Origin of the sequence: Algiphilus sp. (assembly GCF_965216485.1) — a bacterium.
Taxonomy (GTDB): Bacteria; Pseudomonadota; Gammaproteobacteria; order Nevskiales; family Nevskiaceae; genus Algiphilus.
In genome coordinates this window covers 1321004-1378328 of record NZ_OZ244162.1, presented here as the reverse complement: position 1 = coordinate 1378328, position 57325 = coordinate 1321004, and the positions used below count along the sequence as shown (strand labels likewise).

General features: G+C 64.9%; 52 protein-coding genes (2 of these 52 cut by a window edge). 22 read left to right on the top strand and 30 right to left on the bottom strand.

What is annotated here, in order from left to right; all coding sequences use genetic code 11:
• Together ACOOFO_RS06400 and ACOOFO_RS06395 are read right to left on the bottom strand one after the other, a co-directional pair.
• On the bottom strand, window positions 1-15 hold the 5' end (the start) of the coding sequence (locus ACOOFO_RS06400; protein WP_420429087.1) for an adenylate/guanylate cyclase domain-containing protein. The gene continues 1386 nt to the left of window position 1, outside the view; 15 of the gene's 1401 nt are visible here — the first part of the coding sequence; its start codon is at window positions 13-15; its stop codon lies beyond the left edge, outside the window.
• Window positions 16-77: 62 nt separating this feature from the next.
• Window positions 78-1592 (bottom strand): SulP family inorganic anion transporter, encoded by a 1515-nt coding sequence (locus ACOOFO_RS06395; protein ID WP_420429085.1) that lies wholly within the window; start codon window positions 1590-1592, stop codon window positions 78-80.
• A 397-nt stretch (window positions 1593-1989) separates the two neighbouring features.
• Between ACOOFO_RS06395 and ACOOFO_RS06390 the strand changes: the two genes are divergently transcribed.
• A complete protein-coding gene (locus ACOOFO_RS06390; RefSeq protein WP_420429083.1) occupies window positions 1990-3546 on the top strand; it encodes an HDOD domain-containing protein in 1557 nt (518 codons plus the stop codon).
• Between the two features lie 60 nt (window positions 3547-3606).
• Here the strand turns inward: ACOOFO_RS06390 and ACOOFO_RS06385 are convergent, their stop codons facing one another.
• Complete coding sequence (locus ACOOFO_RS06385; protein WP_420429081.1) at window positions 3607-4281, bottom strand: TetR/AcrR family transcriptional regulator; 675 nt, start codon at window positions 4279-4281, stop codon at window positions 3607-3609.
• Window positions 4282-4413: 132 nt separating this feature from the next.
• Here ACOOFO_RS06385 and ACOOFO_RS06380 point away from each other — a divergent pair, with 132 nt between their 5' ends.
• From ACOOFO_RS06380 to ACOOFO_RS06355, 6 genes are all read left to right on the top strand, one after another.
• The gene (locus tag ACOOFO_RS06380) at window positions 4414-6885 is read left to right on the top strand and encodes a TIM-barrel domain-containing protein (RefSeq protein ID WP_420429079.1); all 2472 of its coding nucleotides are present in this window, start codon (window positions 4414-4416) and stop codon (window positions 6883-6885) included.
• Window positions 6886-7016: 131 nt separating this feature from the next.
• Window positions 7017-7985, top strand: a complete 969-nt coding sequence (locus ACOOFO_RS06375) for an alpha/beta hydrolase (protein WP_420429077.1) — start codon at window positions 7017-7019, stop codon at window positions 7983-7985.
• A 176-nt stretch (window positions 7986-8161) separates the two neighbouring features.
• The gene (locus ACOOFO_RS06370; RefSeq protein WP_420429075.1) at window positions 8162-9379 is read left to right on the top strand and encodes a GDSL-type esterase/lipase family protein; all 1218 of its coding nucleotides are present in this window, start codon (window positions 8162-8164) and stop codon (window positions 9377-9379) included.
• A gap of 77 nt (window positions 9380-9456) precedes the next feature.
• Window positions 9457-9678: a hypothetical protein gene (locus tag ACOOFO_RS06365; protein ID WP_420429073.1), complete on the top strand. Its 222-nt coding sequence runs from the start codon at window positions 9457-9459 to the stop codon at window positions 9676-9678.
• Window positions 9679-9797: 119 nt separating this feature from the next.
• Window positions 9798-10007, top strand: a complete 210-nt coding sequence (locus ACOOFO_RS06360; protein WP_350163720.1) for a dodecin family protein — start codon at window positions 9798-9800, stop codon at window positions 10005-10007.
• A 252-nt stretch (window positions 10008-10259) separates the two neighbouring features.
• A complete protein-coding gene (locus ACOOFO_RS06355; RefSeq protein WP_420429071.1) occupies window positions 10260-11771 on the top strand; it encodes an alkaline phosphatase PhoX in 1512 nt (503 codons plus the stop codon).
• A gap of 66 nt (window positions 11772-11837) precedes the next feature.
• Here ACOOFO_RS06355 and ACOOFO_RS06350 read toward each other — a convergent pair whose 3' ends face one another.
• From ACOOFO_RS06350 to ACOOFO_RS06325, 6 genes are all read right to left on the bottom strand, one after another.
• On the bottom strand, window positions 11838-13952 hold the full coding sequence (locus ACOOFO_RS06350; RefSeq protein ID WP_420429069.1) for a PQQ-dependent dehydrogenase, methanol/ethanol family: 2115 nt from the start codon (window positions 13950-13952) through the stop codon (window positions 11838-11840).
• 76 nt (window positions 13953-14028) lie between these two features.
• The gene (locus ACOOFO_RS06345) at window positions 14029-14979 is read right to left on the bottom strand and encodes a fatty acid desaturase family protein (RefSeq protein WP_420429067.1); all 951 of its coding nucleotides are present in this window, start codon (window positions 14977-14979) and stop codon (window positions 14029-14031) included.
• Window positions 14976-15809: a PaaX family transcriptional regulator C-terminal domain-containing protein gene (locus ACOOFO_RS06340; protein WP_420429065.1), complete on the bottom strand. Its 834-nt coding sequence runs from the start codon at window positions 15807-15809 to the stop codon at window positions 14976-14978. The genes ACOOFO_RS06345 and ACOOFO_RS06340 overlap by 4 nt, the downstream gene beginning before the upstream one ends.
• Window positions 15810-15988: 179 nt before the next feature.
• Entirely contained in the window at window positions 15989-16873 is an 885-nt protein-coding gene (locus ACOOFO_RS06335; RefSeq protein ID WP_420429063.1) for a metal-dependent hydrolase, read from the bottom strand.
• Between the two features lie 247 nt (window positions 16874-17120).
• The gene (locus ACOOFO_RS06330) at window positions 17121-18254 is read right to left on the bottom strand and encodes a diguanylate cyclase domain-containing protein (protein ID WP_420429061.1); all 1134 of its coding nucleotides are present in this window, start codon (window positions 18252-18254) and stop codon (window positions 17121-17123) included.
• A gap of 709 nt (window positions 18255-18963) precedes the next feature.
• Complete coding sequence (locus ACOOFO_RS06325) at window positions 18964-19962, bottom strand: AraC family transcriptional regulator ligand-binding domain-containing protein (RefSeq protein WP_420429059.1); 999 nt, start codon at window positions 19960-19962, stop codon at window positions 18964-18966.
• 110 nt (window positions 19963-20072) lie between these two features.
• On the opposite strand from ACOOFO_RS06325, the gene ACOOFO_RS06320 reads away from it, so the two are divergent.
• From ACOOFO_RS06320 to eutC, 5 genes are all read left to right on the top strand, one after another.
• The gene (locus ACOOFO_RS06320; protein ID WP_420429057.1) at window positions 20073-20708 is read left to right on the top strand and encodes a sterol desaturase family protein; all 636 of its coding nucleotides are present in this window, start codon (window positions 20073-20075) and stop codon (window positions 20706-20708) included.
• Window positions 20709-21061: 353 nt separating this feature from the next.
• The gene (locus ACOOFO_RS06315) at window positions 21062-22942 is read left to right on the top strand and encodes a cation:proton antiporter (RefSeq protein ID WP_420429055.1); all 1881 of its coding nucleotides are present in this window, start codon (window positions 21062-21064) and stop codon (window positions 22940-22942) included.
• 160 nt (window positions 22943-23102) lie between these two features.
• Entirely contained in the window at window positions 23103-24209 is a 1107-nt protein-coding gene (locus ACOOFO_RS06310) for a DUF6670 family protein (protein WP_420429053.1), read from the top strand.
• Between the two features lie 121 nt (window positions 24210-24330).
• Window positions 24331-25719: an ethanolamine ammonia-lyase subunit EutB gene (locus ACOOFO_RS06305; protein ID WP_420429051.1), complete on the top strand. Its 1389-nt coding sequence runs from the start codon at window positions 24331-24333 to the stop codon at window positions 25717-25719.
• Entirely contained in the window at window positions 25716-26489 is a 774-nt protein-coding gene (gene eutC, locus ACOOFO_RS06300) for an ethanolamine ammonia-lyase subunit EutC (protein ID WP_420429049.1), read from the top strand. The genes ACOOFO_RS06305 and eutC overlap by 4 nt, the downstream gene beginning before the upstream one ends.
• A 35-nt stretch (window positions 26490-26524) precedes the next feature.
• Here the strand turns inward: eutC and ACOOFO_RS06295 are convergent, their stop codons facing one another.
• The 4 genes from ACOOFO_RS06295 to ACOOFO_RS06280 form a co-directional block, all read right to left on the bottom strand.
• Window positions 26525-27289 carry a MauE/DoxX family redox-associated membrane protein gene (locus ACOOFO_RS06295; RefSeq protein ID WP_420429047.1) on the bottom strand — a complete coding sequence of 255 codons (765 nt, stop codon included), beginning with the start codon at window positions 27287-27289 and terminating at the stop codon, window positions 26525-26527.
• A 158-nt stretch (window positions 27290-27447) separates the two neighbouring features.
• The gene (locus ACOOFO_RS06290) at window positions 27448-28281 is read right to left on the bottom strand and encodes an enoyl-CoA hydratase/isomerase family protein (RefSeq protein WP_420429045.1); all 834 of its coding nucleotides are present in this window, start codon (window positions 28279-28281) and stop codon (window positions 27448-27450) included.
• Between the two features lie 181 nt (window positions 28282-28462).
• Window positions 28463-28822, bottom strand: coding sequence for a hypothetical protein (locus tag ACOOFO_RS06285; protein ID WP_420429043.1), 360 nt, complete (start codon window positions 28820-28822; stop codon window positions 28463-28465).
• A gap of 22 nt (window positions 28823-28844) precedes the next feature.
• A complete protein-coding gene (locus ACOOFO_RS06280) occupies window positions 28845-29150 on the bottom strand; it encodes an ArsR/SmtB family transcription factor (protein WP_420429041.1) in 306 nt (101 codons plus the stop codon).
• A gap of 225 nt (window positions 29151-29375) precedes the next feature.
• Here ACOOFO_RS06280 and ACOOFO_RS06275 point away from each other — a divergent pair, with 225 nt between their 5' ends.
• A complete protein-coding gene (locus ACOOFO_RS06275) occupies window positions 29376-30374 on the top strand; it encodes an NADP-dependent oxidoreductase (RefSeq protein WP_420429039.1) in 999 nt (332 codons plus the stop codon).
• A 76-nt stretch (window positions 30375-30450) separates the two neighbouring features.
• Window positions 30451-31929, top strand: coding sequence for an SLC13 family permease (locus ACOOFO_RS06270; RefSeq protein ID WP_420429037.1), 1479 nt, complete (start codon window positions 30451-30453; stop codon window positions 31927-31929).
• A gap of 106 nt (window positions 31930-32035) precedes the next feature.
• Here the strand turns inward: ACOOFO_RS06270 and ACOOFO_RS06265 are convergent, their stop codons facing one another.
• On the bottom strand, window positions 32036-32899 hold the full coding sequence (locus ACOOFO_RS06265) for a helix-turn-helix domain-containing protein (RefSeq protein ID WP_420429035.1): 864 nt from the start codon (window positions 32897-32899) through the stop codon (window positions 32036-32038).
• A 106-nt stretch (window positions 32900-33005) separates the two neighbouring features.
• Between ACOOFO_RS06265 and ACOOFO_RS06260 the strand changes: the two genes are divergently transcribed.
• Entirely contained in the window at window positions 33006-33461 is a 456-nt protein-coding gene (locus ACOOFO_RS06260) for a nuclear transport factor 2 family protein (protein ID WP_420429033.1), read from the top strand.
• Window positions 33462-33519: 58 nt separating this feature from the next.
• On the opposite strand, the gene ACOOFO_RS06255 is transcribed toward ACOOFO_RS06260, so the two are convergent.
• The 13 genes from ACOOFO_RS06255 to ACOOFO_RS06195 form a co-directional block, all read right to left on the bottom strand.
• Entirely contained in the window at window positions 33520-35028 is a 1509-nt protein-coding gene (locus tag ACOOFO_RS06255) for a flavin-containing monooxygenase (protein WP_420429031.1), read from the bottom strand.
• 216 nt (window positions 35029-35244) lie between these two features.
• Window positions 35245-36780 carry a hypothetical protein gene (locus ACOOFO_RS06250; RefSeq protein ID WP_420429029.1) on the bottom strand — a complete coding sequence of 512 codons (1536 nt, stop codon included), beginning with the start codon at window positions 36778-36780 and terminating at the stop codon, window positions 35245-35247.
• 72 nt (window positions 36781-36852) lie between these two features.
• Window positions 36853-37347 (bottom strand): nuclear transport factor 2 family protein, encoded by a 495-nt coding sequence (locus ACOOFO_RS06245; protein WP_420429027.1) that lies wholly within the window; start codon window positions 37345-37347, stop codon window positions 36853-36855.
• Window positions 37348-37450: 103 nt separating this feature from the next.
• Window positions 37451-38713 carry a cardiolipin synthase ClsB gene (gene clsB, locus ACOOFO_RS06240; RefSeq protein WP_420429025.1) on the bottom strand — a complete coding sequence of 421 codons (1263 nt, stop codon included), beginning with the start codon at window positions 38711-38713 and terminating at the stop codon, window positions 37451-37453.
• Entirely contained in the window at window positions 38710-39474 is a 765-nt protein-coding gene (locus ACOOFO_RS06235; RefSeq protein ID WP_420429023.1) for an endonuclease/exonuclease/phosphatase family protein, read from the bottom strand. Before ACOOFO_RS06235 ends, clsB begins: the two co-directional genes overlap by 4 nt.
• A gap of 24 nt (window positions 39475-39498) precedes the next feature.
• Window positions 39499-40134, bottom strand: a complete 636-nt coding sequence (locus ACOOFO_RS06230) for a TVP38/TMEM64 family protein (protein WP_420429021.1) — start codon at window positions 40132-40134, stop codon at window positions 39499-39501.
• Window positions 40135-40276: 142 nt separating this feature from the next.
• Window positions 40277-40516, bottom strand: a complete 240-nt coding sequence (locus tag ACOOFO_RS06225; RefSeq protein WP_420429019.1) for a hypothetical protein — start codon at window positions 40514-40516, stop codon at window positions 40277-40279.
• A 115-nt stretch (window positions 40517-40631) separates the two neighbouring features.
• Window positions 40632-41396, bottom strand: a complete 765-nt coding sequence (locus ACOOFO_RS06220; RefSeq protein ID WP_420429017.1) for an SDR family NAD(P)-dependent oxidoreductase — start codon at window positions 41394-41396, stop codon at window positions 40632-40634.
• Window positions 41397-41434: 38 nt separating this feature from the next.
• Window positions 41435-42244: an outer membrane lipoprotein-sorting protein gene (locus ACOOFO_RS06215; protein ID WP_420429015.1), complete on the bottom strand. Its 810-nt coding sequence runs from the start codon at window positions 42242-42244 to the stop codon at window positions 41435-41437.
• Window positions 42245-42263: 19 nt separating this feature from the next.
• A complete protein-coding gene (locus tag ACOOFO_RS06210) occupies window positions 42264-43310 on the bottom strand; it encodes a HupE/UreJ family protein (RefSeq protein WP_420429013.1) in 1047 nt (348 codons plus the stop codon).
• The gene (locus ACOOFO_RS06205; RefSeq protein ID WP_420429011.1) at window positions 43307-44254 is read right to left on the bottom strand and encodes a peptidylprolyl isomerase; all 948 of its coding nucleotides are present in this window, start codon (window positions 44252-44254) and stop codon (window positions 43307-43309) included. Before ACOOFO_RS06205 ends, ACOOFO_RS06210 begins: the two co-directional genes overlap by 4 nt.
• Complete coding sequence (locus ACOOFO_RS06200) at window positions 44251-46269, bottom strand: DUF3604 domain-containing protein (RefSeq protein WP_420429009.1); 2019 nt, start codon at window positions 46267-46269, stop codon at window positions 44251-44253. The genes ACOOFO_RS06205 and ACOOFO_RS06200 overlap by 4 nt, the downstream gene beginning before the upstream one ends.
• 16 nt (window positions 46270-46285) lie before the next feature.
• The gene (locus ACOOFO_RS06195) at window positions 46286-47050 is read right to left on the bottom strand and encodes an SDR family oxidoreductase (RefSeq protein ID WP_420429007.1); all 765 of its coding nucleotides are present in this window, start codon (window positions 47048-47050) and stop codon (window positions 46286-46288) included.
• Between the two features lie 128 nt (window positions 47051-47178).
• Here ACOOFO_RS06195 and ACOOFO_RS06190 point away from each other — a divergent pair, with 128 nt between their 5' ends.
• The 4 genes from ACOOFO_RS06190 to dmpG all read left to right on the top strand — a co-directional run bounded on the left by ACOOFO_RS06190 (window position 47179) and on the right by dmpG (window position 51243).
• On the top strand, window positions 47179-48024 hold the full coding sequence (locus ACOOFO_RS06190) for an alpha/beta fold hydrolase (protein ID WP_420429005.1): 846 nt from the start codon (window positions 47179-47181) through the stop codon (window positions 48022-48024).
• Window positions 48021-48818: a fumarylacetoacetate hydrolase family protein gene (locus tag ACOOFO_RS06185; RefSeq protein WP_420429003.1), complete on the top strand. Its 798-nt coding sequence runs from the start codon at window positions 48021-48023 to the stop codon at window positions 48816-48818. The genes ACOOFO_RS06190 and ACOOFO_RS06185 overlap by 4 nt, the downstream gene beginning before the upstream one ends.
• A gap of 21 nt (window positions 48819-48839) precedes the next feature.
• Complete coding sequence (locus ACOOFO_RS06180) at window positions 48840-49757, top strand: acetaldehyde dehydrogenase (acetylating) (RefSeq protein WP_420429001.1); 918 nt, start codon at window positions 48840-48842, stop codon at window positions 49755-49757.
• Window positions 49758-50196: 439 nt separating this feature from the next.
• Window positions 50197-51243, top strand: a complete 1047-nt coding sequence (gene dmpG, locus ACOOFO_RS06175; RefSeq protein ID WP_420428999.1) for a 4-hydroxy-2-oxovalerate aldolase — start codon at window positions 50197-50199, stop codon at window positions 51241-51243.
• A 1643-nt stretch (window positions 51244-52886) separates the two neighbouring features.
• Here the strand turns inward: dmpG and ACOOFO_RS06170 are convergent.
• On the bottom strand, window positions 52887-53399 hold the full coding sequence (locus ACOOFO_RS06170) for a nuclear transport factor 2 family protein (protein ID WP_420428997.1): 513 nt from the start codon (window positions 53397-53399) through the stop codon (window positions 52887-52889).
• Window positions 53400-53456: 57 nt separating this feature from the next.
• The gene (locus ACOOFO_RS06165) at window positions 53457-53774 is read right to left on the bottom strand and encodes an SCP2 sterol-binding domain-containing protein (protein WP_420428995.1); all 318 of its coding nucleotides are present in this window, start codon (window positions 53772-53774) and stop codon (window positions 53457-53459) included.
• A 186-nt stretch (window positions 53775-53960) separates the two neighbouring features.
• On the opposite strand from ACOOFO_RS06165, the gene ACOOFO_RS06160 reads away from it, so the two are divergent.
• The 3 genes from ACOOFO_RS06160 to ACOOFO_RS06150 are packed head-to-tail and all read left to right on the top strand — an operon-like array spanning window position 53961 to window position 57094.
• A complete protein-coding gene (locus ACOOFO_RS06160) occupies window positions 53961-55076 on the top strand; it encodes a DUF1214 domain-containing protein (protein ID WP_420428993.1) in 1116 nt (371 codons plus the stop codon).
• A complete protein-coding gene (locus ACOOFO_RS06155; protein WP_420428991.1) occupies window positions 55073-56260 on the top strand; it encodes a sulfotransferase family protein in 1188 nt (395 codons plus the stop codon). The genes ACOOFO_RS06160 and ACOOFO_RS06155 overlap by 4 nt, the downstream gene beginning before the upstream one ends.
• A gap of 45 nt (window positions 56261-56305) precedes the next feature.
• Entirely contained in the window at window positions 56306-57094 is a 789-nt protein-coding gene (locus tag ACOOFO_RS06150; RefSeq protein WP_420428989.1) for an SDR family oxidoreductase, read from the top strand.
• 58 nt (window positions 57095-57152) lie between these two features.
• Here the strand turns inward: ACOOFO_RS06150 and ACOOFO_RS06145 are convergent, their stop codons facing one another.
• Window positions 57153-57325, bottom strand: the 3' portion of a protein-coding gene (locus ACOOFO_RS06145) for a flavin reductase (protein WP_420428987.1). The gene runs 826 nt beyond the window's last position; only the last 173 of its 999 coding nucleotides appear in the window; its start codon lies beyond the right edge, outside the window; the stop codon is at window positions 57153-57155.

Below are 57325 nucleotides of genomic sequence, written 5' to 3'. Positions count from 1 at the left end.
TGATTCGTTCACCATGGGCCTCTAGTCACCGCCGGTTGCCACCGCCTGTCGCGCGCACCCATGGCCGTGCCGGTGCCTCAGGCGAGCTTGTCGTCCGCGACGTGGTAGCGCGGGTCTTCGTGGTAGTCGACGATGATCATGCGGCGCGCCTTGTCCATGAGTTCCGTGCAATCCGGGCTGAGATGCCGTAACGATACATGCTTGCCTGCGCGTTGATAGCGCTCGGCCAGCGCGTTCACGGCTTCGATGGCGGAATGGTCCATCAGCTTGGCATTGCGGAAGTCGATCTCCACGCGCTCCGGATCCTCGCGTGGGACGAACTGCTGCGAGAAGTTGGCGGCCGACGCAAAGAAGACCGTGCCTTCCACCTCATAGACCTTGCGCCCATCCGGCATGTCGCGGCTGCTGACCCGCACCTGCTTGGCATGCTCCCAGGCGAAGACCAGCGCCGACACGATGACGCCCACCACCACGGCCGCTGCCAGATCGACCGCCACCGTCACGGCTGCCACCAGCAAGCCCACCAGCACGTCGGACGGCGGCACCTTGCCGAAGAGACGGAAGCTGCCCCATTCGAAGGTCTTTTCCGCCACCACGAACATGACGCCGATCAGCGCGGCCAACGGGATCTGCTCGATCAGCGACGAGCCAAACAGGATGAAAGAAAGCAGGAACAGCGCCGTAGCCACACCGGAGAGGCGATGCAGCGCACCGTTGCCGACGTTGATCATGCTCTGCCCGATCATGGCGCAGCCGCCCATGCCGCCGAAGAAGCCCGTCACGACGTTGGCCGCGCCCTGCGCGGCGGATTCCTTGTTGGGCCGCCCCCGCGTCTCGGTCATGTCATCGATGAGATTCAGCGTGAGCAGCGATTCGATCAGACCGATCGCCGCCAGAATCAGCGAATAGGGCAGGACCACCATCAGCGTGTCCAGATTCCAGGCCACCGCCGGCACCTGGAAGCTGGGCAGCCCGCCGGCGATGGAGCCGAGATCACCCACCGTGCGCGTGTCGATGCCCAGCCCCAGGGTCAGCAAGCTGACCGCCACAATGGCCACGAGCGTGGCCGGTACGGCCTTGGTCAGCCTGGGGAAGAGATAGATGATGGCCACCGTCAGCGCGGTCAGTCCCATCATCAGATACAGCGGCATGCCGGACATCCAGACCTGCTCGCCGTCGGTGCCCGCTACCTTGAAGTGCCCGAACTGGGCAATGAAGATGACGATGGCCAGCCCGTTGACGAAGCCGAGCATGACCGGGTGCGGCACCATCCGGATGAACTTGCCCAGTCGACACGCGGCGAAGAGCAGCTGAAACACTCCCATCAGCACCACGGCGGCAAAGAGGTACTGCACGCCGTGCGACACCACCAGGCTCACCATCACCACCGCCAGCGCGCCCGTGGCCCCGGAGATCATGCCCGGCCGCCCTCCGAACAGGGAGGTGATCAGGGCCACGATGAAGGCGGCGTACAAGCCAGTCAGCGGCGACACCTGCGCGACCAGCGCGAAGGCGATGGCCTCCGGAACCATGGCCAAGGCCACAGTGAGACCGCTGAGAAGATTCGTCTTGAGCACTGCGGGGGACATCATCGAGGGACATTTCTCCAGAAAAAATCAGCCCTGTCCCGGCGACGCGACCGTCGTCGAGCCAAGGCGTGGGAAGCATTGCGGTAGCGCGGCTGGTGGGGGTGCAAACCCGCCTCGCCGCCATCCGGGTCGGATGCGAGCACGCTCCGACCGCGTGTTGCGGTGCACAATTGTCCACGAGTGATGGCGGCCCGTCTACCCCGAGCGGGGTCCCACGCGTGCCCGGCACCGTCATTGAGAGCGGGCTCGCAGGACGCGGCTCGACCTCAGTCTTCGCGCCCGTCGGCCGATAGTGTGCGTTGCGGGAATCGATTTGCCTGAAATCGCAAGCAATTCACTATAGTGCGATGGACCCCGATCGAGCGGGGCGTCACACGGGTAGCGCGTGGACAAGAACAGCATGAAACCCTTAGCCGCCGTAGTGCCCTCGGAGGACGGACCCACCACGCTTGCCGAGTGGGTGACCGTGCTGACGGAAAAGGAACTGCCGGTCTTCGCGCGCACCGTCAGCAATGTCAGCCAGGTGGCCGGCAACCCCGACGCCAGCGCCGGCCATCTGGCAAGCGCCATCATGAATGACGCGGCCATGGCCGCGAAGCTGCTCAAGATCGCCAACAGCCCGGTGTTCAGTGCGGGCCTGGAGCCCATCCGCACCATCAACCGCGCCGTGGTGGTGCTTGGCTTCGATTCCGTGCGCAAGCTGGCGATTTCCCTCGCCATTATCGAGAACGTGCTGGAGGGTCAGAGTCAGGAGTCGGTCATGCGTGAAATGGCCACCGCCTTCCATACCGCCAGCCAGGCGCAAGGCTTGGCGTGGAGCGTGCTCGGACCCCGCAACAGCGATGAGGTGTTCGTTGCCGGTCTGTTGTTCCAGATCGGCCAGCTTGCCTTTCTGGGCAGCAGCGATGCGCGCGTCGACCGCTATCTGATCGCGCGCGCCGCCATGCAGGACGACCCGGACGCCTTGGTTCGCATGGAGTACCGGCTGCTGGGTGTCGAGCTGAAGCAGCTATCGCGCCAACTTGCCGAGCAATGGTCGCTGGGCAACGTCCTCATCAAGGCGCTTTCCAGCCCCATCGACGGCCCCGCCCGCATGGTGACCACCGGACGTCAGATCGCCGAAACTGTGGCACGTCACGGCTGGGATGCCCCCGCCACGCGCCGATTGCTGGCCGACACCGCCAAGCGCCTGAAGCTCAATGCCAAGGCGCTCGGCGAGCAAGTGCAGCAGCGCGCTGAAGCCGCCCGGCAGGCCGCCAAAGACTGCGGTGCCGACCGCGTGGCGCCCTTCATTCCGATGGCGTCGGGCACCGAAAGGGTGGCTCCGAGTTCATCCGCCACTGCGTCCGCCACCGACGCCGACACCGAGCGTGATATCGACGAGGCCACCGCCCAGCCGCACGCCGACGGCGAAGCAGCACCGGGCATCGATATCCTTCAGCCCGACCCCGCCTACCAGCTCGACATGCTGCAGAAGCTGGTCGAGCTCCGGCTGGACCAGCCCGACCTCAACAGCCTGATGCGCACCACGCTGGAGGGCATTCACCGCGGTATTGGCATGGACCGTACTGTCTTCGGCCTGCTCACGCCGCGACGCGACCGCGTGCTTGCCAAGCACGCGCTGGGCGATACCGCCGCAAGCTGGAAAGCGGCCTTCCACTTTGCCTTGTCGCCCGAGATCAACGCCCTGCTCTACGACGTGGTGCACGACCAGGAAGCCCTCTGGATGCACAAGGCCGCGCCGCACGCACTGCGCGCGCGTCTGGGCGGTGGCTTTGCCGACTTCTGCGGCGACAGCGACTTCATGCTGCAGCCGGTGCGGATCGGCGATACCCCCATCGGTGTGCTCTATGCCGACCGGCATCTCAGCAGCCGCAACATCGGTGAAGCCGACTTCCGCAGCTTCCGACAGTTTGGCAAGGAACTGCTGCTGGGTATGCGCCTGCTGGCGCGCTAGGGCTTCCGCCTGCGCCGCGCCGGCCGGGAGGGACCCCGGCAAGCACACTGCGCCGTGCCTCTAGTCCAGCCAGCCTGGAATGCCGAGCTCGCGCCCGATACCGCCAAAGATGCGCACGGTGCCATCGACAAGCTCATCGATGGGCTGCTTGAAGTCGGTGGCGATCCAGCCCTGGCAGAGGTGAATGATGGCCCCAATGACGCCGCGCGCCATGACGGTCAACTCCGCTTCCGTGGCCGCGCCCGCAGGCAGGAAGGGCCGCGTGAGGGACAGCACCAGCTCCACAAAGGCACCGAACTGCTTGACGTAGAGGCGGCCCAGCTCGCTGCGTACTGACATCGCCTCGATCATCATCAGCCGCCCTTTGGCGGGATGCTCGGCGACGAAGGCGAAGGTCTCGTGGACCCCAATGCGTACCAGCGCCCGCGCATCCTGTGCATGCGGTGCGGCGGCAATGGCGATGCGCTGCAGCAGCTCGCGGGTGACGCGTTCAAAGGCCGCGGTCAGCAGCGCTTCCCGATTCTCGAAGGACTCGTAGAAGTAGCGCTTGGTGAGCCCCGCCTCCCGGCAGATATCGTCGATGGTGGTGGCGACAAAGCCCTTGTCGCCGATCAACGCCATGCCCGCGACAAGCAGCTTGTCGCGACGCTCGGCCTGCCGGGTGCTCGCCTCCTTGCCCGCATATTTCCGGTGCGGAGACCGCGTCGACGCGGTGGCGGATTGCGTTTCCTTCATGGCGGGCAATGGCGGGCGGGGAATATTTGACACGTCAAAGTATCAAAAATAATAATTGAAACGCTACCGTGTCAGATAGCGACAGCCGCTGCGCATTCCCCTGCCTCCCGCCCCTGCCTTCCCTGTGCCGCCATGAACGCCAACCGCTTCCCTTCGCTTCGTCATTGGGCCCGCCATTGCGCCAGCAGCGCCCTGCTCGCGCTGCTCGTCGCCTGCTCGGGCAGCGAACCCGCCAACACGACGGCGCAGAGCGCCACGGGCAGCATCCGCCAGGACAATGCGCGCTTCACGGTCATCACGCCCACCCTGATCCGCCTGGAATACGCCGAAGACGGTGCATTCGAGGATCGACCGACGCAGACCGTCGCGACCCGCCCTGCCGCCACGACGGCCTTCTCGCACCGCATCGATGGCGAAGACCTGGTGATCGAGACCTCCAAGCTGCAGCTGCGCTACACACGCAACTCCGGCCCCTTTGCCGCCGATAACCTGGTCATCGAGCTCAAACGGGGTGAGGAAACCATCCGCGCACGGCCGGAATGGTCCTTCGCACCCCAGCCCGGCAATTTGGGCGGCTGGCGGCGCGGGCTGGACAATGAACGCAACCCGCAACCGCTGTTCGAGGGCGTACTCAGTCGCGCAGGCTGGTACCTGATCAACGACAGCGGCACTGCGCTGTTGACCGAGGAAGCACCCGGCTTTGAAGTGCGACCCAGTCGCAGCGGCAGCTATCAGGACGGCTACTTCTTTGGCTATGGCCTGGATTTTCAGCAGGGTCTGGCCGACCTGCGCACGCTGACGGGCGCCGCCCCGCTGCTGCCGAAGAAGGCACTGGGGGTCTGGTTCTCGCGCTGGTGGAGCTATACCGACCCCGAGTGGCGCGACCAGGTGCGTGAATTCCAGACGCGCAATGTGCCACTCGATACCGTCTCCCTGGATACCGACTGGAAGCTTGTGCACAACCAGCTGGGCTGTGAGGTCTTCAATGTCGTCATCCGTGCCCGCCCAGGCGACCCCTGTTCCTGGAACGGCTGGGACTGGAACCGCGACATCTTCCCCGACCCGGACGGCTTCGTGGACTGGCTGCACGAGCAGGGCATCGACGTCGGCCTGAATGTGCATCCCTCCATTGCCGGTTCGGACCCGGCCTACCCGGCTGTGGAAGCCAAGACCGGCGGGCTCATGCAGGACGACGCCGATCTGCCATGCACTTTCCTGCAGGCCGACCCGTCCACGCCCTGCTATGTCTTCGAATGGACCCAGCCCGCGCAGCTGGACGCGTATTTCGACCTGCACGAACCCATCGAAGCGAACGGCATCGACTTCTGGTGGCTCGACTGGTGCTGCGAAGGCTCCCGCGCGCAGGCGCCCGGCCTGTCCGCCGACACCTTCATCAACGCCGCCTACGCCAAACAGCACGAGGCCATGGGTTCGCGCTGGCCGGCCTTTTCGCGCATCGGCGGGTCCTTCCAGAAAGGCAAGGCCGGCGCCGACAACAACGGACTGGGCGCCTTCGCCGAAGGTCGGAGCACGATCCACTTCACCGGCGATACCTGCTCCACCTGGGAGCTGATGACCTTCCAGGCCGAAATGACGGCGGCCGAGGGCAACATCGGCCTGCCCTATGTCTCGCATGACATCGGCAGCTTCGTGGGAGAGCCGCTGCCTGGCCAGGAGTGCAACAACGCGGTCAACACCGACCCGAATCCGCCGGAGAACATGTACGTGCGCTGGATCCAGTTCGGCACCTTCGAGCCGATCATGCGCCTGCATTCCCACCACGGCGAGCGCCTGCCCTGGGAGTACGGCGGTCGGGCCGAACCCATTGCCACGGCCTTCCTGCGCCTGCGCGGTCAGCTCGTGCCCACGATGTATACGCTGAGCCGGGTCGCGCATGACACCGGGCTTCCCATGGCGCGCGCCATGTATCTGCAGTGGCCGGAATACGAGGCCGCTTACGACTATCGCAGCCAGTACACAGTCGGCAAGGACATGCTCGTGGCCTCGGTGGCCGCGCCCGGCGACCCGGCCACCATCCAAATGTGGATACCGCCCGGCGAATGGGTGGATTTCTTCACCGGGGAGGTGCTGACGGGTCCGGCCGAGATCAGCCGCAGCGTCCCGCTGGAGCACTACGCCGTCTTCCTGCGCAAGGGCGCCATCCTGCCCTTGCAGCCGGAGCTGCTCACCAGCCCGCACGGCCCGCAGGACAACCTGATCGTGCACGTCTGGCCGGGTGCGGACGGCGCCTTCTCGCTGTACGAGGATGAGGGGCGCGGCTTTGCCTTCCGCGAAGGTGCCTACCAATGGACACCCCTGCGGCTGCAGAGTGCGGCGGAGGGGACCTGCGAGCAGTTGATCATCGATGCGGCACAGGGACAGGACTTCCCCGGCGCGCTGACGAGCCGCAGCTGGGAGGTGCATTTCCGGAACCAGGCAGCCCCGCAGAACGTGCGCATCAACGGTTCGGCCATCCCGTCGGGAAGCGGCACGCCCGGCTGGCGCTTCGACGCGGCGGACCAGCGCGTCATCGTCAAGACCGGGGAGCAGAACACCGACCGCCCCACCACCGTCGCCGTCGGCAGCGGCGGGGCGTGCTCGTGATGCCCTCGCCCCAGGCAGCGCATCCTTGTTCGGACCCCGCCCCCAAGTCTGCATCCCGGAGATGGCGCACGGCGACAGGGAGACACTTCGCGAAACAGGCTTTCGTCTACGGCGCACTGCTGCTGTTGCTGATGCCCCTTGCCGGCTGCGGCGATCAGCAGGCGGCCGACCCAGTATCGCTCGGCGAGGCACCGCCTTTCCCGGGCGCCTACTACCTGGAAGACGATGCGGCATGCCCGCCGCCGCAGTGCTTCGAAGCCTCGATCCCGGTGCCGGAATCGGTCTCGATCACCGACAGCCGGGTGCGCATCATCGTGCCGGCGGACTACGGCCAGCCGGGCCGCTCGTGGCCGGTGCTTTATCTGCTGCACGATGCGCCCGGCGACTTCCGCAGCTGGACCGAGCGGGGTCAGGCCCACGCCACCCTCAAGGACCTGCCGGTGATCGCCGTGATGCCGGACGGCGGTGGCGGCACGCCCGGCTGGTATTCAGACTGGGAAGACGGCAGCTTCCAGTGGCAGACCTACCACATGGAGGTCCTGCTGCCCTACGTGGAGCAGCACCTCCGCGCGCGGGGCGACGGTGCCCGCGCCATCGCCGGTCCGTCGATGGGGGGCTATGGCGCGATGCACTACAGCGCCAGCTATCCCGGGCGCTTTGTGGCGGCCGCCGGCTTCAGTGGCGCGGTGGATTTCCTGCACCTTGACCGCGTCAGTGCGCTCTATGCCTTTCTGGCCGGCTTCACCGGCGTGACTCCGGGCCCGGCGATCTGGGGCGACCCGGTCACCAACTACGCGCGGTGGCAACAGCAGGACCCGGGTTCGCGAGTCGAGCAGCTGCTGGGTACGCGCATCTTTCTGAGCAGCGGCAATGGCCTGCCCGGCGGTCCCCACGACAACCTGCCCGCAGGGGCGCCGGAATACGCCATCGAACCCTTTCTGCTGATGATGAATCAGAGCTTCGCCAACACGCTGACGGCCGCGGGCGTGCCGGTGGAGACGCTGTTCTACGGCCCCGGCTACCACAACTGGCCGTATTACCGCGACGGCTTTGCGTGGGCCTTGCCCGGCCTGCTAGAAGCCATCGGTGTCGATCCGTGAACACCACGGTCTCGACGCCGCATGGCATACGCGCGGCCGTGCTGGCCGCGGCAGCCCTGCTGGGCGCTTGTAGCGGGAGCCCTTCTTCCAACGCGTCCGGCGGGCCAATATCCTCCCCCACGCAGAGCGGCGCTGCCCGCTGCGCCACCGCCACCGCATTGCCCGCGGATCAGCACGTGGTCACGAGTTGGCGGACCGCACCCGGCGATGCCCTGATCACGCATCCGATCACCGGCCTTTCCGTACGGCAATCCTTTGCGCCGCACTGGGCCGGCGAGGTCGTGCGTCTGCGCCTGTCCAACCGCTACAGCAGCGTGCCGCTGACGCTGGAGAACGTGCATCTGGCGCTGGAGGCCGAGGCGGGCGGCGCGGCCATGGTTCCGGGCTCGGCGTGCCCGCTCACCTTCGACGGCGGCCGGCGCATCACCCTTGCGGCCGGCGAGACGGCGGTCAGCGACCCGATTCACTTCCCGGTTCGGCCCTTTCAACGCGTGGGTGTCAGCTTCTTTGCGCCCGAAGTCACGCTGCAGATCACCCGCCACCTCAACGCCAACGAGCATCTCTATATCAGCATCCCCGGCGACCACGCCGCCGATGCCACCGGTGCGGCCTTCCTTCAAGTGCCGGATGGCTACGCCAGCAACTTCCTGGCGATCGAAGCGCTGGAGGTTGCCGCGCCCCGGGCGGTGCGGACGCTGGTCGCGGTGGGGGATTCCATCACCGATGGCTCCGGTTCGGCGATCGCGATTCCGGACGGGACGCCCGCCGCCATGACCGCCACGGACCAGCGCTATCCGAATCACCTGCAGCGCCGCCTGCTGACGGCGGGCCTGCCACTCACCGTGGCCAACGCCGGCATCGGCGGCAATGAACTGCTCGGCCCCGGGCTCCTGCCGCAGTTCGGACGCGGCCTGATCGACCGCTTCGACGCCGACGTGCTCTCCGTGACGGGCGCAACGCATGTGCTGGTCATGATCGGCACCAATGACTCCGGCAACGCGCTGCCCGGCCAGGTCCCAAGCGCTGAGGCGATGATTGCTGGCTACACCCAGCTCATCGAACGCGCCCACGAGGCAGGCCTCAAGATCATTCTCGGCACGATTCCGCCTGCTGAAGGCACCGTGATCGATGGGTTGCCCGTTGTCGGCCGGCTCGGACTCCCGATAGGGATCATGCACGGTACGGCGGAGGCGCGGCAGTCGCGCGATGCCATCAACGCCTGGATTCGCGCGCAGACGCTCAGCGACGGCATCGTCGACTTCGACGCCTGTCTGGAAGACCCGCTGCGCCCCGGCTACCTCGCGCCCGAATACAACAGCGGCGACAACCTGCACCCCAATCCGGCCGGCTATCGGGCGATGGCAGATTGCGTGGACCTGGATCTGCTGCGCTGATGGCCGCAGTGCTGCATCGACACCCATCGCGGCGCCCGCCCCATCCATAATGCGGGCTGAGTCCAACGGATTCCGCCATGCACCCCCATCTTGGATTGCGCCCGATCAGCGCCATTCTGGCAGCCGTGTTGTTGTCCGCCTGTAGCCAGCAGACGCTCTACTACAGTACGCAGCCACTCCGTCTACAGGATTGCGCGCAAGGCTCTCAGGCAGAGCAGCACCGCTGCGAGGCCGATGCACGGGCCACCTATGCCGAGCACGCGGATGCAACGGCGCCGCAGCCGGTCGCGGACCCGTAGCGCGTTCCGAAAGCCGTAGCCCCGCCCCCGTTGACCCGTGCCCCGTCATTGCGTGAGGGTGGGAGTGTGGAGTCTGCGCGCAGGCTTCTCGCTCATCCACATGAAAAGGAGAAAGCGAAATGGCCGAAAGCACCTACAAAGTCGTCGAATTGATTGGCAGCAGCACGGAATCCTGGGAAAAGGCGGCTTCCGCGGCCGTGGAAAAGGCCTCCCAGCATCTGCGCGAACTGCGCGTCGCCGAGGTCTCCGAACTCGACATGGCGCTGCAGGACGGCAAGGTCCAGGCCTACCGCGCCAAGGTGAAGGTCTCGTTCAAATACGAAGACTAGGAACACCGACTGCGGCGCCCGTGCAAGGGTGGGTCTGCCGCCTGCACCGACTGACCGATCGCTCTCCGCGATACGCAATCCCCCCTGGAGAATCTCGCGCGAGGCGCTTGGGTCATCGGGCGCCGTCAGCCGTCTGAAACGCCATGGGCCGCTCGCGGCATCACGCGCCGTCGAGCGGTTCGTGGCTGTTTCATGTGCGCGTCATAATCCTGACCTACTTTGCTGTGTGGTTCACTGAATCTGTCGACACTGATGACGCGCCCTCCTCTTCTGAAGCGACGCACCGTATTGCGCTACCTCTTCCTCAGCGGCGGTGCAGCCGCTGCGCCGGCGTGGCTTTCCGGCTGTAACAACAGCAGTTCAGGCGACCCTGCGACGGCACCTGAACCTGCCCCCGCACCCCTGCGGGAAATCAATCTGCAGCCGGGCCCACTCAGCAGCATCCCGGACCTCGGCCCCGCGAATGCAGATGGTGTGGCCATCCCCAACGCAGAAGGATTCTCCGTTCGCGCAGTAGCGCGCACCGGGACGCCGCCGGCGATCGCGAACAACCCGTTGGCGTTGTATCCCTGGCATACCTTCCCCGATGGAGGTGCCACCTATGCACGCGACAACGGTGGCTGGATCTATGCCTCGAACAGCGAGTTCATTCCGGGTGGCGTGGGCGCACTGGTCTTTGACCCACCGCCGCAGGAGGATCCCAGCGCACCGGCACCCATCGTAGACGCCTACCCGATCCTCACCGGCACCATCGTCAATTGCGCCGGTGGCAAGACGCCGTGGGGCACCTGGTTGTCGTGCGAGGAGTACGACAACACCAACCTTGATACGGACCCATTTCCCGACCTGCCCTTTGGCCCGCAGGACCTGCCACTCGATATTGTCCAGGCGGGGCGCGTCCACGAATGCAACCCCTACGGCAGCATCATCGACGCCGCCGTCAAACCGGCGCTGGGGCTTTTCTCGCACGAAGCCGCCGTGGTCGATCTTCCCAACCGCACGGTCTATCTGACGGAAGACACCGGCGATGGCCGCTTCTACCGTTTTGTCTGCAACGAGGATGACGTCATCGATGACGGCAACGGGGGCGAGCGACTGCGCATGGAGTCCGGCACCCTGCAAGTGCTCAATATCGAAGGCTTCGAAGACGACGGCTATCCGGAGGACGTCTCGGAGTTGCTCACCCTGCGCCCGGTGACATGGAAAGATGTCCTGCGGCCCACCGAGGGCCAGCAAGGCGTGCGCGCGAGCATGAGCAATGCGCCGGGCACGCGCTTCCGGGGTGGCGAGGGCATGTGGTTTTACGAACTGCCCGAGCCGCTGCGCATGACTCCGGCAGGCGGGTCGGTACCGACCCAGGGGATCGTCTTCTTCTCTACCAAGGGCGATAACCGGATCTGGGCACTGGACGTCGAGAATCAGCTCATCGAGGTGGTGTTCGACAACGAGCAGATCGAGCCTGACTTCAACGATGTCGATAACGTCACCGTCAGCCCCTGGGGAGACCTTCTGGTGGCCGAGGACGGTCCTCTGCAGCGCATCATGGTGGTGATCCCGAACCAGGGTGCCCGGGTTCTCATCCAGACCAACCACCCAGGCTCGGAAATCACGGGACCGGCTTTCTCGCCGGATGGCAGCCGGTTGTACTTCAGTTCCCAACGCGGGCCCAACATCGAAGGCGTGTCCCTGCCGGAGAACGACGAAGCCAGTGGTACCGGCGTGACCTACGAGTTGTTCATCCCGCCCGCTTTCCGCGGCAACTGATGCTCGCAATGATGCGGCGGTGCGGCTGACCAAGACGACACCGCCGCATGCCAGGACGCCGTGGGCCTACCACCCCCACTTGGCAAGTTGCATCTTCAGCAGCAGCACCAGGAAGTCCCAGACCGCCGCGATCTGCGACCACACCGAGGGTTCGTAGTGGGCCTGCTGGCGGATGTAGTGGCGCATGGCTTCCAACTCCTCGCCGCTGAGTTCAGGGAAGTTCGGCATGCCACGCTGCAGCAGCGCCCCCTCCTGGACAATGGAGGCGAATGCGGAAGCCGACAGCGTGGTGGGCGAAGCGCGCAGATCCGGCGCGTAGCCACCGGCCACGGCCGCCGTGCCATGACAGATCACGCAGAGACGGCTGAAGACTTCCTTGCCCTGCTCGGCTTGCTCGCGATTGACCACGAAGTCGGCATCCCTGATCGGTTCGGGCCGCGACGGCGGCGGTGACGGCGGCAGCGCGGCCTCACCGTCCAGCGCAAAGACCAGCAGACGACGCGGGTGCATGCGCCCCACCCAGCCGTGCTGCGCGCCGAGCGAGCCCAGCAGCATCTGGCTGCCGCCCCAGCCGGCCAGAATGGCAACGTACTGCGTGCCATCCACGCTGTAGGTCATGGGCGCGGCCTGCGTGCCCACGCCCATGTCGTAGCGCCATACTTCCGCGCCGGAGACGGCATCGTGCGCCACAAAGCTGCCGTCGGCCCGCCCCTGGAAGACGAGATCACCGGCGGTGGCGATAACACCGCCATTGACCACACCGGGGGTATCCACCGACCACACCCGCGTCTGGGACACCGGATCCCAGGCTTCGAGCGCGCTGGTCCCGGCGTTGGCGGGAATATCCTCGTAGAAGCCCTTGAGCCCCATGGGGTCGTTGGCGGTCAACTCCCAGCTCTGCGGTTCCCGGCCTTCGTCGTTGTAGTAGCCGGGCATCTCGCGGGTCGGAATATAGGTCAGGCCGCTGCGTGGGCTGAAGGCCATCGGATGCCAGTTGTGGATGCCTCCGGAGCCGGGCCAGATCAGCGCCTCGCCATTCTCGTAGCGCGCGCCGCGCACTTCGATGGGGCGCCCGGTTTCCAGATCCACGCCTTCGGCCCAGGTGACCTTGCCCAGCTTCTCGGCCGAGATCAGGCTGCCGTCTTCGCGATCCAGCACGTAGAAGAAGCCGTTCTTGGGCGCGTGTAGCAGTGCCTTGCGCGGCACGCCGTCGACGGTGAGATCGGCCAGCACCATATCCATGGCCGAGTTGAAGTCCCAGCTTTCGCCCGGCGTGGTCTGGTAATGCCAGACATATTCACCGGTATCGGCGTCCAGGGCCACCACCGAGCACAGGAAGAGATTGTCGCCGCCCTCGGGCGAACGCAGCTTGTGGTTCCAGGGCGAGCCATTGCCGGTGCCGATGTAGACGCGGTTGAACTCCGGGTCGTAGGTCATCGAATTCCAGACCGTACCGCCGCCCCCGAACTTCCACCATTCCCCGGTCCAGGTTTTTGCGGCCATCTCCATGGCAGCGTTCTCGAAACCCTCGGCCGGGTTGCCGGGCACGGTGTACCAGCGCCAGCGCTGCGCGCCGGTCTCGGTGTCGTAGGCGGTGACGTAGCCGCGCACATGCCCGAAATCCGCGCCACCATGGCCGATGATGACTGTGTCGTTGAAGACCCGCGGTGCGCCGGTGATGTAGCGGTTGTCGCCGGGCTTGGTGGTCAGCACCGTCCAATCTGGCTCGCCGGTTTCGGCGTCGATGGCGATCAGCCGGCCGTCCTGCACGCCGACGTAGACGCGTCCCTTCCAGAAGGCCAGGCCGCGAATCCCCCAGGCCATGCGCATCTTCCGGGGGTCGACCTGCGGGTCGTAGGTCCAGAGCACGGCGCCGGTCTTGGCATCCAGCGCGTAGACCTCGCTGTAGCCCACGGCGAGGTAGATCACGCCGTCCACGGCCAACGGCTGCGAGGACACGTTCCAGATGTCGTTGAGTTCGACGCTCCACGCCAGGCCAAGGCGTTCGACCGTCTTGCGGTTGATCGCGTCCAGCGGGCTGAAGCGCTGTTCGTCGAAGTTGCGTCCCCAGGCGGCCCAATTCGTGCCGTCGGCGGTGTCCGCCAGACTGCTTTGGTTCACCTCCGCCTGCGCCGCGCCACAACACAACAGGACCGCCCACAGTCCCAGCCGAATCCGCATGGTTGTCTCCGAATCGTTATCCGGCTCACCCTAGCCGGAGGCTACCTGTTTCGACCTACTGCAAAAGCGGTATGCCCTAGGCGGCACTGGCCTGTCGCAGGACCTCGGCATAGCCGGCGCATGGCGCCACCAGACCGCGATCACGCAGCCTGCGGTTCAGCGTCTTGAGGCGGTAGTAGGGCACCGCGGCCATCAGGTGATGCTCGACGTGATAGTTCACCTGAAAGGGCGCCACGGTCAGCCGCGCCAGCCAGTTGGCGTGCGTGGTGCGCGTGTTCTTCAGCACCTCCGCGCCGCCTTCGGTGCAGGCGTGCTCGGCGATGGAGCGAATGCGCACATAGAGGCTGAAGGTGGTGAGATAGGCCACCACCCAGGCGCTGTAGGCCCAGAGCGCGCCGCACGCCGCCAGCACACCGGCGAGCACGCCATTGGCGATCAACACCGGCCCCATATTGCGGAGCCCGTCGCGTAGATAGTCCCGCCAGGTACGCCCTTCCTGCGGCAGGCGTTCCACCTCGGCCGCCACCGTGTACCTGAGGATGCCGAGATCCATGCCGATGAGACCAATCACGCGGCGGATGCCGGAACGCCCGCTGAGATCACGCAGCAGCTTGCGTCGCAGCGAGGCCCGGCTGCCCGGAAAAGGACGCACCAGGCTCATATCCGGGTCCTTGTCGGTGCCGGTGTGGACGTGGTGGCCCATGTGGTGCTGCCGGTAACGCTTGACGTCGGTCCAGATCGGCCGCGCGACCAGCCAATCGGTCAGCACCTCGTTCATACAGCGCGTCCTGAACAGGGTGGTGTGCGCGGCTTCGTGGGTGAGTACGGCGCAGGCCAGTTGTTGCCCCCCCAGCAGGGCCACCGCCAACAGAAAGGTCAGCGGATGGGGGAATGCAATCAGCACGGCAAAGATGCCGGCAATAGCCAGCCAGACCTGCGTCACCGCCCACGCGCCGCGCAGGTCGGACTTGCGGGTCAAGGCCGCCATTTCTTCGCGGCTGAGCACATCACGGATGGCAACACTCATTGCAGGACCCCGGTGGTGGGTTGTTCTTCGGACATGAAGGGCATGCCAATACGAATCTGATACAGCCGCTGCCACAGCGCCTTGCCGGTTTCGTCGAAGCGCTTCACGGTTTCCAGATAGGTGTGGCGAGCCTCGGCGTCGATCATCGGCGCGGGCAGCCAGGGATCAAAGACCAGGGAGCGCACGGCCTGCGCGCCCATGATGTACACCTCGCGGGCAGCGACCTCAGCCTCCAAGGCCTGATGCCGGGCGAGCCATTTCTCCAGCCGCTGGCGATCCTTGCGGTAGTGGGCGTTCAGGCTGCGCGCATCCCAGAGCCGGGTGATGGCATCCATGCGCTGGCTGTCGAAATCACTGGCGGCGAAGACGGCGGCCTCGTCTTCCATTCCCAAGGCCTGCAGACGGCTGCGGATGAAGTCGGCCCCACCCTGGAAATTGTCGGGGCGCACGTACAGGTCGCGATCCAGTTCGCGCAGCCCGCACATGGTCAATGCCCGTTCCCGCCGTTGCCACGTCTTGCGGTGCGAGCGGCGCAAGCTGCCGGTGTACACCGCCACGTAGCCGCCATGCCAAGGGGCCAGCTGCTGCTCCATGGTCTGCCAGCTGGCCACCTGGTCCGCCAGGCTCTGCACCGGCAGGCCCAGCGTGTAACTGCCACGCCCCGCGGCCTCGATCAGACCGTCTGCGGACAGACGCGTCAGCGTCACGCGGACATTGTTTTCCTTGATACCGAACAAGGCACAGGCATCGATCAGCGAGCGCACCGTCAGCGGCTGCCCGTCAGAGACGAGCAACAACCCGAGGATGATCTTCTTGGCGGTGAGCTCCACGCGGATATTACGAATGCTGATACTGACTTCAGTCTACGTAATATTTGCCGTGGAGAAAAGCACTCGAGATTGCGCCGTGTCAGCCGCGAGCGCCCTACAACCCGCTACACCGTGCTGCATTAAACACGTTTGCAGCCAACTGATGGACGGTGCTTGCTCTACGAGGTGGTCGCTGCTTGCTACGCCGCCGCCCCGTACATCGCCTCCCCGGCCGCAATGGGGTTCGCACCACGCTGGTAACTCTCCACCCAGTCCATGTAGTTGTGGACAGTGGGAATGTCATTGGGATGGAAGCCGGGCCGGTAGTAGCGGGCAATCATCGGCAGCAGTCGCCCCAGCACCTTGCCGAGCGCCCAGGGCATGTGCTGCGTGTAGATTGCCAGCGCTTCGCGCGGGCTGTAGCCGTCCATGCGCAGCATGAACCACGGCGAAATCAGCGTGTACAAGGTGAAGCTGAAGGTGGCGTGCGTCATCGCCGCGCAGCGCTTGAAGTAGCCCACCTTGGCGACCTGCTTCATGACATCGAAGGCCACGGCCTTGTGCTCCATTTCCTCGATGGCGTGCCAGGCAAACATGGCGCGAACGCGCTCATCGGCACCCGCCAGCATGGATTTTTCGGCGAAGAACAGATCCGCCATCATGGCCGTGAAGTGCTCCAGCGAGGCGGTCAGCGCCAGGTTGTATTCCGGCGAGTAGCGCCGCATGCGCGTTTCCTCGATCTGCCGGGTGTGCTTGGTGAAGGCTTCGATCGCAATGCCCTGGCGCTTCAGGCGCTCGTTGTATCGGGTATGCACCATGCCGTGCTGGCCTTCCTGGCGGATGAAATCAGTGACCTCCGCCTGCAGTGCCGGGTCTGTGATGCGGTCACGGAAGGCGCGCACGGCCTTGATGAAGTAGCGCTCACCATCGGGAAAGGTGGCCTGCACCGCGTCGAACATGCGCGTCTTGTACGGATTGTTGGCCAGCCAGTAGCGCGGAATGTCATCACCATCCAGACCGAAATCCAGGTTCTCGCGGACCACGATCGGTTCCTTGTGCTGCTTGCGGCGGTGTGCCCGTGCCATGCGTTCCTCCTCATCCCAAAGCTCAAAGCATGATCTGCATGCTACGGAGCGCCCCCCGGCCGTACTAGGTGCGACGGCGACAGAAAGGGAACATTTCGTGACATTCAGCGCTGGATTCACGCCTCGCCTGCATGCGGGCACGAGCGCCTGCGCCGATGCCGTGGCGGTCCAAAGGTCTCCGCATGAAGAAGGCCGCTGTAGCGGTCACCCCCGACGGCCGCGCTGCATGCGATCCATCAGTCGCGCTTCATCCGCGCGATGCCTTGCGGGCAGTCGGGACCGCCAGCGCCTCCGGCTCTGCAAGCAAGGCGTGGTCCTTTCCCGCCCGCTTTGCGCGGTACATGGCGGTGTCCGCCAGCTGGACCAGTTCGTTGGGCTCCTTAGCCTGCTGTGGCGACAATGCCACGCCGATGCTGGCGCCAACATGGAATGTTCCATACACCGTCACCACAGGTTGGCGAATCACCTGAATCAGTGTTTCGGCGATCTTCAATGCCTCCTGGGCACCGGAAACCCCCTCCAGAATCACAATGAACTCGTCGCCACCACTACGACCCAGCGTGTCTCTCTCACGCAGGCTTTGCTTGAAGCGCTGCGCCACTTCGATCAGCACGAGGTCACCGGCTTCATGGCCATAGCTGTCATTGACGGCTTTAAAGGCATCGAGGTCGATAAAAAGCAGCGCGAGCTGGCCGCCATCCCGCTCCATGTGCCTGAGCGCGTGCTCCAGACGCTCCATGGCGAGCTTCGCGCGAGGAACGCCAGTCAATTCGTCATGGACGGCGAGACGCTCGATTTCCGTACGCTGAAACTCAACCTCCCGCAGCAAACCGAGGATGGTGCGGTTCTGGCCTGCGACGGCAAGAAAGACCAGAACCGGCAACAGCACAAAGCCGACCGCCATCGTGGACCAGGTGGAGGCATCCCGGAGATAGGCGTTGGCATCAAATGGCAGGCTCAGTACCCCCGTGACGAAGCCCCAGCCCGTGAGCGCCACCGCCACCAGGATGGGGACCAACACCAGCATCGCCGCCCGGACCGAATACACGATCGCCACCACCAGCGCGCTCATCACCAACCACCACGTACCGAAGCCGAGGATCCCGAGATTGATGAGCCCGCCAAGCCCCACAAACCAGAACACGGCCAGTATCAAGCCGGCTTTCAGCTGCCAAGACAACCGCGCACGAACAAGAAACAGGGCGACAACAAAAAAGCCGAGCGCAATGTGCACCCCGTACAGCGGCAACCATCCGGTCAGGTGAATCCGGGAGAGTGAGGCTGGCACGCCCACCAAGGCAATCAGCACCAACCCCGCCAACAGCCGATCAACCAGCACGTGCCGCGTGGCAAACAGCCGCTGTTCGATCGAGTGATTCATTGATGGACCGAACGCTCCTTCCTTGGTTGAGGTTTCACAGATGCACCCTACGACGCCCTCCATCCATTCTTGCGGCAGCGCCGGACCGCCATAGTCTCACTGGCAGCGCGATGTCGCGTACGGAGGCAGGGATCATTGGCGCAGGCGGGCAGATGCGCGGCGCCGCACCAACGGCCCTTGACGCCGCAAACGCAACCGATCAGGGCAAGCAACCACAACGGCACCCACCTCCACACAGCTCCAGCATGAAGAAGCGTACCGGCTGATTCCGCGAAGCGAGCTCACCCATAACGTGCAGCGTTGATCCGCGGTTGGAAATGTCTGTCGAAGCCGGCTTGATACCGGCGCGCGAAGCCATGCAAAACGGCGTTGCACACGGCACAAGAATCCCCTTGCGCGCGTGGGTTCCCACGGCTAGTGTGATGAGACAGTAATAAAGGAAGACTGCGCGATGGCAATGACGCCACGAGCCCCTTAGGCGCAGGTACGGCGCCGCGCACGCACGCTGTTCTGGGCCGCAAGCACCATGCTGCTTGCGGGCTGCGGTACCAGCTCGCCCCCCAGTGACACGCCAAACGAGAGCGCTCAGACGACGCCTTCTGAAGAGACACCCACCGAAGACGTTCGAGCTGTCGGGTCCCGGATGATCACCTCCTTCACAATAAGCGCCCGCGATAAAGCGGCATTCAATCCGCTAACCTCGTCGGCGTTACGCGACCAGCAAACGCCTCCGATAATGCAAAGGTGTTTGCCCGGACCAGGACTTGAAGGCGCGGTTGAATGCGCTTTGTTCGGAATAGCCCAGCATCAGTGCGATCTCGGGCAACGAAAGACGTCGATCGGCCAGGTAACGTCGAGCCAACTGGAAACGCATCTGGCTCAGCAAGACCTTGTAGGTCACGCCGCGTGACTCCAGGCGACGATAGAGCGTGCGTTGCGGAACGCCCATGGTGTCCGCCACCTGCTTGATCGACGGCTGACCTTCCTGCAGCGAACGCAGCATCACCTGCTGCAATTCGGACAGAAAGGCATCGGGCTGTGGAAGCACCTGCAGCAATGCCTCCGCCTGTTGCTCCAGAACGGCCTGCAGGTGTGGGTCCCTGCTGTTGATCGGCCACGCCATCGTCGCAAGCGGCAAGTGGATAAATAGTGTTCGTGCTTCAAAGCGAACCGGGCAGCCCAGCAATTCCTCGTAGACATCGGTCATTCCCGGCGCGGCCTCGGGAAACTCCACCAGGGCCGGGATAAGCGTCGCCCGGCCGGTCAGGTTTCGCAAAAGACTGAGCAGGCCCGACACCAGTACTTCGTTGGAAAGCAGCGTGGATTGACCGTAGGACGGATCCCAACTCAGCCGCAAGGTCTCACCTCTCTGGTCGACAAGATTCGGAGTGAGGTTGTGCAGCAGCGGCTGAAAACGCTGGAAACGCAGCAGGGCCTCCCCCAGGGTCTCGCAGGAGGCGCCCAGATAACCGAGTACACCAAGGTGATGCACCTTGACCTGCCGGCCAATGCACAAGCCCAGGGCCGGTCGCGGTTGCACGCGGGCCAGCTCCTCAAGCAGGGCCCACCAGGCCGTGATCGGCAGGCGTTGGCTGGCTTCGTAAGCTTGCAGCTCGGCGCGCAGTTCAGGCGCATCCAGAGCCTGCTCATCAAGATAGTCGCAGAGCAACCTGCCCAGCCCGCCCCAGACATAGACCTCATCGGTCACGCAGGATCTCCTTGGCACGGAATGTCAATAATTGCGATCCATGATCAAGACAAAGCGGTTATTGCGCAATAACCATAGGCACCTTGTCATCACCAGATGGAGACATTCAGATGATCGGTTTCCCTATCGGTTTGCTGGCCGCCAACGCCTTCGAGTGGTACGCCCACAAGACCTGGCTGCACGAATATCCGGCCAAACACCGCAACAGCCCTTTCTTTACCCATATCCGCCATCACAAGCGGGCGCGCACGAACGCGTTCCACGACGAGGGCTATGTCAATTCCATGTGGCGGGACCAGGAGATGTTCAACGAAAAGATCGCACTGATCGGGCTGGCCGCCGCAACCACGGTCGTGGCACCGATGGCACCGTTCTTTACCCTGGGCACCTGGTACGGGGCCTGGAAATACTGGTCGGTGCACAGCAAGTGTCATCTAGACCCCGACTATGCTCGGAACCGGATTCCCTGGCATTACGACCACCACATGAACGCCAGCCAGGATGCCAACTGGTGCGTCACGCGCCCCTGGTTCGACTACATCATGGGCACCCGTGTGATTTCCGACAGCAGTGTCGCCGAAACCAATCCGCTCGGCATGCGCCTGCCGGCCATCGTGGAGAAACCGGTCAACCGGATCGCGCGCAGGCTGCTTCCCAAATCCTACGCGCGCATCGCACAGCGCTCGCTCGAGGACGCGGTGAAGCGTGAACAGGGTGTGACGCTGGCCGTTGCTGACGTTGCCTGACGCGTAATAGGGGACAGACCACGGCTTGTCTCTCTGCCTCAAAACGTCCGCTTCCGGCGCAACCCGGAAGTAAAGACGCAAACATCGCAGGCACACTTCCAAGGCTGACGCAACGCCCCTGCATCTCGAAAGGGTATTGAGAATGCAGTCTTCGTGATGCGGGCTAAACCGCCGTGGGTATAAAACCAACGAGCTTGGCGGCGTTGCAGGGGCCACGCATTCTCAAGGTGTTTCACACGCGTTAACCGAGGCCATCGCGCTGCGAGGATGCATGGCCAGCGCGTCGCCTTGCAGCTCGACATTTCCGACGGAGGCATGATGCGCACTCCAGGAACAGGTACTCGACCATAAGCATGCACGCGGCAACCATCGTTCTCATGATCCTGGCCGCCGGGCTGGGCAGCCAGTGGGTGGCTTGGCTTCTCAGGTTGCCGGGCATCGTGATTCTGATTGCGGTCGGCCTGATGCTGGGCCCGATCACGGGTGTGCTTTCGCTCGAGATGCCGCCCGAGCGGCTGACCGAGCTCATCGGGCTGGGTGTGGCCATCATCCTGTTCGAAGGCGGCATGGACCTGAAGCTGGGCGAGCTGAAACGGGCCGGCCGCGGCGTGGGGCGGCTGGTGCTTTTGGGCGGGCCGATCACCTGGGCATTGAGTGCCCTTGCCGCGCACTATGTCGTGGGTCTGGAATGGCCGGTTGCCTTCGTGCTGGGCGCGATTCTGGTCGTCACCGGTCCGACCGTCATCCAGCCCATTCTGCGTTTTGCCCGGCTCAACGATCAGTCGGCTTCGCTGTTGAAGTGGGAAGGCATCGTCAACGACCCGATCGGCGTATTGCTGGCCGTGCTCACCTTTCAGTACTTCACCATTGAGGGCGACGGCCTCAGCCAGACGCTGCTCGGCCTGGGCAGCGCGATTGTCACGGCGATCCTGCTTGGCGGCGTCGGCGGCTGGTTGCTGGGCAAGCTGTACCAGCGCGGCGGCGTGCCGGAACATCTGAAGCCGCCCATGCTCATGGTGGTGGTGCTGGTGGTGTTCACGCTGAGCAACCAGGTACAGCACGAAGCCGGCCTGCTGAGCGTGACCATCATGGGCATGGTGCTGGGCAACATGCCGCTGGCAGGCCGCGAGGATCTGCAGCGGTTCAAGGAGAACCTCACCATCGTGCTGGTCTCGGTGCTTTTCCTGGTGATCACCGCGCGCCTTGAATTCGACCAATTGCTGCTGCTCGACTGGCGTGTGGCCGCGTTCATCCTGATCGGCCTGTTTGTAGTGCGCCCGTTGTCGGTGGGCCTGGCGATCATTGGCGCCGGCATGGCGAAGTCCGATCGGCTGTTGCTGGCCTGGATTGCCCCGCGCGGCATTGTCGCCGCCGCCACCGCCGGCCTGTTCGGCCCGGCCATGGTCGCCGCCGGCTACAGCGATGCCCGCATCCTGTTGCCGCTGGTGTTTGCGATGATCATCGCCACTGTGCTGCTGCACGGCTTGACTTTGGGCGCACTGGCAAGGAAGCTCGGGCTGGCCGCCAAGGACAACAACGGTGTGCTGATAGTGGGTGCCTCCCCTTGGTCCTTGGAGTTTGCCAAGGCGCTCAAGTCACTGGATGTTGAAGTGCTGGTGGTCGACGGTGTCTACCATCGCCTCCAGCCCGCGCGCATGGCGGGCATCGACGTCTACTACGGCGAGATCCTTTCAAAACACGCCGAGCACACGCTCGAAACCCACCACCTGGGCACGCTGCTCTGTGCCACGCCCAACGACTTCTACAACGCCTTGGTCTGCAATGCGCTGGGGCCGACGTTCGGTCGGCACCGGACGTTCCAGCTACCCACCGACGAGGAGGCGAGCAAGGAATCACGTCGGCTCGATGTCGACCAGCGCGGTCACCTGGCCTTCTCGGAGCATTGCAGCTACCAGTGGCTGGAGGAGCGCCTGGACGACGGTTGGGTGATCCAGCGAACCCGCATTTCCGAGGCCTTTTCCTTGAAGGAGGCCACCGGCAAGCTGGGCGAGGCCGGCAGTGACTGGCTGCTTCTCGGCGCGGTGTCGCCCAACGGCCGTCCACGGCTGTATTCCGACGAGATGCCATTCGAGCCCGAGTCGGACTGGCATGTGCTGTACTTCGCGCCGGAAAACCAAGACGTTTCGGGGCCGTTGGATGCGGGCGACGGCAAGTCGCAGCGCGAGGGCGCATCGTCCGAGGAAGATCAGGCGAATTCGGCTGAAACAAGCTGATCGGCCGTCAGCGCTGTCGCGATGAAACCCTGCTGCGTGCATACTTTCCCATGGTTCAGGCAACGCAATGGCTGTGGTGCATCGTTGGCACGGTGCACGTCCGCTTCCGGAACGCAGTGGACACCCGTACGCTACTCCTTCGGCGTCCCGAGCAGGCAACATGCCCATTCAAGCTCGGGCTTCCCCACTGATCCAGGCCGTACAAGCCATGCCGACGTCATTGCCAATGCGCCTGCTCGAAGCCGCCCCCAACGCCATCAACAAGGCGCACCGCCGCAACGGCCGGCCCTTCGACCCGACCACGCCCATGCCCCCACCCGCAGGCCGCAGGCGCAGCTGGGTGCATTACGGCGTGATGATTCCGGACCTGCCCGCACCGCATCGGGTGTTCAACGTGCTGTCGATCGTGGGCACGCCGGGCGCGACGGTCTTCGATAACGACTTTGCGGTGACAACCACGCCGCAGGACACGGCCTATCTGTTGTCGACCACGGCGAGCATGGCGCCGGGGTCGTTCCGCGCCTACCGCATCGCCGAGGAATGCGACTTCGCTGCGGACAGCTCGCGGCTGCGCTTTGGCGACGATCTGTTGATTGAGGGGCAGTATCCGCAGTGGTCCCTGCAACGGAATGCCGACGACCTGCGCGTGACGCTTTCCATTGAAGCCACGCGCTGTGTCTCGCATTTCGCGGATGTTCTGGGGCTGTACACGCATTGGAGCTTGCTCAGCCGCTATTCCGGGGTCATCGAGCAGGCTGGCGAATCGCAGTCGGTCTCCGGGCTGTGCACCTTCGAGTATGCCGCCGGGGTGGGCCGGTACAGCGTGCCGGGGGCTAGCTTTCCGGCCAAGACCAAGATTCCGATCAATTACTTCACCTATCAGGTGATCAACCTCGATGCGCGCACGCAGCTGCTGCTGGTATGTGTGCTCGGCCCTGGTGACGTGCCCATCCAGCGCGCCGCCTATCTGCGCAGCCTGGATGACGATGGCGCGGTGTACACGCGCAACGTCCGTTTCACGGTGGACGCCTTCCTGCCCGAAGCTGCCGAGACACCGGACGGCTACCGCATGCGCCTGCCCCACCGCTTCCGCTGGTACGCCGAGACTGACAGCGGCGAGTCGTTGCTGTCGCTGGAATGCACGGTGCAAGGCGATTTTCACTACGGACTCGGCGCGGGCTACGCGAGCTGGTTCCTGTTCGATGGCCGTTGCCAGGGGCGCGCGGTGTCCGGGCAGGGGTATCTGGAGTTCATCGACCGACGGTGAGGCTTCATGGGTCCGCTCGCTTTTGCAGCCGACCTGCTCGCGCCATACGCCCCCTTCTGAGATGCTGTTGTCGCCGGCGCAGCCAGCTGGCGCATTTGCTTGAGGATGAGTGACGCCGCCCATGCCCTACACCCAACGCATTGCCGCACGGACGCACCAGTTCGCTGATCTGGGCGAGCTTATGGCCAAGGCCTCGCCGGCTCGCTCCGGCGATGCACTAGCGGGCATTGCCGCGGCATCGATGGAAGAACGCGTGGCCGCCCAGACATTGCTTGCGGACATCCCGCTGAGCGCCTTTCTGGAAACGCCGCTGATTCCCTATGAAAGCGACGAGGTCACGCGGCTGATCATCGATGGGCACGACCGCACCGCCTTTGCGCCGGTCAGCGGCCTCAGCGTGGGCGCGTTCCGCGACTGGCTGTTGTCGGATGCCGTGGATACGGCAACGCTGCAGGCGCTGGCGCCCGGTTTGACGCCGGAAATGGTGGCCGCGGTCAGCAAGGTGATGCGCCATCAGGATCTGATTCTGGTGGCCAGCAAGTGCCAGGTGGTGACGCGCTTTCGCAATACGCTGGGCTTGGCGGACTCGCTGGCGGTGCGCCTGCAGCCGAATCACCCCACCGACAGCGCGCGCGGCATCCTGGCCAGCACGCTGGATGGCCTGATGTACGGTGCCGGCGATGCCTGCATCGGCGTCAATCCCGCCAGTGACGACCCGGCGGTGCTGCATCAGCTGTGGCATCTGCTGGACGCGCTGATTGCGCGTTTCGAGATTCCCACGCAATCCTGCGTGTTGACCCATGTGACGCGGCAGATCGAGGCGATCGAGGCCGGTGCACCGCTGGACTTGGTGTTTCAGTCCATCGCCGGCACGGAGGCCGCCAATCGCGGCTTCGGCATCGACCTCGCCCTGCTGCGCGAGGCGCACGAGGCGGCGCTGTCGCTGAAGCGCGGCACCCTCGGCGACAACGTCATGTACTTCGAAACCGGACAGGGCAGCGCCCTGTCGGCCGACGCGCATCACGGCATCGATCAGCAAACCTGCGAAGCGCGGGCCTACGCGGTGGCGCGGGTCTTCCGGCCGCTACTCGTCAACAGTGTGGTGGGCTTCATCGGCCCCGAGTACCTCTATGACGGCAAGCAGATCACACGCGCCGGGTTGGAGGACCATTTCTGCGGCAAGCTGCTGGGCCTGCCCATGGGCGTGGATGTCTGCTACACCAACCACGCCGAGGCCGACCAGGACGATATGGATACCCTGATGACGGTCCTTGGCGTTGCCGGCGTGAATTTCATCATGGGCGTGCCCGGCTCGGACGATGTGATGCTGGGCTACCAGAGCACGAGCTTTCACGACGCGCTGTACCTGCGCCGCGTGCTGGGCAAGGCGATGGCACCCGAGTTCGCTGAGTGGCTGCGGTCCATGGGTATTTACGATACGGACAGCGGCCTGCGGCTGAATTCGCCCGCCGCCAAAGCCTTGATGGATTTCAGCGAGACCGTGCTGTGAGCGATCGACAACATCCGCTTCAAACCGTGGTGGACGACGCCTGGCAGGCCCTGCGCCGCCACACGCCGGCCCGCATCGCGCCCGGGCACACCGGCATCAGCTTGCCGACGCGGGAAGTCCTCGCCTTCTCCCAGGCGCATGCCCTGGCGCGCGACGCCGTCCACGCCGCGCTGGATGTATCTCACCTGCAGGATGCGCTCAAGGAGCTGGGGCTGGCCATCACCACCGTACGCAGTGCCGCGCCGAGCCGGGCCGCCTACCTGGCACGGCCGGACTGGGGACGGCGCCTGCATCCCGGCACCGTGCTGCCCGAGCCGACGGAGGCTGGGGCTGTGGTGCTGGTGGTGTCCGACGGGCTGTCCGCCACCGCCGTGCAGCAGCACGCACCTCCGCTGCTAAAGGCGCTGCTACCCAAGCTGGCCGGTGTCCGCCTCGGCCCCTTGGTCATCGCCGAACAGGCGCGCGTGGCTCTGGGCGATGCCGTCGGCGAGCGCCTGCGGGCAGGCATGGTGATTCACCTGATCGGCGAGCGACCGGGGCTGTCCGCACCGGACAGCCTCGGCGCCTATCTCACCTTCGGCGCGCGGACAGGGTGCACGGATGCGCAACGCAATTGCGTGTCCAATATCCGGCCGGCCGGCCTCAGCTTCGAGGCCGCGGCTACCGAAATCGCGCGGCTGACGCATGCGGCTTTACAGCACGGCTGCAGCGGTGTTGCCTTGGCAGCACATACCGAGCCGCTGCCAAACGCACTGCCCGCGGCAAACTAAGGCGCGCGTGCGTCTCGGCCACGGAGGGCCGAGGATCATCCGCCCCAGTGCGACCAGCCCATCCAGACCGCCATCGCGATCATCATGAGGTTCTCGGTCAGCGAGACAAAGCCGAGCGGTACGGCATTGTTGCCGCCCACGCAGGCGCACTTGAGTTCGCGCCGGTCGATGTAGACCGCCTTGAAGACGGACACGGCGCCCACGGTACCGATGAACAGCGCCAGCGGCACCGACACTGCGTGCAGGATGCCACCAATCATGAGCACGCCGGCCACGGCCTCGCCGAAGGGATAGAGCCGGGCGTAAGGCACCCAGCGTTGGGCAAGCAGATCGTAGTTCAGGAACATGGTGGCAAAACTCTCCACGTCCTGGAGCTTGAGCAGGGCGAGCACCACCATGCTGAAGGCGATGAACCACATCGCCGCCTGCACGGTGAAGACGGTGCCGAAGGCGCCCATGCTGGCAGCCAGCGCCGAGAGGAAAGTGAGACTGAACAGGGCAATCACCGGCCGATAGCTGGGCTTGTCCGGATCGCGCACCGGCAGGCCGAGGTGACGGCGCAGTTCTTCGTATCCGCCGATGCGCTGCTCTGCGATGAAAACCTGCGGCGTGGTGGTCACGCCGTGCTCCTGCTTGAAGGCGTCGATGGCCTCGCGCGAGCGCAGGGGTCGATCGTCGACTTGATAGCCGTGACTGCGCAGCAGGTGCTTGGTCTTGAGCCCAAAGGGGCACATGTGGTCCGTCATCACCATGCGGTACAGCACGGCGGAGGATGTGGATCGGGTAGAGGAATCAGCCATGTCGGGACTCCGGCTCTGTGAATCTGTGCCCCATCATGCGCCCTGTAGTCCACTACAGAGTCAAGCCTCTGACCTTTCCCTCAAGCCAGCCCGCGATCAATGTGGCCGATCAGCAGGCGATGGATGCGCCATCACAGGCGGCATATGCGCCTGGCGCGTCAGCCGAAGCGCGCCTTCCGGTCGGCCAGTGCGGCCTGGACACCCTCTTCGGCCACTTTGGTGAAGAAGCGCACAAAGCTCTCGCTCTGGTGAAACACGGCGTCGAGCTCAGCGGCCTGCGCGCCAGAGGCGAACAGCCCCATGTTCTCGTAGAAGTTGCTCGTGGCCTGTTTGAGGATCGCGAGGTTGCCGACAGGGGTCTTGGCGATATCCGCTGCCATGGCATCCACCGTGGCTTCCAGTTCTTCCAGCGGCACAACGCGGTTGATCAGCCCCATCGCCTCGGCTTCGCGGGCGCTGAACAGCCGCGCGGTATAGAGCAGCTCGCGCGTCTTTCGCATCCCGATCAGCATCGGCCAGAGAAAGACCGTGGGTGGAATCCCCAGGTCTCTAGCCGCCGGATGCCCGAATTTGGCGATGTCCGCCGCCACCACCAGATCGCACATGGCAATCAACTCGCCGCCGCCCGACAGGCAGAGGCCCTGCACCTGGGCAATGATCGGCTTGGGGAACTTCCACAGGGTCCACCAATACTCGAGCAGCGCCCGAATATCCTGCCGGTCGCGCTCCAGATCGAGAGTGCCCGCCTGCGCGATGGGGTTCTGCGACAGAATCCAGTCGCTGCCGTCCAGGTCGTAGCCAGTGGTGAAGGCCTTGCCGGTGGCCTTCAGCACCACCACGGAGATGGTGTCGTCGTCCCGCACTGAGTCGAGCGCTGCCTTCAGGTCCTGCAGAAAGCTGGCCGTCATCGCGTTCATTTTGTCTTCGCGATTGAAGGTCACGGTGAAGACCTTGTCTTTCCGCGCGGTCTGGAGGTTGGCTTGGCTCGTCATTGGCGATTCTCAGCAGGCTGGGTCCTGCGAAGACGGTACGCTTTGGCCCTACGAGTGAGCGCACTCCGTCCGGGTGAGACGCAACGGCGTGGATCGCGCGACGGCAGTCCAGGCTTGGCCTGGACTGCGTGCGTCATGTGAGCTCGCCCCACCCTCAACTCAGGCGGCGACGAAAGGCCCCTCAGGCGTTGACCACCTCAACGGGACCATGGTCATCGCAGTGATCGCCGTGCGGATGGTGCAAATGGCCGTCGACCAGGTAGTCCACATGGTCGCCGTGCGGCACCGCTTCGTGTCCGCAGCCGGGACCGTGCACGTGGTCGCTCGCGTGTGCGGCACAATCGTGCGCGGGTGTGCAGGCGGCCGGGTTTTGGTCGCTGACTGCCAGCGCGTGCTCATCCACATGGTCCTGATGCGGATGATGCAGGTGGCCGTCGTGCAGATAATCGACATGGCCATCGTGCTTGATGGCGGTGTGGCCACAGTCCGGGCCGTGCTGGTGCGGGTGGCTGCCGTGCTGGCTGGCGTTGCAGTGACTCATTGCGGTTACTCCTTGGGGGTGCTCATCCGTGCGGATGTTCGTCGGCGTGCTCCAGCGCGTTGGCAATGAGCTGAAACACATGTTCGTCGGCGAGCGAATAGATCGCCGATTGGCCCTGGCGGCTCCGTGTGACCAGACGCGCCTGCAACAGCACCTTGAGCCGCGCCGACACGGTGCCGATGCGCTCGCCCATGGCCTCGGCCAAGTGACTGACCGACTGCGGCTGAGATGCGAGCAGCGTCAGCGTGTTCAGGCGCGCGGGGTCCGACAGCGCATGAAAGATCGCTGCGGCTTCCCTGAGCTGGCTTGCGTCGTATTGCTGGGCCATCGCTAAATCCAAAGTTCTAATGAATAATGGATTGTTGGAATATGGAAGTCAACCGGACTGACGTGCCTGTGGACCTGAGCACCACAGGCGCCTGCGCTGCATTGCTGAGGGGCGCACGCGCCTTTACTGTTTCCACACCAGACAGCCGCCGCCAAGAACACGCGCCACCGTGCAGGAGCGGTGGAGGCGCCACTGCACCGCATCGAAACCACCAAGGAGACCACCATGAGTACCTACAAGCGCATCCATCTCGTTGCGCGACCCAGCGCCGGCCCCATCACTGCGGAGCTCTTCGATGTCGTGTCGAATCCAGTGCCGAGCGCGGGCCCGGGCGAGGTACTGGTGCAGCAGACGCATATGTCACTGGACCCGGCGATGATCGGATGGATGCAACCGGATGAGAACAGCTACATCCCACCGGTGAAGCTCGGCGAGGTCATGCGCTCTTCCGGTATCGGCCGCGTGGTGGAGAGCCAGCATCCGGACTTTGCCGAGGGTGATGTGGTGCGCGGCATGATGGGGTGGACGGAGTACTATCTGAGCAACGGCAAGGGCCTGTCGAAGCTGCCTGCCAAGCTGGATCCCGAGACCGCCCTCGCCGTCTTCGCCCTGCCCGGCATGACCGCCACCAAGGGGCTGTACGGTTTCGGCGACCCCAAGGCCGGCGAGACGATTGTGGTCAGCGGTGCGGCGGGCTCGGTGGGCTCCATCGTGGGCCAGCTCGCCAAGGCCGACGGCCTGCGCGTGATCGGTGTGGCCGGCGATCAGGAGAAGTGCGACTGGATCCGCGATGAACTCGGCTTCGACGGCGCCATCAACTACAAGACCGATGACATCCCCGCCAAGCTGGACGAACTCGCCCCGGATGGCGTGGACATCTATTTCGAGAACACGGGCGGCCCGATCCAGCACCATGTCTTTGATCGCATGAACGCGCATGGCCGCATCGTCGTGTGCGGCATGATTGCCGACTACACCGCGCGCGAACCCTCCCCGGGGCCGAACTGGATCCCGCTGATCAAGAAGCGCATCAACATCCGTGGCTATGCCATGCCGGACCACTTTCACGAGGCCTCGGCCCTTCTGGAAAAGCTCACGCCCTACGTGCAGAGCGGCAAGATTCGCTTCCGTACCCACGTGCTCGAAGGCCTGGAATCCGCCATCGACGGCCTCAATCTCTTCTTCACCGGCGACAACCGCGGCAAGCTGATCGTGAAGCTGTAAACAGCACCATGCCCGTCCCTGGTCTCCCTGCGCGCCGCCCTGCCCGCGGCGGGCACGCGGCTTTCGGAATGCCGCCGTGACGCGCGCAAACGACCCTCGCGCGGCCGACGGCCTGCTGCGCAAGCGCATTGGCCTGGTGCTCGGGCCGGTCCTCGCGCTGCTCGTCTACGGCGTGATCCCGGATGCCGCGGGCGGCGGGCTCGACCATGCCGGACGCGCCACGGCAGCGGTGGGCGTACTGATGGCCACCTGGTGGCTGTGCGAAACCTTGCCGCTGCCGGCGACGGCCCTGCTGCCGCTGGGGCTATTCCCGCTGCTCGGCATTTCCGACTCCGGCGCCGCAGCCGCGCCCTATGCCAGCGACATCATCTTCCTGTTCATGGGCGGCTTTCTGCTCGGGCTGGCCATGGAGCGCTGGGGCCTGCATCGGCGCGTGGCACTGCATATCGTGCGCGCGGTGGGCACGGGCCCGCGACGCCTAGTGGCCGGCTTCATGCTGGCCGCGGCGGGTCTCAGCATGTGGATCTCCAACACGGCCGCGACCATCATCCTGCTGCCGGTCGCGCTCAGCGTCATCGCCATGCTGACCACGAGCGAGCAGGACGGCCCGGATGATCCGGCCGTTGCCAGCTTCGCCACCTGTCTGCTGCTGGCCATCGCCTACGCTGCCTCAATTGGCGGCGTGGGTACCTTGATCGGCTCGCCGCCCAACCTGGTGGCAGCCGGCTATCTGGAGCGCGAGCTGGGCTGCAGCATCGGGATGCTGGACTGGATGCGCTTCGGCATCCCGCTGGTGCTGGTCTTTCTGCCTATCGCCTGGGCCTATCTGACCTGGTGGGCCTTCCCGCTGCGCTTGCGTTCGCTGGGCGCCGGCGCGCAGCAGATCGACGACGCCATTGCGCAGCTGGGACCCATGCGCCGGGGGGAAACCATCGTCAGTGTCGTCTTCACCTGTACGGCGCTGGCGTGGATGCTGCGCCCGCAGATCGCTGCCCTGCCGGGCCTTGGCCTGCTCACGGACCCGGCCATTGCCATCCTGGGCGCGCTTGCGCTGTTCCTGATTCCGGTCGAGCGCGGTGTGCCGGTGATGGATTGGCAGACGGCGCTGCGCCTGCCCTGGGGCGTGCTGCTGCTGTTCGGTGGCGGGCTGAGCCTGGCCGCGGCCATCGGGTCGCACGAGGTCGATCGCTTCATCGCCAGCGGTATCGGCCAGCTCGGCGCACTCCCCACCATGGCGCTGTTGCTGGTGGTGGTGACGCTGGTCAAGGTCGCGACGGAGCTGACCAGCAATACCGCCATTGCCACCACCTTCGTGCCGGTATTGGCCGCGGTGGCCGTGGGCATGGGCGCACCACCGGAGATGCTGATCATCGCCGTGGCGATGTCGGCCAGCTATGCCTTCATCATGCCGGTGGCCACACCGCCCAATGCCATCGTCTTTGGCACCGGGCGCGTCAGCATCGCGCAGATGGCGCGCGCCGGTGTGGGGCTCAACCTGTTGGCCATCATGCCCGTTGCCCTCACTGCCTGGCTGGCAGCGCCTGGACTCTGCTAGGGCCTGTTAACACGCATTCGGTCTTGGCGTTGGCCCCGGAAATCCGAAGGACACGACCCGTATGCGCGCCGCGATCGACTGCGTGTTAACAGGCCCTGGCGCGGGGTCAGCGGTGTGCCGCGTTGGCGGCGCGGCGATCCCCCACCACCGAGGCCAACGACGCCTCTTCACTCTGGTGCCGTCGATCCAGTGCCAGCAGGACATCGTCGGTCGGCTTGTCCGCGGGGAACAGAAGGCTGATCTGCAACGCAGCCGCGGTGGCATCGCGCGGTGTGCCGACACGCACCACCATGCTCAACAGCGCCAGCGTGTGCACCCCCACGCGATAGCGTTCCACCACCACGGGCTCGGCGTTGGGCCGGATCGGCTGGCGCTGAATCCTCTGCACGGCCGGGTAGGCCTGCAAGGCCGCGAGCAACTCGCGCGCCTGGGCATCGTCGGGCAACTGCTGAACGCTCTGGAACCAGACCGAGGGCAGCCAGCGATCCGCATCGACCATGTGGCCGAGAAGCCCATCGGGATGAAAGGTCAGATGCAGCAGATTGGGCTGCGCACCCCCGATCCGATGCCACATCTGCCCATCTGGATCGGCCTGCAGCAGCAGCCGCTCGAAGGCACGGTTGGTGCCGAGAATGTTGTAGTGGTCGTCCAGCAACAGTGCAGGATAGAAGCCGTGTTGCTCCATCAAATGCCACGCCGCCTGCCGAAGCGGCTCGTACTCGGGCGCGCGCAGCGCGCTCGGGACCGTCGGCAGAAAGCCCGCCGCACAGAACAGCTGGTTGCGCGCATCCATGCTCAAGGACAGCGCATCCGCCAGGCGCGCGAGCAAGGCGCGGCCAGGGCTGGAACACCCGCACTCGATGAAGCTGATGTAGCGCTGCGTGGTGCCCGCCTGCGTCGCAAGCCTCAACTGCGAGAGCCCTGCGCGTTGGCGCAATGTGCGCAGCACATCGGGAAGTGCATCGGCCATGGCCACATCATGCCCTGCGCCTGCCGCCCTGCCTATTCCCCAACGGGAATTGCCGCGCACGGGCAGGCACTGGACATTGGCAGCTCCTTCACAACGGAGTCGCACGATGCCGGATGTTCTGAGTCAGTGGCGGACGTGGATCGATGCCTTTGAGGCCACGGTCCAGGATGACGAGTGGGACCGATTGCAGCCCTTGCTGGCCGAGGACGTGGAATACCGCGTGATGGGCGCCCCCTTTGCTGCCCATGTCCGTGGCCGCGACGCCGTACTCGCCGGCCTGGCGCAATCGGTCCGCAATTTCGATCGCCGCATGGACGGCCGGCGCTGGACACCGCTGGCGATTCGGGTGGACGAGCCGGGGTACCTTCGCTGCAACATTCTCAGCGAATACAAGCGTGGGGGCGACTGGGTGCTCGCCTTTCAGGCCGAAGGGCACTGGGGTTTCCGCGACGGCAAGATCGACCTGATGCTGGACTTCTACGACCCGCAGCATGTCGACGTGCAGCAGGCGCTGGGCTGGATACACGAATTCGGCCAGGATCTCGATCCGCGCTACGCCTGACCGATCCGCTAATTGCTCGCCGTTCTCCCGCGCTCTGCGGGATCGGCGGCGGCTCGGCCTAGGCTGCAGCGGACCGCTGCACCGCCTCTTCGGCCCTGGTTGGTGTTTGCTTGGCCTTCTCGAAGCGAAGGAAGCCATCGTCAATGGGCTCCCTGAGCAGCAGGCGACGATCCATGCCGTAATGCATCATCACCCGCCACGGCAGCGCCCGCCCCTGCCGTGGCAATAGATGACTGCCGCGCCGTACGTAGCCAGATTGCAGCGCATCCAGGATGCCGTTGTCCGTGGCGTGATCGCCGCGCGCCTTCGGGATCGCCGCGCCGTGACGGTGAATATCCATGTGCTCGAAGAGACGGCACAGGTAGCGCGCCGAAATATCGGATTTCAGCGTCCACGAGGCATTGGTGTAACCGACAATCCACGCAAAATTCGGGATTTCCTCGATCATGAGCCCCTTGTAGCTCATCTTGTCCTGCAGCGGCTGGGCCTCGCCGTCCACCTTCAGGGTCATGCCGCCGAGGACCTGCAGCTCCAGGCCGGTGGCGGTAATGACGATGTCCGCCTGCAGATGTGCGCCCGATGCCAGCTGCACACCGTCGGCCGTGAAGCTGGCGATGCGGTCAGTGACCACCGAGGCCTTGCCATCCCGCAACGCCAGCAGCAGGTCGCCGTCGGGCACGAAGCAGAGCCGCTCGTCCCATGGCATGTAGTCCGGGGTGAAGTGGCGCATGGGCACCTTCGGCCCCACCTGCCGCCGCACCCGGGCCAGCAGAAGCTTGCGCATCGTCTTCGGCCAGGCGCGGCAGGCCATGAACAGACTGCGTTGGATGACGATGTTGCGTCCGCGCACGATGCGATCCACCCAGGACCGGGGCAGCACGCGCGCCAGCAGATTGGCCATGTGGTCCGTGTTCGGCAGCGAGAAGATGTAGCTCGGCGAACGCTGCAGCATCGTCACATGCGCGGCGGTATCGGCCATGGCCGGCACCAGCGTGACGGCAGTGGCACCGCTGCCGATGACCAGCACGCGCTTGCCGGCATAGTCGAGATCTTCCGGCCAGGCCTGGGGGTGGACCCACTGCCCCTTGAAGGCACTTTCTCCAGGGAAGCGCGGACGGTAGCCGTGGGCGTAGTTGTAGTAGCCGGTGCCGCAGACCAGGAAGCGGCAGCGGAACTGGCGCTGCGCACCGCTGGCCTTGTGCACGGCCGTCACGAGCCAGCGCTGGGAGGCGCTGGACCAGTCCGCTTCCGTGACCTGCAGGCCATAGTGAATGCTGTCGCCCAGGCCCGCTTCGCGCACGGTTTCTTCCAGATAGTTGCGGATGGTGGGGCCGTCCGCCAGGAACTGACGCGAGCGCAATGGCTTGAAGGAGAAACTGAAGGTGGCGATATCGGAATCCGAACGAATCCCCGGATAGCGGAACAGATCCCAGGTGCCACCGAGGCGTTCGCGGCCTTCCAGAATGGCGAGTGTGCGCTCCGGCTGCTCCCGCCGGAGGTGGCAGGCGGTGCCGATACCGGACAGGCCGGCGCCAATGATCAGTACATCGTAATCGTGGAGGGTCATCGCGCCGCTCCTCGAATGCCATCGACGACTTCCATAGTGGCACAGGCGCATGACGATCACGAGTCCACTACAACGAGGCTGGAGATGACGCCAAAACAAAAGGGGCGCCAGCTTTTGCGGGCGCCCCTGGTGTCGCTTACCGCGAGATCGTCTCCCCCCTCGCCGGTCTTACTCCATCCCTCAAGGCCAACCTTACCCCGCTTTCATGCTCGAAAGCTACTCTGCGGGTGGCACTCCGGTGGGCTGCAACCCGGTCAGCAAGCCCGTCTGCTCGCCGCGGTCGAGGGTGGCATCCCGGCATCCTTCGAACAGCGCGGCGGCGGAGGCAGGTGCCTGCACCAGTTGCGCCGCATAGCAATAGGCACCGACGGGCGTGTAATCGCCCAAGACGGCCTCCGGCGCAGTGCCCTGCGGCACGTTCTGAATCGCCTGATCGAAGCCTGGGTTTGGCAGCATGTGGCGGTAGATGATCAGCCCATCCGGGAACGGCCCCCACGGCAACCAGGTAATGCCGTTTTCGGCAGTCGCCCATTCGGGACGGTCGGCAGGGTCGGTCACCATCACGGTAAAAAAGCCCTGCGCATCCAGCGCCACTTCCTCATCGCGGGCGCAGTCGACAAAACGCTGGGTGAGAAATTCGTTCTGACAGATGGACCAGTAGCGCATCTGCTCTCTGCCCCAAGGCACACCGGCGGCACCGCGCCAGCTGGGTGCCCGCGCCCGCACCACGTAGGCCGAACCGAAACGGCGCGCAAAACCCACCGTGGCGTAGTCGTTATGGAGATTGCTCAGAAAGCCGCCCCCGCCGGACAGGGGCAGACCGCTCGCCTCCTCTCCCAGAGGGACCCCCAAAGCATTGCCCAGAATCTGCAGCGCGGTGGTTGGCAATCCGTAGAACACGCGCGTCGAAGGCGGCATGGTCGCCGTTGGGATCGTGACCAGGCCTAGCAGCGCATCGGGCAGATCGACGGTTAGCAGCAGATCGTTGAGTCCGGGGTCGGGCACCACGCCGCCCCCGGTGGGGATCAGCGGCTCGGCACAGTCGGCATAGGGCAGCAGGGTCTGGCTGCCGTCGGCCGTCTCCAGCGTGAGCACCGGCAGACCGACACCCCCTTCAAAGTCGAATCCCGCCTCTGGCACGTAGCTGCGATACATGATCGCGGTTCCCACCGGGTTCGGTGCCGCGTTCGCGCCCGTCGGGATGACCCCGGAATACATGGTGTTGGGTGCGGGTGTTTCCGGCTTCGGGCCGAACTCCACATAGGCGGTGTAACTACCACCCAGCGGTGCGCGCTCATCCACGAAGGGATTGGACTGCTCCGCATCCGCGGGGACCAGTTCCGCGTCGGCAAGCGCATCCACCGGGCGGATCAATGGGTCGTAGACATTGAAGGAGAAGTAGCGCATGTGGCCAAAGCGGCCGTCGATCCGCAATCGCGTACCGGGGGTATGCGGCACGGTCGCCACCCAGTACTTGGCGGAGTCATCCGGGAAGGCGATATTCGTGACGTTGATGTCGGAAGCCGCCTGCCAGCCGCAGCCCACCCCACCCGGAAACTGGGGGCGCTCGGGCCGCTGGCCCGGGAGATCCGGCGGACGCTGCGCCGTGCGCGCGCCGCCGGCCTGCGTCGCGTCAAGGCCCACCGGACCCGCTTCATCCGAGCATGCCGCGAGCACGATGCTGAGCGTGAACAAAGCCGTCACGCCCCAACGCGGGGCGCGACGGGATTCCTGACCCGATGCCTGCTGCATTGTCCCTGTCTCCTTCTCGGTATCAGCGCAGCATAGAAGGCGACCGACGCCTCCCGTCAGGGCAATTTCGTTCTACTCCATCCCTTCCGGAAGCACCTTGCCGTGCTTGGCGAGGTAGTGCGCGGTGATGTTGGGGGTGTGGGTGACGGGTTCGACGATTTCCCACACGCGTTCGTAACCGCTGTGCTGGATGCGCCAGGCGCCATCCTTGTAGACGTACTTGTCCTTGTAGAAGGAGGCGCCGTCGGTGGTCTTCTTGCGGCGCAGGTCCAGGAACCAGTCGCGCAGATACCAGCGGCCGCTGGCTTCGAAGTCGGAGTGCACTTCGATTTCCGGGTGGTTGCCGTGATGGAAGGCAATGGCCTCGGCGTGGAAGGCGTAGCTGAGCGCCTCCAGGATCTTGTCGCGGCCTTCGGCTTCAAAGCGGTAGGTCCCACCGACGTAGCAGACCGTGGCGTCTTCGGTGAAGACATCCTTCAGCGTCTCCAGGTCCGCGGTATCAATGGCACGGAAATAGCGGTACTTGAGCTGGCGAATGAGCTCGATGGCTTCCAGGTTCAGCCCCATGGCTTGGGTCTCCTCGTGTGCGTGAATAAAGCAACTTTGTGCACAGCAAGGCTGACCCAGCGCGTCGACGTCGGCCTCGCGCAGATGGATGAGCTGGCAGCGACTAGGGCAGTCGGTTGAGCTGCCGTTCGGCGTGGCCGATCTTGCGGTCGCCCGGGCCGAGGTCTTCCTGCGCCCTCTCGATAGTGGCGACGCGGATCGATTTCACCGGAATCAGCCGAACCAACTTCGGCAGATAGCGCAACAAGTGGAAGGACATCGTGCGCCACAGGTGCCAGAGCCGGTGCCGGTGCGCCACTTCGGCGCGCGTGACCGGCCGCGAGTGCTGCGCCAGCACGCGCTCCAGACTGGCGCGCAGTGCGCGATTGAGTGCCCGATCGCGCACCACCAGATTGGCTTCCAGATTCAGAGCGAGGCTGAAGGGGTCGAGGTTGCTGGAGCCGACCGTGGCCCAGTGGTCATCAACGACCGCGACCTTGGCGTGCGAAGGCCGCTCCACGTACTCCCAGACTTCGACACCGATGCCGATGAGGTAGTCATACAGCGTGCGGCTGGCGAACTTGACGTACTGCTTGTCCGGATTGCCCTGCAGGATGAGGCGCAGCCGTACCCCACGCTGTACCGCCTGCCGCATGGCGCGCAGGAATCGATAACTGGGATAGAAATAGCTGTTCATGATGACCACATCCCGCTGCGCGCCGCGCAGCGCCTTCAGGTACATGGCCTCGATATCGTGGCGATGACGGGTGTTGTCGCGGGTGATGAACAGCGCCTGCGCACTGGCGCGCGGGTTCAGCCATTCACTGGGGACCCGACGCAGGACATCGCCGAGGCGTCGCCAGCGCGGCTCGGCACTTTCGCCAATCGCCTGATAGCAGAAGTGCCGGATATCCTCGACCACCGGACCCTGCATGCGCACAGCGTAGTCCTGCTTCGACTCCGGGCCGTAGTAGCGCATATGCGCATCCGAAAAGTTGATGCCGCCAATGTGCGCAATACGACCGTCGATCACCACGATCTTGCGGTGGAGACGGTGCAGCAGATTGGGATGCTTGCCGAGCTTGGGCGCCATGGGACCGAAGACATGGACACGCCCGCCGGCATCGGTCAGCGGCTGGATGAAATCCTTGCCCAGCAGCGCCGAGCCATGCCCATCCACCGTGATGTCGACCTTCACGCCACGCGCAGCGGCCCCGATCAGCACCTCACGCAGGCCACGGCCGATGGCATCCTCATACCAGATGAAGGTTTCGATGATGACTTCATGCCGTGCGGCACGAATGTCATCGAAGACGGCAGGGAAGAATTCCTCACCGTTCTCCAGCAGATCGATGGCGTTGTCTTCCCGCCAGCTGGGCTCGGTCATGGGCGTGTGGTGATATCCAGCGTCAAGGGCGCGTGATCGGAGAGTGTGCGCCACGGCCGACCGCGCAGCACCTCGGCTCGAGCGTGGTTCAGATTGCGGAGGTAGACGCGGTCCAGGCGCAGCAACGGCCACCACACCGGGAAGCTGCGCGCCGCCCTGCCAGTGTGCTCCACGAAGACCTCGCGCACACCGAGGCGCTCGGTCAACGGGGCATGAGCGCGACCACGCCAATCGTTGAAGTCGCCGCCGATCAGCAGGGGCGCGTCATCGCCGATGTGTTGCTCCACCATGGCGCACAGACCTGCGATCTGGTCCCGGCGTTGCGCCTCGCGCAGCCCCAGATGCACGCATACAGCATGCAAGGGGGATGTCCAACCCGGAATCGCGAGTTGGCAGTGCAGCAGGCCGCGCTTCTCCGCGTCCGGGATCGACACATCGTGGTTATGCCAATGGAGGATGGGGAACTTGGAAAGGATCGCGTTACCGTGATGCCCCTCTGAGTACACCGCGTTCCGACCATAGGCATAGGCGGACCAGACGGTATCCGCGAGGAATTCGTATTGCCCCTGCTCTGGCCAGTGCTCCCAGCGGGTGGAATGCTCCTGATGCGCTCCGAGCACTTCCTGCAATAACACAACATCCGCATCGGCGCGCCGGATGGCGTCACGCAGTTCGTGCAGCACGAAGCGCCTGTTCCAGGCGGAGAAGCCCTTGTGCATGTTGAGCGTAAGGACGCGAATTTGCGCCTCCTTCTGCATCATCGATCCGAGCTTCTGTTTGGCCAGTCAGGCCTGTTCGAGTCGCGCCGTCACCCTGTGCTTGACCCAGAAGGCCAGTGCCAGACAGCCCAAAGCGATGACCGCCAGCACCGCCACCCCCTCCGCCGAGGGCTCCTGTAGCACCGAGCGCAGCTGAAAGCCGACCACCCCCATGAGCAGCAGCGCGGGGAGAATGCCGAGTACCGTGCCGACGACAAAGGGAAGGCCACGGACGCCACCGGCACCAAGGACGAGATTAACCACCGGATAGGGGGCGATCGGCATGATGCGCAGCAGAATCAAACCCGGCACGCCGCTTTCACGGACGACCCTCAGGGCCTTGTCCACCTTGGCGTTGCCCCAGCGGTCCAGGGCGGGCTGCCCCAGATGCAGCCCCGCCCAGTAGGCGCACAGGCCGGCCAGCAGACTGCCGTAGAGCGCATAGGCCATGCCCACCCATGGGCCCATCACGACAATCAATGCCAGGTTGAGCGCCGTCAGCGGGAACATGACCGGAGTCGCCAGCACATACAACAGGCCCAGGCTCAGCAGCGCCCATGGGCTGTGCGCCAGTGTCTCGACATGGGTCTCAAGATTGTCGGACGTCGCCCATTCGCCGAGTGGGCTCCAGCGCCACAGCGCCGTCAGCCCGAGTACAAGCATCAGCGCGGCGCCCGCAGCCATCCAACGGGGGCGAAACAGGGTCGGGAGGTTTGCAGGCATCGTCTACAGGTGCGGCTGTGCGCACACATATGCAAAGAAAAGCCCCGGCCGCCGAGCGCGGCCGGGGCGAGAACGCAGCAACTTAGTAGTCGCTGCTGTCCTCCATCTCGTCGGCGGTCTCTTCCATCTCGTCGCCGGCTTCTTCCATCGCATCGCCCGCTTCCTCGGCGGCTTCGTCGATGGATTCGCCCATTTCCTCGGCCGGGCCGTCATTGGAATCACAGCCGCTGAGCAGGGCGATGGAACCCACGCCCATGAACAGGGCAAGTGCCAAAGCGCGCAGTGCGCTGAGTCCGGTACGGGTTTCGCTGGCAGTCGTCATTACTCCCTCCTTTCGGGAATCAAGTGGGTGTGCGCGCCCTGATGCGACGCATCAAGCCCGCACACACCCCCATCATGCTGCACTGCGATGCTGAGTGCGAGATGAATTACTCGATTCAGACGCCGAAACCACCCGAGACATTGATCTGCTCGCCCGTGATGTAGTTGGCGCGCCGGGATGCGAGGAAACGCACGGCTTCGCCGATGTCCTCCGGCTTGCCCCAGCGCTTGAGGGCGAGCAGCTTCTTGGTTTCGCGAATCCAGTGCTCGTCGAAGACCCCGCGCTCCAGCAGTTCGAGGAACATGCCGGCTTCGATGACACCGACCAGCACCGAATTCGCGCGCACGCCGTTGGCGCCCTCCTCCTTGGCGATACCGCGGATCAGTGCCTCATTGGCCGCCTTTGGAATAACGGACAGACCGTCCATCGGAGGCCACCAGCGATCGCCGGCTGAGCCGATGTGCACCACGCTGCCGTGACTCTCGCGCAGGGCCGGCAGACAGGCCTTGATGACCTGGAAAAGACCGTGCTGCTCGGTGTCGACCGCCTTGCGCCAGGCTTCCACGGGGGTATCGGCCAGCAGCATCTGCTCGACCACGGGGCCGGCCGCGAAGACCACCGTATGCAGCTGCCCGTGCTCGGCGAGCACGGCCTTCAACGCGGCGCCGATGGATGCAGGGTCGGTGACATCCAGTGCGTGCGTGCTGGCCTTGCGCCCAGTCTCGCGAAGCGTAGCCGCCACGGCCTCAGCCTTGTCACCCTTGCTGCGATAGCCGATGGCAACGTCGCTACCGCCCTCGGCCAGACAGCGTGCGATGACGCTGCCGATGCCGCCACTACCGCCCAGTACCCACGCGGCGCCCGCCGGAAATTCGGTCATTCCTGGTCTCCCCCAAGGTCTGCATTGCGCCGCGGTACTTAGTCGGCGCGGTGAAAGCGTGCCGGATCGAACAGGCCGTCACGCGGATTGGGCACCGCGCGAACGCGTTCCACGTTCAGCACGGTGTACCCGTTGTTGACAAAATCGCGCATGGTCAGCCGCACCGGGTACCAGAAGTGCCCGAACTGGCGCAGATGCTCGGCGTCCACGGTCAGGCGCTTGCTGAGTTGCGCGTTGTTGTAGAACTCGGCCTCCATGACGAGGCAATGCGCCGCATCCACCGCCACGCGCACGCGATCGTGCGTCACCTTCTGTGGCTTGTCGGCGCGGACTTCCAGCAGGTGGGTGGGGCGCCCCTGTCGATCCACGGTCCCCACAAAGGAGACATCGGCATTGCCGAACAGACCCTGCCAGTGACGGAAGTCGTTGTAGCTGAACTTGGTGTCCATCAACGCGGTTTCGCCGAAACCGCCAGTGACCTGGCGCACGCGATCGATCGAAGGCAGGTAGACGTACATGCCGTCTTCGCCGTTGAGCCCGTCCGATTCACGCAGCAGATAGGCCGAGCCGGCGAGATACTCCGGCGCCCCCACGTGCATGACCGCGTGCGAGCGGTAATCGCCATCGCCTTCCCGGTGCACGCGCAGGAACAGGCTCGCAAGCAGCTCTTGCGCGCGTTCGTCGCCGGCACGCACGGTCTCGAAGCGCAATGTCTGGCCGATCACCATGCCCCCCGGCACGACCTTGGACATGCAGGTCATGACCTCCTTGGCGGTGGTGGCCTCGGCCTGCGCAGCGGCGTTGAGGCTCAGCAAACAAAGGCAGAAGCCCGCGATCATCTTCTTCATAGCATTCTCCAGGTCCCTTTCATCCGATCAGCGGCACGCCGGGCACAAGCTGGAGCAAGCGATCCATGCTCCAAAAGGCGCCCAGACTTCCTACCAGGTAGGCCGCTGCGACCGTGACGGGCCGACGCTGGTCCAGAAACAGTGCGCGTGGCAACGCATGCAGGACCAGTGCCAGCATTCCTATGGCGGCCAGTTGGCCGAGTTCGATGCCTATATTGAAGGCTGCCAGCGCGGGAATCATCGCTGTCTCAGGCAAACCCAGCGCCCGCAGCGCACCGGCGAAGCCCAATCCGTGGAGCAGACCGAAGGCAAAGGTGGCGACAGCGGCGCGCTGACCGCGCGTCCCGGTAGCCGATGACTGGCCGCGCTGCTGCAGCACCCGCCAGCCAACCCACACGATGCTGAGCGCGATACCGGCCTCCGCCAGTGCCGGTGAAAGCCGCACGATGCCGAGCACGGAGAGCGCCAGGGTGACGCTGTGACCGACGGTGAAGGCCGCGGTCATGATCAATAGCGGTCGCAGACCGAATGCGAAACCGTTGACCAGAAAGAACAAGCCCACGACGAAAGCGAGATGATCCGGGCCGAAGACCAGGTGTGTGAAGCCCAGCCCGCCGTATTGCGCCATGACGGCCCATACACTGGGGGCAGCAGGCACCACCATGGTCGGCGATTCTGCATCGAGCAGCGCCTGCGTGGTCCGGCCTTCCAGATCGCGGATCACGACCAGTGCATTGATGCCGTTGTTGGCGAGACCGCGTACGCCCAGCTCCTGCCCGACCAGCGGCGCGGCGCAGCGCACCTGCCAGCGTAGTTCGAGCGCGCGCTGCGCCTCCATCAACTGGCTGCGCGCCGGACCGGGGGCCTCACAGCCAGCGGGCAGCACGGGTTCCGGCCGGGCATTGCTCGCCTGCAGCAAGGAGCGCTGCCAGCGCACGTCGTGGTGCATGGCATCCACGGCGCGCAATTCGAGCACCGCCGGCGCCAGCGGATGCGCCTCTGCGGCATTCCAGGGCAGCATCGCGGCCAGCACCAGCGCAAGCAGCGCGAGGGCACGCCCGATCATGGCTGCATCGCCATTTCGAGGGCATCGCCGTCATCGACGATGCGGTAGCGCGCGCGCAAGCGCTCCATGCCGCTGCGCAACGCCTCCTTCTCGGCTGCCTGTCGGGCGTGCAGCAGGACCTGGCGCAGCGTGGGCGGTGCCGCCTCCGGTCGCGTCGCGGCACTGGTGACCCGCACCAGATGCGCGCCGAAACTGGAGGCGATGGGGCCGTGCCAGACCCCCACCGGTGCGGCGGCGATGCCTGACGCAAAGCCCGGGCCGAAGTGCTGCCCGAGCGCATCTGCGCGCATGCCCGCCACAGTGGGCCCGAGCAGGAAACCATCGCCCTGGGTAGGGGCAGGCTGGCTGCGCTGCACGCCCGACAGCGCCTGGCGGGCATCGCGCATTGGATCGGCGCGCAGATCGCTGCTGAAAAAGACATGCTCAAAATGGAAAAGCGCCGATGTCCGCTCCGGCTGCAGCTGGGTGGCGCTCGCCGCCAGCGCCGGGGCGTCCACCATTGCCTGCGATTCCAGACGGTGCTGCATGCGCTGAACGAGCCGCCGCCGAACCACCGGATCGCGCTCCAGCATGCCCAGCGCCTGCGCCTGGCGCAGCAAGGCCGCGTCGTCGAGCCGCTGATCGGCGTGCACGAAACGCATATTCTTCAGCAGCCGATCGCGCACCACGGTGTCCTGCTCGGCGATGCCCAGGCGCAGGGCTTCCTCGAACAGAATGGCCTCGTCGATATGCAGGCGCACCAGCGCGCGCATTTCCTCGGCGGAGGGCATGGCACCCGTCTCGCTGAGCCACTGCCGCCGCAGCTGCTCGCGATCCTGAGTGCTAACGCGCACCGTGGGGGTGTCGAGGGCCCGCACCAGCGGCTGTGCGGCCTCGGCCGCCACCAGCAGCGCCGTGCCAATGGCAAAGAAATGCGCAAGCGGATGGCGAAACAGGCGCGTCACGAGGCAGGAGACACCGGAGGCTGATACCAGATCGGCGACGTCCAGGCACGCTCCTGGATGGTCGGCGGGTAGCGGTCGTCACAGCAGCCCTCGAAGCCTTCGGGCGGGCCATCCGGATCGCTACAGTCGACCTCGGCCGCAAGGCATTGGCGATGGGACCAGCGACAGCTCGGATTCTCCACCACGCGGGCGTAGTAGAAGGCGCGCTGCGCCGGATCGAAGTCCGGGTCGGTCCACACCCGACAGAGCTGCCCAAAGCCGCTTCCGCTGGTGGCGCAGGTGTCGAGATCGACGCTGGCGCCGTTGCTGGGGTCGCCGGCCACGTCGTAGACCATTTCGCGCTTTTCGCCGTCTTCGAGCCAGCCCTTGATGATCTGGATGCGCTGCAGCGGCTCGGCATTCGGGTGCGCATCCCGCATTGCCGCCAGGGCAAAACGTGGCGCCTCGGTGGTCTCCGCCTGCGGCGTCAGAATGCCCCCCATCGGAACGCCGCCGGCATAGCCCTGCTCGGCGAAGTTGGCCGCACTGCACATGTCAGCGGGGAGGTCCCAGCCACCGAAGAAGCGAACAATGGGCCGGTTACCACTGGTGCCGTAGACCTCGCGCCGCTGGAGGGCGTCGAAGAGCGCGGGGCGCGTGTTCTCGGGGGCCCACACCACGGCCAGACCACCCGGGCTATACTCGACCAGATCGGTGAGACCTGGCGGGACCTCGTCGATGGCCGGCTTGCCGGCACCGCCATGGCCGGGAAAGTCGCGTTCGCGCACTTCCCCAGGCGTCACGATGTGGGTGTCGCTGCTGCCGATGAACCCGTATTGGAAGGGATTTTCACCGATGGTTTCTTCCTGCAGCAATCCTTCCTTGAGGGCTTCGCGCAGGTAGTCCTGCGGCAGGGGCGGCCCCGTGTTGAAGCCGTTGAAGCGGTCACCGGTCGTGTTGTTGTACGGGATGATCTCGAAGCCGCAGAGTTCGTCCTGCATGCCGGCACCGGCGGTGTTCAGACACTCCGACGACCCCTTGTGCTGATAGATCTCTGCCAGCGGTTCGTTCTTGCGCCGCTCGGCGGCCAGCTCCGCGGTGTAGGGATCACCGTTTCGGTCCTCGGTCTGGAACATCAAACCGGCCGCAAGATTCGAGTTATGCGGAATGGTCAGGTAGTCGCAACCGTCCTCAAGCTTGCAACGTTCTTCCAGTGCCTGCCAGAGCAGCTCCGGCTCGGGGAATTCCTGGTAGGCCGGCGGCACCTGAGGCACCTGATCGGTGGCGAAAATGACGTTGCGATGCAGATTGTTCGAGAGCGGGCTGCCCGTCCATTCGTACCCCACAAAGGTGGTGAAGCGGCACTCCGGCGACCGGTCGTAGTGCATTTCCGCAGCAACCTGGGTATCCGCCCACGGTGTCTTCGCAGCTTCCAGACAGCGTGCACCGCCCAGCCCGCAGAAAGGCATGCGCGGGATCTGTCCGTCGGCGCCGATCAGCGGCAACTGGAAGAAGGGCGGCACATCGCTGATCGGCAGGCGCGAAAAGTCCGGCAGGCCCAATGCGTAGAGGTTGAAGATGATGAAGGCGTTCTGCGGGTCGGCGCGGTAGTACTGGCACTCCAGCGCGTTGTAGCCCGGCTCCTCCGGATTGGTGCAGATTTCGACCTCGCCAAAGAGTTCGACGTGGTCGGTCACGGCGGCAAAGTCGAGCGGACGTTCCAATTGCCGCGAACGCAACGGATTGCCCTCGGCGTCATAGGGCTGGATCTCCAGCCGCTCGCCCTTGGCAAAACGGTAAGCGGCCTCCGGTTTCAGGCGCGTGCCTTGGGTGTTGGCATCCAGGGAATAGGTGGTGTGGACGTGCAGGTCGCCGAAATAGGGATTGCCGAGGGGGTTGAAGTCCTGGCAACGCCCGCGTTCGACGACCTCAGGCGCTGGCCCGCTCGCCTCCTCCGGCGAATCCCCGCCACAGGCCGACAGACCAGCGCCCACCAGGCCAAGCGCCGCAAGAAGAAAGAAAGAAGCATGGCGCATGCAAAACACCTCCGGGCTACGTCTGATTGACGTTGGCCTCCGCTAGAAAGGACGGCCGCTCACCGCCGCCGTGCACGATCAGATTGCTGCCCGAGACATAGCTCGCGCCGCTTCCGCTCATCCAGAGACAGGCTTCGCCAATTTCGCGCGGCTGGGCCAAGCGCCCGAGGGGAACCGTCGCCCCCACGCGCGCCACACCTTCGGCGTCGCCGTAGTGCAGTTCAGATTGCTCGGTCTCGACCAAACCCGGGCTGACGCAGACCACGCGCACTTTGGGCCCCCATTCCACCGCCAGCGACTGGGTCAGGCTGACGATGCCGGCCTTGGCCGCTCCGTAGGCCGCCGTACCGGGTGAGGCGCGCACCGCACTGATGCTGCCGACAAAGACAATGACGCCCCCGGTGTCCTGCTGCTGCATGAGCCGGTTGGCGTGCTGCGCGAGTTCGAAAGGCGCCAGCAGATTCAGCTCGATGATCGCCTTGTGGAAGCGCGGGGAGGCTTCTGCGGCATCGGCGTAGGGGGCGCCGCCAGCGTTGTTGACGAGCACATCCAGACGCCCGATGCGGCTGCGGATGTCTTCCATCATGGCTGCGAGGGCATCGCTGTCGCGCACATTGGCGGCGATGAACTCGGCTGTGCGGCCCTCATATTCCGGCAACTGCTCCGGCGCATTGCGGCCGCACACGAGCACGCGATCACCGGCCGCCAGATAGGCCTCTGCAATACCGCGGCCCACGCCGCGGGCGCCACCTGTTACCAAGACCACACGCTGCTGACTCACGCGTCTCCCCCTATCTTTCTGGTAAGCATGCTAGGCAGTCGTCCCGCGGCCGCCGTCATCCAAAAGGACGACGCACTGCCAGGCAGACATCGCGAGCATGTGCCGCACCATTCAGAGGTTGCGAGCATATGAGCGGGACGCCTATCCCCGAGGGTGAGTACTGCACGACAGCGAGCGGTCTGCGCCTGCACTATCACGTGCACGGTGATGCAGGCCGCCCTGTCGTGGTTTTTCTGCACGGCAGCGGCCCCGGCGCGAGCGGCTACAGCAACTTCAAGCACAACTATGGCGTGCTGGCCGAGGCCGGCTATCGCGTGCTGGTTCCGGATCTTCCGGGCTATGGTCTTTCCGACAAGCCGGAGGACCAGGAATACATCAACGACTTCTTTGTCGAGACGCTGCAGGAGTTGCTCGATGGCCTGCAGATCACCCAACCCGTGACGCTGCTGGGCAATTCCCTGGGGGGCGCCATCGCGCTCGGTTTCACGCTGGCGCAGCCGGAGCGGGTGAAGAGCCTGATCCTGATGGCGCCGGGCGGTGTCGAAGAGCGCGAAGCCTACTTCGAGATGGAAGGCATCAAGCGCATGGTCGCGCTCTTCGCCGAAGGCCCGCTCAATTTCGATGCGATGAAGAAGCTGCTGGGCTTTCAGCTCTATGACGCCCGCGACGTCAGCGACGAGGTCGTGGCCGAACGCGTGGCGGTCTGCGCCGAGCAGCCGCGCACGGTCCTTTCCACCATGCGGGTACCCAACATGGAAGCCCGGCTTGGTGAGATCACCTGCCCCGTGCTGTGCTTCTGGGGCGTGAATGACCAGTTCAACCCGCTCAGCGGGGCGCAGAAAATCGCCGCCGGTTGCCCCGATGCCCGTGTGACACTACTCAGCCAGTGCGGGCATTGGGTGATGGTCGAACACCGCGACTACTTCAACCGGGCCTGCGTGGATTTTCTCAACCACGAGGTATTTGCGGCATGAGTCTGAGCGACATCACCTGCAACGGCATCGGCGACGACCTGTTCAATGCGCTGCGCAAGCGCGAAACCATCGAGCCGCCGAGCACGCTGCATAGCGGCATGACCATCAACGATGCCTACCAGATCTCGCGCCATTTTCTGGCGCGGCGTACCGCCGAAGGCGAGAAGGTGGTCGGCAAGAAGATCGGGGTGACCAGCGCCGCCGTGCAGGAAATGCTGGGCGTGCATCAGCCCGACTTCGGCTTTCTGACGGACGCCATGCAGGTGGAGGACGGCGCCACCGTCAGCCTGGCGCAGTACCAGTTGATCCAGCCGCGCGCCGAGGGTGAGATCGCCTTCGTGCTCAAGAAGGAACTCCAGGGCCCCGGGGTGACCGAGGCCGATGTGCTGGCGGCGACCGAGTATGTGTGCCCCTGTTTCGAGATCGTGGACTCGCGCATCACCGATTGGCGTATCGCCATACAGGACACCATCGCGGACAACGCCTCCTGTGGCGTTTTCCTGCTGGGAACCGCCAAAGCGGACCCGAACGCCCTCGACCTTGCCGCAGTACAGATGCGCATCACCAAGAACGGCGAACACGCCGCCGACGGCCAGGGCAGCGCGGTGCAAGGGCACCCCGCCACCGCCATCGCCTGGCTGGCCAACACCCTGGGTGAATACGGCATTCCTTTGCTTGCGGGCGAAACCATTCTTTCCGGCTCGCTGGCGCCGCTGCTCCCCGCACGGCCCGGCGATCACTTTCATCTGACACTCGACGGTATCGGCGAAGCCAGCGTGGCCTTCGCCGCCTGACCGCACGGGAGGCACTACCCCATGGCCAAGATCCGCTGCGCCATCATTGGCTCCGGCAACATCGGCACCGACCTGCTCGCGAAGCTGCAACGCAGCGAACTCCTCGAACCCGCCTGGATGGTCGGCATCGACCCCGACAGCGACGGGCTGCAGCGTGCACGCGAGGCGGGACTCAAGACGACCGCCGACGGCGTCGACGGGCTGGTCCCGCACGCCGAAGCCGATGGCATCCGCATTGCCTTTGACGCCACCTCGGCCTATGTGCACGCCGAGAACAGCCGCAAGCTCAACGAGGTCGGCGTGCTGATGATCGACCTCACGCCGGCGGCCATCGGCCCCTACTGTGTGCCGCCGGTCAATCTGGCCGAGCACGCCCACGCGCAGACGATGAATCTCAACATGGTCACCTGCGGCGGGCAGGCCACCATCCCGATGGTGGCGGCCGTGTCGCGCGTGCAGCCAGTCAAGTACGGCGAGATCGTCGCCACCGTCTCGTCCAAGTCCGTGGGCCCCGGCACGCGCAAGAACATCGACGAATTCACGCGCACCACCGCCGCCGCGGTCGAGCGCATCGGTGGCGCGCAGAAGGGCAAGGCCATCATCGTCATCAACCCGGCCGATCCGCCCATCATCATGCGCGACACCGTGCACTGCCTGACCGTGGATCCGCCCAAGCACAAGGAAATCGAGGAATCGGTGCGCGACATGATCGCCGAGGTGCAGAAGTACGTGCCGGGCTATCGCCTGGTCAACGGGCCCGTCATTGACGACGAGGAGCACCGGGTGACGAATTATCTGGAGGTGGAAGGCCTTGGCGACTACCTGCCCAAGTACGCCGGCAACCTCGACATCATGACGGCGGCCGCCGCGCGCACCGCCGAGATGTTCGCGGAACGCATGCTGGCGGGCGAGATGGTCGCCACGGCGGAGACGGCGTGAGACGCAGCCCCCTCACCCCTACCCCTCTCCCCGAGGGGAGAGGGGATGTTTATTGGAGGTCCCGCCTCGCTTTTCCCTTCGCCCCAGTGGGGAGAAGGTGCCGCGCAGCGGCGGATGAGGGGGACACGCAGCCTGTCAAAAGCACGCGCAGCGCCAGGTATCACGCGCCCAGCGAATGCAGACACCCCCTCACCCCTACCCCTCTCCCCGCGGGGAGAGGGGATGTTTATTGGAGCCCCGCCCCGCTATTCCCCTCTTCCCGCGCAGAGAGGGGACGTTTATCGGAGGCACCGCCCCACTTTTCCCCTCTTCCCGCGCAGATAGGGGACGTTTATTGGAGGCACCGCCCCGCTTTTCCCTTCGCCCCATGGGGGAGAAGGTGCCGCGCAGCGGCGGATGAGGGGGCGGCACGGAATATCGCCATGAAGAGGATCGCACCATGAATCTCGAAGGTCGCAAAGTCACCGTTCACGACATGTCGTTGCGTGACGGCATGCACCCCAAACGCCATCAGATCACCGTTGAGCAGATGCGCCAGGTCGCGCGCGGCATGGACGAAGCCGGTGTGCCGCTGATCGAGGTCACCCACGGTGACGGCCTGGGCGGCGCCTCGGTGAACTACGGCTTTCCAGCCGCCTCCGACGAGGAATACCTGCGCGCAGTCATTCCGGAACTGAAGCAGACCAAGGTCTCTGCCTTGCTGCTGCCCGGTATCGGCACCGTGGATCATCTGAAGATGGCGGCGGACTGCGGCGTGACCACCATCCGCGTGGCCACGCATTGCACCGAGGCCGATGTCTCCGAGCAGCACATCCAGCTCGGTCGCGAGATGGGCCTGGACACCGTCGGCTTCCTGATGATGGCGCACATGATTCCGCCGGAGCAGTTGGTCGAACAGGCCCTGCTTATGGAGTCCTATGGCGCCAATTGCCTCTACGTCACGGATTCCGCAGGCTACATGCTGCCCGAAGACGTCACCGCGCGTGTGGGCCTGCTGCGCGAAAAGGCCAAGCCGGAAACGGAAATCGGTTTCCACGGCCACCACAATCTGTCCATGGGGGTCGCCAACTCCATCGCCGCCGTCGCGGCCGGTGCCAACCGCATCGATGCGGCCTGCGGCGGCCTGGGTGCCGGGGCCGGCAACACGCCGACAGAGGTCTTCGTCGCGGTGGCCAATCGCATGGGCATCGAGACCGGCGTCGACCTGTTCAAGATTTCCGACGTGGCGGAAGACCTGATCCAGCCCATGCTGGACTTTCCCATCCGCATCGACCGCAATGCCCTCACGCTCGGTTACGCCGGTGTGTACTCATCCTTCCTACTCTTCGCCCAGCGCGCCGAAGCCAAGTACGGCATTTCGGCACGCGAGATCCTGCTGGAGTTGGGACGCAAGAAGATGGTCGGTGGTCAGGAGGACATGATTGAGGACACGGCGCTGACCATGGCGCGAGAGCGCGAGACGGCAGGGACTACCGCCAAGGCCTGATCAGCCCGTCGCTGTACGGCATCGCAGCGATGCTGCGAGGCGGCGAGCCAGTCCCTGTGCCCTTGGCGGGTGGTCGGATCGGGTGGCGCGCGCAGGGGGGAGGAGCGACCGAATTGCCAGCGGCAAGTCGCAGCGCGACGACCGCCCGGACATGGATGTCCGGGCCGGGGGGCGGCTCTCGGGAACATTGCGCCACGGATGGCGAGCACAACCCACAACATTAGCGCCGGTAGAGCGTGCGGCGTATCCGCGCCAGGCCACCCGTGGGCACATGGCTTTGGTTCCTTTGGCCGTAACCAAAGGGACCCGCGCGTTCTCATTGATCCACTCGACAGTGGATTGCTTCAGAGCGCGGAATCTGTGGCACTGAGGTCCAGATTCTGGGGTGGCTAAACGACCACCAGCGCTCAGAGTTCCGCACCTATGTTGCATGGCGCTTCGGTCTGATCACTCTGCCCGGTGCGGGTCCCTTTCTCTGCTTGCCCAGAGAAAGGAACCAAAGAGAAGGCACCCCACACCCGCGCCGGCCCTAGTGGGCCGGGCCCCTACGTATCGCCTGTGCTCGGGGTCGGCCTGACACGACGTCCCTGTCGTGACAGGCCTTGGCTGGCCGTCCATGGCCAGCCACTCCCTGCGCGCAGGCGCTACTCCGGCGCGGGTGGAGGGGACTCCATACGGCTCGTCGCTTCGCGACATCGCGGCAAGCTAACCGTGCCCTTGTCGGGTGGCCGGATCGGGTGGCGCGCACAGGGGGTGCGAGACAGGACGTCGAGCAAGCGCCGTCACGACAGGGACGTCGTGTCGGCGCGTACCCCGAGCACGACGCCTGATCCGGGCACCTGGGTCGGCGTAGCCGGCCCAGGCCACCCGTGGGCACCCCGGCTTTGGTTCCTTTGGCCGTAACCAAAGGGACCCGCGCGTTCTCAGTGATCCAGTCGAGAGTGAATTGCTTCAGAGCGCGGAACCCTTGGCGATCTGGTTGCAATTTTGGCTGCTCCAATAACCACCTACGCTCTAGTTCCGCACCTTTGATGTACTGAGCTCTGATCTGAGCACCCTGCCCGGTGCGGGTCCCTTTCTCTGCTTGCCCAGAGAAAGGAACCAAAGAGAGGGCACCCCACACCCACGCCGGCCCTGTCGGGCCGGGCCCCTACGTAGCGCCTGTGCTCGGGGTCGGCCTGACACGACGTCCGTGTCGTGACAGGCCTTGGCTGGCCATCCGTGGCCAGCCACCCCCTGCGCGCAGGCGCTACTCCGGCGCGGGTGAAGGGGACTTCATACGGCTCGTCGCTTCGCGACATCGCGGAATGACGGCGATGCTGCGGAGCGGCGAGCCAGTAGGAAATGTGCCCTTGGCGGGTGGCCGGATTGGGTGGCGCGCGCAGGGGGTGCGAGACAGGACGTCGAGCAAGCGCCGTCACGACAGGGACGTCGTGTCGGCGCGTACCCCGAGCACGACGTCCGATCCGGGCACCTGGTGCGGCGTAGCCGCGCCAGGCCACCCGTGGGCACCATGGCTTTGGTTCCTTTGGCCGCAACCAAAGGAACCCGCGCGTTCTGGGTGACTCACTCGGGAGTGGATTGCTACAGAGCGCGGAACCCTTGGCGATCAGGTTTCAGACAAGGAAGGTGCGCAACAACTCCTACGCCGCATCCTGCGCCGGCTGCGGCGGTGCCCCCGCCATCACCCGCCGCAACGCATCCTCTCCCAGCTGGATCACCAGCGTGGAATGCACGATGCACCGCGTCGCGGCGATCTTCCAGCCATCGGGCGTACGGCGATAGCGGTCTTCGTAGCGCGCGCCGAGCTGGGTCAGGGTCATGTCCTGGGTATTGATGAGCTGGTACTGCAACGCCCAGTCGCCTTCCGCTTCATCGGGCCCGGTCAATCGAATACGCGGATTGAGCCCGTGATGCATTTCGACCATGTGCGGATGACAGCCGACATCCCGAAACACGGCCACCAGGGCATCGGCATTGTCGAAACAGCCGATGGCGCCGTAGTCGATATCGACCGGGCCATCCACGAAGCAGGCGCGCATGCCTTCGGGGTCCTTGGCATCGCACACTGCGAAATAGTGGGATTTAAGCGCGCGAATGGCTTCGCGGTCTTCCAGCGCCTGGATGCGTTGCTCCAGGCTTTGTTCCTGTGACATGTCTCCTCCTGAACGAAAACGGCCCGGTCGATGACCGGGCCGCGTCGCCAGCTCTGATCAGCTCATCTTCGCTTGGTCGAAGAAGCTCTGCAGACGCTGGCCCAGCATCATGTCGCCTTCCAGCTGCAGCTTGCCGGTCATGAACGCGGTCATGCCGTTGAGTTCACCCTTGAACAGCTGGATGAGGTCCTCGTCTTCCATGATCAGCGTCACGTCGGCGTTGTCCGCCGTCCCTTCCGTCACGGTGCATTCGCCGTTCTTGATCGTGCAGTACACCGGGGTCGAGGTGTTGAACTGCAGAACGCACTCGGTGTCACCCGCAGCCTCGGCATTGAATGCGTTGGGAAGCTGCTTGAGGAATTCCGCTGCGGTCATAAAGTCTCCTATCAGGAAAGTATGGGTGTCATGCCAATACGTGTGGCTTCCTGATGTTGCCAGAGTACCGAGAGCAGCGTGCGAGGGTAATCACCCTTTCGCATGAGTTTGTCTACTGCATAAAGGTGACGTAGTGGTTCCGTCCTGGTTCTAGCCTTGGATGCAGCATATAAGGAGGAGACCACTATGTCCGTCGACGCGGACCACGACGTCGTCAGCGGCGAGGCCTGGGCACGCTTCTGCGATCAGCTGAAAGCAGCGGGCGACCAGATACTTCGACCGGAAACACCCCTTACCCCTCACGATCGCGCGGAAGGCTTTCGCTATCTGACCCGCCTACTGCGCATCGGCCTGGAGATGCATCTGGAGTTTGCCGATCCGGCTTTTCCCGGCTTCTTCTCCCCCTCGCACGAAACGGCGAAGATCGGTGCCGACAATCCGGACAACCTTTATCTCATGGGACGCATCGACGGCCGCTACGACTACATTGTCGAGGGCGACCGCGGCAGCGTGGCCTATCTTTCCTTCGGTGCGCAGAAAGGCGGCTACGAGCGCGACGGGAAGATGACACAGACGGGCTTTCTGGATGCGGCCGACATGGCCATCGATGCGGACGGTCGATTTTCCATCGTCCTCAGCCAGCAGCAGCAATCGGGCAACTGGGTCCGTCTGGAACCCGAAAGCAATGCCCTGATCGTGCGCCAGACCTTCAATGATCGCGCCGCGGAAGCCCCGGCGCGCGTCACCATTCGTCGAGCGGATCCCAACGCGGCTCCGGAGCCACTGACCGCGGCGCGGCTGCAGCAGGCGCTGTCGCACACGGCGAACTTCGTGGAAGGCACGGCCCGCCTGTTCGCGGATTGGGCCCAGAGCTACCAGCCCCACAGCAACACCCTGCCCCCGGCAGACCAGGCGCTTTGCCAGAGCGTGGGGGGCGACCCCAACATCGTCTACTACCACTCGCACTGGAAGCTGGCGGAGGAAGAGGCTCTGGTGATCCACCTGCCGCGCATCCCGGACTGCCGCTTCTGGAATCTGCAGATCAACAATTACTGGATGGAGTCGCTGGACTATCGCTACCACCGCATCCATCTCAATCAGCACAGCGCTCAGGTGGCCAGCGACGGCAGCGTGACCATCGTATTGGCACATCGCGACCCCGGTCACCCGAACTGGCTGCAGACAGCCGGGCATACCAGCGGCACCCTCTGCCTGCGCTGGGTCGGGGCCAGCGAGCAGGTCGACCCGGAGACCGAGGTGGTGAAGCTCACCGCGCTACAGCAACGGGTACACACCGCATGAGCACCCAGGATTCCTTGCAGCCTGCACTACTCCTCGACCAGGCACGCCAGATGACGGGCGGGCTCACAGACTTCGGTGATCCGAGTTTCCGGCCGGGACTGGAACAACTCTGCCACGCGCTCAACACCGAGGCCCGCCTATCCCCACAGGGCCTTGCGACCTTTGATCAGAAGCTCACCGCGCAGCTCGCCAACCGGCTGTGGATGGAGGATGCCATCCGTCGGCACCCAGAGATTCTGGACGAGGTGATCGCACCGCCGCTGATCATCGTCGGCCTGCCGCGTACCGGCACCACCAAATTGCACCGGCTGCTGTCGCGCGACCCGCGCTTCTACTGGATGACCTTCTGGGAATCGCAGATGCCGGTGCCGCTGCCCGGGGAAGCCATCGATGACCCAAGCCCGCGTATCGATCAGGGCCAGGCCATCGTCGACATGATGACCAGCGCCATGCCGGAGCTGATGGCCATACATCCGATGGAGAATCGGGAGGCCGATGAGGAGTTCATGCTCATGGAGCATTCCTTCCTCGCCGACTTCAATGCCTATGCGCATATTCCCAGCTACATGGACTGGCTGGTCGCGCAGGACGAGCGTCCTGCCTACAGCCTTCTGATCCGCATGCTGCAGTACCTGCAGTGGCAGAAGCGTCAACGCGGCATCACGGCCCAGCGCTGGATTCTGAAGGCCCCGCATCATCTGCATCGCATGGCCCTGCTGCTGGAAAGCTTCCCGGGCGCCTGCGTGGTGCAGACCCATCGCGACCCGGTGGAATCCATCCCGTCGATCGCAAGCTTCGTGCATACGCTGCACGCCATCTACAGCGACAGACCCGACGCAAAAGCCGTGGGCGCCAGCTGGAGCGCGCGCATGCGCAGTGGCCTCGAACACACCATGGCAGCGCGCGACCGCGCCGGTGACAGCCACCAGTTTGTGGATGTGTCCTTCAAAGACACCGTCACTCAGCCGCTGCAGGTCCTGGAAAACCTCTACGCCACCATCGGCTGGGACATCGATGACGCCACCACCGAGGCAATGACGCAGTGGCTGCGGGCCGACGCCGAACATCACGCACAAAGCGCGCATCGCTACAGCGCAGAGGATTTCGGCCTCAGCGCCGAAGGCCTGCGTCACGATTTCGCGGCCTATATCGCGCGGCATCTGCACACCCCCCGCGCCGCCTGAGGCGCAGCTTCCCAAACGTAAGAACAAAAAGAGGAGATCGTCACCATGCTGCAGGGCAAGATCATTGTCATCTCGGGCATTGGCCCCGGACTGGGCGTCAAGCTGGCCGAGGAGGCCGCACGCGCCGGCGCCGCCGGACTGCTGGTATCCGCACGCACCGCCGCCAAGCTGGACGATGCCGAAGCGCGCGTGCGCGCCGTGAACCCCGATTGCCAGGTCTGCAAGCAGGTGACCGACATCACCGATGCGGCAGGCTGTCAGGCGCTGGTGGACCAGGCGGTCGCCACCTTCGGCCGTATCGACGGTCTGGTCAACAGCGCCTTCGTGCATGGCGCCATGGACTACGCCTCGAGCGCGGACCTGGATAGCTGGATGGAACCCATCGGCACCAATCTGCTAGGCACACTCAAGCTCACGCAGGCAGTGGCCAGGCAGATGCAGCAGCAGAAGCACGGTGCCATCGTCATGATCAATACCATGGCCGTGCGCAAGGTACCTCCTGTGGGAGAAGCCGGCTATGCCGCCTCCAAGGCCGCACTGGCGACCTCGGTGAAGTATCTCGCCAAGGAGCTGGGGCCCGACAACATCCGCGTCAACACCGTGCACATGGGCTGGATGTGGGGCGCGCCGGTGCAGGGCTACGTGCAGTGGCAGGCCGAGCAATCCGGCGTGTCGGTCGAGGACATCAAGGGCCAGATTGCGGCCAACATCCCGCTCGGCATCGTCCCGCCGGATGAGGAATGTGCGCGCTCGGCGCTGTTCTTCGTGTCGGACTATTCGCGCGTGGTCACGGGTGCCTCGCTCGACGTCAATGGCGGCGAATACATGCCGTGAGGCGTGCAAACGGTGTCGCAGGTCCCGCCACGGCGGGTCCTGCGGCGCCAGAGGCGCATCAGCCCGTCTTGCGCTCCGCGTCGTCCCCGCTTTCGGGGTGCCAGATACTGCCGACATCCGGGTCGAGCACAGCCAACAGTTGATTGAGCAGTGACTTGAGCACGGTGTCCTCGTCCGGGCCAAGGCCGGCAAGAACCTGCGACTCGACCGCCTTGGCCACCGAGATCAGCT

Bases quoted from the DNA above. Each gene is read 5' to 3' on its own strand.
- ACOOFO_RS06395 (WP_420429085.1), bottom strand. From the start codon at position 1,592: ATGATGTCCCCCGCAGTGCTCAAGACGAATCTTCTCAGCGGTCTCACT.
- ACOOFO_RS06390 (WP_420429083.1), top strand. From the start codon at position 1,990: ATGAAACCCTTAGCCGCCGTAGTGCCCTCGGAGGACGGACCCACCACG.
- ACOOFO_RS06385 (WP_420429081.1), bottom strand. From the start codon at position 4,281: ATGAAGGAAACGCAATCCGCCACCGCGTCGACGCGGTCTCCGCACCGG.
- ACOOFO_RS06380 (WP_420429079.1), top strand. From the start codon at position 4,414: ATGAACGCCAACCGCTTCCCTTCGCTTCGTCATTGGGCCCGCCATTGC.
- ACOOFO_RS06375 (WP_420429077.1), top strand. From the start codon at position 7,017: ATGCCCCTTGCCGGCTGCGGCGATCAGCAGGCGGCCGACCCAGTATCG.
- ACOOFO_RS06365 (WP_420429073.1), top strand. From the start codon at position 9,457: ATGCACCCCCATCTTGGATTGCGCCCGATCAGCGCCATTCTGGCAGCC.
- ACOOFO_RS06360 (WP_350163720.1), top strand. From the start codon at position 9,798: ATGGCCGAAAGCACCTACAAAGTCGTCGAATTGATTGGCAGCAGCACG.
- ACOOFO_RS06355 (WP_420429071.1), top strand. From the start codon at position 10,260: ATGACGCGCCCTCCTCTTCTGAAGCGACGCACCGTATTGCGCTACCTC.
- ACOOFO_RS06350 (WP_420429069.1), bottom strand. From the start codon at position 13,952: ATGCGGATTCGGCTGGGACTGTGGGCGGTCCTGTTGTGTTGTGGCGCG.
- ACOOFO_RS06345 (WP_420429067.1), bottom strand. From the start codon at position 14,979: ATGAGTGTTGCCATCCGTGATGTGCTCAGCCGCGAAGAAATGGCGGCC.
- ACOOFO_RS06335 (WP_420429063.1), bottom strand. From the start codon at position 16,873: ATGGCACGGGCACACCGCCGCAAGCAGCACAAGGAACCGATCGTGGTC.
- ACOOFO_RS06330 (WP_420429061.1), bottom strand. From the start codon at position 18,254: ATGAATCACTCGATCGAACAGCGGCTGTTTGCCACGCGGCACGTGCTG.
- ACOOFO_RS06320 (WP_420429057.1), top strand. From the start codon at position 20,073: ATGATCGGTTTCCCTATCGGTTTGCTGGCCGCCAACGCCTTCGAGTGG.
- ACOOFO_RS06315 (WP_420429055.1), top strand. From the start codon at position 21,062: ATGCACGCGGCAACCATCGTTCTCATGATCCTGGCCGCCGGGCTGGGC.
- ACOOFO_RS06310 (WP_420429053.1), top strand. From the start codon at position 23,103: ATGCCCATTCAAGCTCGGGCTTCCCCACTGATCCAGGCCGTACAAGCC.
- ACOOFO_RS06305 (WP_420429051.1), top strand. From the start codon at position 24,331: ATGCCCTACACCCAACGCATTGCCGCACGGACGCACCAGTTCGCTGAT.
- ACOOFO_RS06295 (WP_420429047.1), bottom strand. From the start codon at position 27,289: ATGGCTGATTCCTCTACCCGATCCACATCCTCCGCCGTGCTGTACCGC.
- ACOOFO_RS06290 (WP_420429045.1), bottom strand. From the start codon at position 28,281: ATGACGAGCCAAGCCAACCTCCAGACCGCGCGGAAAGACAAGGTCTTC.
- ACOOFO_RS06285 (WP_420429043.1), bottom strand. From the start codon at position 28,822: ATGAGTCACTGCAACGCCAGCCAGCACGGCAGCCACCCGCACCAGCAC.
- ACOOFO_RS06280 (WP_420429041.1), bottom strand. From the start codon at position 29,150: ATGGCCCAGCAATACGACGCAAGCCAGCTCAGGGAAGCCGCAGCGATC.
- ACOOFO_RS06275 (WP_420429039.1), top strand. From the start codon at position 29,376: ATGAGTACCTACAAGCGCATCCATCTCGTTGCGCGACCCAGCGCCGGC.
- ACOOFO_RS06265 (WP_420429035.1), bottom strand. From the start codon at position 32,899: ATGGCCGATGCACTTCCCGATGTGCTGCGCACATTGCGCCAACGCGCA.
- ACOOFO_RS06260 (WP_420429033.1), top strand. From the start codon at position 33,006: ATGCCGGATGTTCTGAGTCAGTGGCGGACGTGGATCGATGCCTTTGAG.
- ACOOFO_RS06255 (WP_420429031.1), bottom strand. From the start codon at position 35,028: ATGACCCTCCACGATTACGATGTACTGATCATTGGCGCCGGCCTGTCC.
- ACOOFO_RS06250 (WP_420429029.1), bottom strand. From the start codon at position 36,780: ATGCAGCAGGCATCGGGTCAGGAATCCCGTCGCGCCCCGCGTTGGGGC.
- ACOOFO_RS06245 (WP_420429027.1), bottom strand. From the start codon at position 37,347: ATGGGGCTGAACCTGGAAGCCATCGAGCTCATTCGCCAGCTCAAGTAC.
- clsB (WP_420429025.1), bottom strand. From the start codon at position 38,713: ATGACCGAGCCCAGCTGGCGGGAAGACAACGCCATCGATCTGCTGGAG.
- ACOOFO_RS06235 (WP_420429023.1), bottom strand. From the start codon at position 39,474: ATGATGCAGAAGGAGGCGCAAATTCGCGTCCTTACGCTCAACATGCAC.
- ACOOFO_RS06230 (WP_420429021.1), bottom strand. From the start codon at position 40,134: ATGCTTGTACTCGGGCTGACGGCGCTGTGGCGCTGGAGCCCACTCGGC.
- ACOOFO_RS06225 (WP_420429019.1), bottom strand. From the start codon at position 40,516: ATGACGACTGCCAGCGAAACCCGTACCGGACTCAGCGCACTGCGCGCT.
- ACOOFO_RS06220 (WP_420429017.1), bottom strand. From the start codon at position 41,396: ATGACCGAATTTCCGGCGGGCGCCGCGTGGGTACTGGGCGGTAGTGGC.
- ACOOFO_RS06215 (WP_420429015.1), bottom strand. From the start codon at position 42,244: ATGAAGAAGATGATCGCGGGCTTCTGCCTTTGTTTGCTGAGCCTCAAC.
- ACOOFO_RS06210 (WP_420429013.1), bottom strand. From the start codon at position 43,310: ATGATCGGGCGTGCCCTCGCGCTGCTTGCGCTGGTGCTGGCCGCGATG.
- ACOOFO_RS06200 (WP_420429009.1), bottom strand. From the start codon at position 46,269: ATGCGCCATGCTTCTTTCTTTCTTCTTGCGGCGCTTGGCCTGGTGGGC.
- ACOOFO_RS06190 (WP_420429005.1), top strand. From the start codon at position 47,179: ATGAGCGGGACGCCTATCCCCGAGGGTGAGTACTGCACGACAGCGAGC.
- ACOOFO_RS06185 (WP_420429003.1), top strand. From the start codon at position 48,021: ATGAGTCTGAGCGACATCACCTGCAACGGCATCGGCGACGACCTGTTC.
- ACOOFO_RS06180 (WP_420429001.1), top strand. From the start codon at position 48,840: ATGGCCAAGATCCGCTGCGCCATCATTGGCTCCGGCAACATCGGCACC.
- dmpG (WP_420428999.1), top strand. From the start codon at position 50,197: ATGAATCTCGAAGGTCGCAAAGTCACCGTTCACGACATGTCGTTGCGT.
- ACOOFO_RS06170 (WP_420428997.1), bottom strand. From the start codon at position 53,399: ATGTCACAGGAACAAAGCCTGGAGCAACGCATCCAGGCGCTGGAAGAC.
- ACOOFO_RS06165 (WP_420428995.1), bottom strand. From the start codon at position 53,774: ATGACCGCAGCGGAATTCCTCAAGCAGCTTCCCAACGCATTCAATGCC.
- ACOOFO_RS06160 (WP_420428993.1), top strand. From the start codon at position 53,961: ATGTCCGTCGACGCGGACCACGACGTCGTCAGCGGCGAGGCCTGGGCA.
- ACOOFO_RS06155 (WP_420428991.1), top strand. From the start codon at position 55,073: ATGAGCACCCAGGATTCCTTGCAGCCTGCACTACTCCTCGACCAGGCA.
- ACOOFO_RS06150 (WP_420428989.1), top strand. From the start codon at position 56,306: ATGCTGCAGGGCAAGATCATTGTCATCTCGGGCATTGGCCCCGGACTG.